The 45,665-nt window shown below is 42.4% G+C and carries 37 protein-coding genes; 13 read left to right on the top strand and 24 right to left on the bottom strand.

The window, feature by feature from the left end; all coding sequences use genetic code 11:
• Positions 1–770: 770 nt before the first annotated feature.
• On the top strand, positions 771–1,781 hold the full coding sequence (amrS, locus tag OQ5_RS0110870; protein WP_026055241.1) for an AmmeMemoRadiSam system radical SAM enzyme: 1,011 nt from the start codon (positions 771–773) through the stop codon (positions 1,779–1,781).
• Positions 1,782–1,951: 170 nt separating this feature from the next.
• Here the strand turns inward: amrS and OQ5_RS20885 are convergent, their stop codons facing one another.
• Both OQ5_RS20885 and OQ5_RS24620 read right to left on the bottom strand, forming a co-directional pair.
• Complete coding sequence (locus OQ5_RS20885) at positions 1,952–4,168, bottom strand: lamin tail domain-containing protein (RefSeq protein ID WP_255297498.1); 2,217 nt, start codon at positions 4,166–4,168, stop codon at positions 1,952–1,954.
• Positions 4,128–4,799: a hypothetical protein gene (locus OQ5_RS24620; RefSeq protein ID WP_082179577.1), complete on the bottom strand. Its 672-nt coding sequence runs from the start codon at positions 4,797–4,799 to the stop codon at positions 4,128–4,130. The genes OQ5_RS20885 and OQ5_RS24620 overlap by 41 nt, the downstream gene beginning before the upstream one ends.
• 611 nt (positions 4,800–5,410) lie before the next feature.
• On the opposite strand from OQ5_RS24620, the gene OQ5_RS0110880 reads away from it, so the two are divergent.
• Positions 5,411–6,421: an aspartate-semialdehyde dehydrogenase gene (locus OQ5_RS0110880; RefSeq protein ID WP_016777523.1), complete on the top strand. Its 1,011-nt coding sequence runs from the start codon at positions 5,411–5,413 to the stop codon at positions 6,419–6,421.
• A 126-nt stretch (positions 6,422–6,547) separates the two neighbouring features.
• On the opposite strand, the gene OQ5_RS24625 is transcribed toward OQ5_RS0110880, so the two are convergent.
• The 6 genes from OQ5_RS24625 to OQ5_RS0110910 form a co-directional block, all read right to left on the bottom strand.
• Positions 6,548–6,742, bottom strand: a complete 195-nt coding sequence (locus OQ5_RS24625) for a helix-turn-helix domain-containing protein (protein ID WP_255297499.1) — start codon at positions 6,740–6,742, stop codon at positions 6,548–6,550.
• Positions 6,712–7,248 carry a response regulator transcription factor gene (locus OQ5_RS20890; protein ID WP_255297500.1) on the bottom strand — a complete coding sequence of 179 codons (537 nt, stop codon included), beginning with the start codon at positions 7,246–7,248 and terminating at the stop codon, positions 6,712–6,714. Before OQ5_RS20890 ends, OQ5_RS24625 begins: the two co-directional genes overlap by 31 nt.
• Before the next feature lie 308 nt (positions 7,249–7,556).
• A complete protein-coding gene (tsaB, locus tag OQ5_RS0110890; RefSeq protein WP_026055242.1) occupies positions 7,557–8,264 on the bottom strand; it encodes a tRNA (adenosine(37)-N6)-threonylcarbamoyltransferase complex dimerization subunit type 1 TsaB in 708 nt (235 codons plus the stop codon).
• 360 nt (positions 8,265–8,624) lie between these two features.
• Entirely contained in the window at positions 8,625–9,290 is a 666-nt protein-coding gene (locus OQ5_RS0110895; protein ID WP_016777526.1) for a hypothetical protein, read from the bottom strand.
• Positions 9,291–9,292: 2 nt separating this feature from the next.
• The gene (locus OQ5_RS0110900) at positions 9,293–10,099 is read right to left on the bottom strand and encodes a metallophosphoesterase family protein (protein WP_016777527.1); all 807 of its coding nucleotides are present in this window, start codon (positions 10,097–10,099) and stop codon (positions 9,293–9,295) included.
• 736 nt (positions 10,100–10,835) lie between these two features.
• Positions 10,836–13,502 carry a sensor histidine kinase gene (locus tag OQ5_RS0110910; protein WP_016777528.1) on the bottom strand — a complete coding sequence of 889 codons (2,667 nt, stop codon included), beginning with the start codon at positions 13,500–13,502 and terminating at the stop codon, positions 10,836–10,838.
• 241 nt (positions 13,503–13,743) lie between these two features.
• Between OQ5_RS0110910 and OQ5_RS0110915 the strand changes: the two genes are divergently transcribed.
• From OQ5_RS0110915 to trpS, 3 genes are all read left to right on the top strand, one after another.
• On the top strand, positions 13,744–13,956 hold the full coding sequence (locus OQ5_RS0110915) for a hypothetical protein (protein ID WP_016777529.1): 213 nt from the start codon (positions 13,744–13,746) through the stop codon (positions 13,954–13,956).
• The gene (locus tag OQ5_RS0110920) at positions 13,957–14,454 is read left to right on the top strand and encodes a hypothetical protein (RefSeq protein ID WP_016777530.1); all 498 of its coding nucleotides are present in this window, start codon (positions 13,957–13,959) and stop codon (positions 14,452–14,454) included.
• A gap of 735 nt (positions 14,455–15,189) precedes the next feature.
• Positions 15,190–16,179, top strand: a complete 990-nt coding sequence (gene trpS / locus OQ5_RS0110925) for a tryptophan--tRNA ligase (RefSeq protein ID WP_016777531.1) — start codon at positions 15,190–15,192, stop codon at positions 16,177–16,179.
• A gap of 89 nt (positions 16,180–16,268) precedes the next feature.
• Here the strand turns inward: trpS and OQ5_RS0110930 are convergent, their stop codons facing one another.
• Positions 16,269–17,018 carry a LytR/AlgR family response regulator transcription factor gene (locus OQ5_RS0110930; protein ID WP_016777532.1) on the bottom strand — a complete coding sequence of 250 codons (750 nt, stop codon included), beginning with the start codon at positions 17,016–17,018 and terminating at the stop codon, positions 16,269–16,271.
• A 248-nt stretch (positions 17,019–17,266) separates the two neighbouring features.
• The gene (locus OQ5_RS0110935; protein ID WP_016777533.1) at positions 17,267–19,267 is read right to left on the bottom strand and encodes a tetratricopeptide repeat protein; all 2,001 of its coding nucleotides are present in this window, start codon (positions 19,265–19,267) and stop codon (positions 17,267–17,269) included.
• A gap of 170 nt (positions 19,268–19,437) precedes the next feature.
• On the opposite strand from OQ5_RS0110935, the gene dusB reads away from it, so the two are divergent.
• Positions 19,438–20,436 carry a tRNA dihydrouridine synthase DusB gene (dusB, locus tag OQ5_RS0110940; RefSeq protein WP_016777534.1) on the top strand — a complete coding sequence of 333 codons (999 nt, stop codon included), beginning with the start codon at positions 19,438–19,440 and terminating at the stop codon, positions 20,434–20,436.
• On the opposite strand, the gene OQ5_RS0110945 is transcribed toward dusB, so the two are convergent.
• The 4 genes from OQ5_RS0110945 to OQ5_RS0110960 form a co-directional block, all read right to left on the bottom strand.
• A complete protein-coding gene (locus OQ5_RS0110945; protein ID WP_026055243.1) occupies positions 20,412–21,650 on the bottom strand; it encodes an ABC transporter permease in 1,239 nt (412 codons plus the stop codon). The genes dusB and OQ5_RS0110945 overlap by 25 nt on opposite strands.
• A 158-nt stretch (positions 21,651–21,808) precedes the next feature.
• Complete coding sequence (locus OQ5_RS0110950; protein ID WP_016777536.1) at positions 21,809–22,639, bottom strand: class I SAM-dependent methyltransferase; 831 nt, start codon at positions 22,637–22,639, stop codon at positions 21,809–21,811.
• Between the two features lie 27 nt (positions 22,640–22,666).
• A complete protein-coding gene (gene rbfA / locus OQ5_RS0110955; protein ID WP_016777537.1) occupies positions 22,667–23,005 on the bottom strand; it encodes a 30S ribosome-binding factor RbfA in 339 nt (112 codons plus the stop codon).
• 26 nt (positions 23,006–23,031) lie between these two features.
• Entirely contained in the window at positions 23,032–24,132 is a 1,101-nt protein-coding gene (locus tag OQ5_RS0110960) for a glycosyltransferase (RefSeq protein ID WP_016777538.1), read from the bottom strand.
• A gap of 171 nt (positions 24,133–24,303) precedes the next feature.
• Here OQ5_RS0110960 and OQ5_RS0110965 point away from each other — a divergent pair, with 171 nt between their 5' ends.
• Positions 24,304–25,113, top strand: coding sequence for a hypothetical protein (locus OQ5_RS0110965; protein WP_016777539.1), 810 nt, complete (start codon positions 24,304–24,306; stop codon positions 25,111–25,113).
• Here OQ5_RS0110965 and OQ5_RS0110970 read toward each other — a convergent pair.
• From OQ5_RS0110970 to OQ5_RS0110980, 3 genes are all read right to left on the bottom strand, one after another.
• The gene (locus OQ5_RS0110970) at positions 25,108–25,824 is read right to left on the bottom strand and encodes a DUF6261 family protein (protein ID WP_016777540.1); all 717 of its coding nucleotides are present in this window, start codon (positions 25,822–25,824) and stop codon (positions 25,108–25,110) included. The genes OQ5_RS0110965 and OQ5_RS0110970 overlap by 6 nt on opposite strands.
• 243 nt (positions 25,825–26,067) lie before the next feature.
• Entirely contained in the window at positions 26,068–27,474 is a 1,407-nt protein-coding gene (gene dgt, locus OQ5_RS0110975; RefSeq protein ID WP_016777541.1) for a dGTP triphosphohydrolase, read from the bottom strand.
• Between the two features lie 66 nt (positions 27,475–27,540).
• The gene (locus OQ5_RS0110980; protein ID WP_016777542.1) at positions 27,541–28,269 is read right to left on the bottom strand and encodes a M48 family metallopeptidase; all 729 of its coding nucleotides are present in this window, start codon (positions 28,267–28,269) and stop codon (positions 27,541–27,543) included.
• A gap of 208 nt (positions 28,270–28,477) precedes the next feature.
• On the opposite strand from OQ5_RS0110980, the gene OQ5_RS0110990 reads away from it, so the two are divergent.
• The 5 genes from OQ5_RS0110990 to OQ5_RS0111010 all read left to right on the top strand — a co-directional run bounded on the left by OQ5_RS0110990 (position 28,478) and on the right by OQ5_RS0111010 (position 34,569).
• Entirely contained in the window at positions 28,478–29,209 is a 732-nt protein-coding gene (locus OQ5_RS0110990; protein WP_016777544.1) for an ABC transporter ATP-binding protein, read from the top strand.
• Between the two features lie 172 nt (positions 29,210–29,381).
• Complete coding sequence (locus OQ5_RS0110995; protein ID WP_255297501.1) at positions 29,382–30,572, top strand: ABC transporter permease; 1,191 nt, start codon at positions 29,382–29,384, stop codon at positions 30,570–30,572.
• Between the two features lie 59 nt (positions 30,573–30,631).
• The gene (locus OQ5_RS0111000; protein ID WP_016777546.1) at positions 30,632–31,912 is read left to right on the top strand and encodes an ABC transporter permease; all 1,281 of its coding nucleotides are present in this window, start codon (positions 30,632–30,634) and stop codon (positions 31,910–31,912) included.
• A gap of 209 nt (positions 31,913–32,121) precedes the next feature.
• Positions 32,122–33,204: an efflux RND transporter periplasmic adaptor subunit gene (locus tag OQ5_RS0111005; RefSeq protein WP_026055245.1), complete on the top strand. Its 1,083-nt coding sequence runs from the start codon at positions 32,122–32,124 to the stop codon at positions 33,202–33,204.
• 30 nt (positions 33,205–33,234) lie between these two features.
• Positions 33,235–34,569: a TolC family protein gene (locus OQ5_RS0111010; RefSeq protein WP_016777548.1), complete on the top strand. Its 1,335-nt coding sequence runs from the start codon at positions 33,235–33,237 to the stop codon at positions 34,567–34,569.
• A 1,066-nt stretch (positions 34,570–35,635) separates the two neighbouring features.
• Here the strand turns inward: OQ5_RS0111010 and OQ5_RS0111015 are convergent.
• From OQ5_RS0111015 to OQ5_RS0111030, 4 genes are all read right to left on the bottom strand, one after another.
• Entirely contained in the window at positions 35,636–36,208 is a 573-nt protein-coding gene (locus OQ5_RS0111015; protein WP_016777549.1) for a YceI family protein, read from the bottom strand.
• A 199-nt stretch (positions 36,209–36,407) separates the two neighbouring features.
• Positions 36,408–37,595 carry a glycine C-acetyltransferase gene (gene kbl, locus OQ5_RS0111020; protein WP_016777550.1) on the bottom strand — a complete coding sequence of 396 codons (1,188 nt, stop codon included), beginning with the start codon at positions 37,593–37,595 and terminating at the stop codon, positions 36,408–36,410.
• Positions 37,596–37,713: 118 nt separating this feature from the next.
• A complete protein-coding gene (locus tag OQ5_RS0111025) occupies positions 37,714–38,694 on the bottom strand; it encodes an adenosine kinase (RefSeq protein ID WP_016777551.1) in 981 nt (326 codons plus the stop codon).
• A 41-nt stretch (positions 38,695–38,735) separates the two neighbouring features.
• Positions 38,736–39,104, bottom strand: a complete 369-nt coding sequence (locus OQ5_RS0111030; RefSeq protein ID WP_016777552.1) for a YccF domain-containing protein — start codon at positions 39,102–39,104, stop codon at positions 38,736–38,738.
• A 401-nt stretch (positions 39,105–39,505) separates the two neighbouring features.
• On the opposite strand from OQ5_RS0111030, the gene OQ5_RS0111035 reads away from it, so the two are divergent.
• Entirely contained in the window at positions 39,506–40,777 is a 1,272-nt protein-coding gene (locus OQ5_RS0111035) for a glucuronyl esterase domain-containing protein (protein WP_016777553.1), read from the top strand.
• A 225-nt stretch (positions 40,778–41,002) separates the two neighbouring features.
• On the opposite strand, the gene OQ5_RS0111040 is transcribed toward OQ5_RS0111035, so the two are convergent.
• The 3 genes from OQ5_RS0111040 to OQ5_RS0111050 all read right to left on the bottom strand — a co-directional run bounded on the left by OQ5_RS0111040 (position 41,003) and on the right by OQ5_RS0111050 (position 45,169).
• A complete protein-coding gene (locus OQ5_RS0111040; protein WP_016777554.1) occupies positions 41,003–42,520 on the bottom strand; it encodes a WG repeat-containing protein in 1,518 nt (505 codons plus the stop codon).
• Between the two features lie 41 nt (positions 42,521–42,561).
• On the bottom strand, positions 42,562–43,494 hold the full coding sequence (locus OQ5_RS0111045) for an outer membrane beta-barrel protein (RefSeq protein ID WP_016777555.1): 933 nt from the start codon (positions 43,492–43,494) through the stop codon (positions 42,562–42,564).
• 211 nt (positions 43,495–43,705) lie between these two features.
• Positions 43,706–45,169, bottom strand: a complete 1,464-nt coding sequence (locus OQ5_RS0111050) for a lipopolysaccharide biosynthesis protein (RefSeq protein WP_016777556.1) — start codon at positions 45,167–45,169, stop codon at positions 43,706–43,708.
• Positions 45,170–45,665 lie beyond the last annotated feature (496 nt).

The following is a 45,665-nucleotide window of genomic DNA, read 5'->3' on the forward strand; positions in this document are numbered from 1 at the left end:
ATTACATAGCAAAATTGTCCTTTTTATTCCATAAACGACAATTACTTCTATAGTCTATTATATTGGAAAAATTCCAGCCATTCTCCTTTTTTAAAACAAAAACGAGTTCGGTCAAAATTTTTTACTTATCTCAAAGTTAATAATTTGATTTTAAAAAAATTATTTTTCAGTCAGAAGATAAAATCCCGGCAGAAAGAAAGTTTTGAGAACGAAGGGTTGTATCATCTCATTTTCCTGTTTCAATTATCGTTTCTGTTTGGCTTAGCAGGTGTTATATAGTGCCAGCAAGAAAACTCCTGTTTTTTTAGGTGTGCTTGATAAGAAAGCGTCAGGTACAAGGCGGGCGATGACTGAAAAACAGGAGTCCCGAGTGTGCTTTTTGTTGGTTTTTAGTTAAAAAACCTTACAAAAGCTACTTCGGGATGACTGTTTTGAAGGCAAGCCCAACGCAGCAATTGGCGTTTTCTTGCAAGCACTATATAGGGGAAAGTATAACCTTACGTTGATGTTGTCTTGCAAAGGCCATATAGTGCGTGTCTATAAACTCGCAAAAATTCTCACAATATGTGTGTCTGTTCAGAAAGTGCCGGTTGCAAGGCTTGCGAAGCCGCCAAAACCGGAGTTTACTTTTCGTAAATGAGTATTTTGGCGGCGAGTGTAATACAGCAAATGGTACTTTATGGACAGACACTATCTAATCATCATATTCCTTGCACAGAAACTCCTTTGATGTTAACTTTAACAGTGAACCCGGAAAATCAATATTTATCATGAAGGAAGTTCTGTTGTACGAAAAGCTGGGAGACAAAAAAGTCAAATGCAACCTTTGTGCGCATCATTGTAAAATAAACCCCGGCAAACAAGGAATTTGCAAGGTAAGGGAAAACATTGACGGTACACTGTACACAAAAGTTTACGGACGTACCATTGCCCGTCATATTGACCCCATCGAAAAAAAACCACTCTATCACTTTTATCCCGGTTCCAGTGCCTTTTCTATTGGCACACCCGGATGTAACTTCCATTGTGATTTTTGCCAGAACTGTGAAATATCGCAAGTCGTTAATGAGCAGATACTGGAAATGGGACATTCGGCCACGCCAGAAGAAATTGCAGAATCAGCACTTCAATCGGGGTGCAAAAGTATTGCATATACTTATACCGAACCTACCATCTTTTTTGAATACAGCTATGACATTGCCAGACTGGCACATAAAAAGGGCATAAAAAATGTGTATGTCTCCAATGGCTTCATGACGGCGGAAATGCTTGATATGATCGAACCATATCTGGATGCCATAAATATAGATTTGAAAGCCTTTAAGGACGAGACTTACCGGAAATTAATGGGCGGCCGCCTGGAGCCCGTGCTAAATTCGTTGCGAAAAGTGGCAAAAACTGATATCTGGCTCGAGGTTACCAGCCTTATTATTCCCGGAGTAAACGACAGTCCGCATGAACTGCACGAGATGGCGCACTTTGTGGCCGACGAACTGGGGACGGATGTCCCGTGGCACATTAGCCGGTTTTTTCCGGGTTATAAAATGAACGATGTGCCGCCAACCCCCATGAGCACTTTGCTTAAAGCAAAACAGGCAGGCGTTGAAGCAGGACTGAATTACATTTACCTGGGCAATGTTCCATCGGCTTCCGACCAAAACACTTATTGTCCGCGCTGCAATGCCTTATTGATTGAACGCATGGGATATAATATTTTGTCGTATAACATTGAAAACGGACAATGCCCTGAATGTAGAACGAAAATAGCGATAGTAGACTAACTCGTGTCTGTCCATAAAGTGCCATTTACTGTGTTACGCTCGTCCGAAAATGACTCATTAACGATGAGTAAACTCCCTGTTTTCGGACTTCGCAAGCCTTGTAAATGACACTTTCTGAACAGACACATGATAAGTAGGAAACTTTTCATACTTTATAGACAGGCACTAACTCATTTTCGCCGGGTTCCCAAAACACAACTTTCTTTATACTCGCGAACATTCCCATCAGGATCGAAAACCCTGGCCCAGATGATGTAAATTCCCGGTGAGGCTTGTGTGTGTTGATCTGTAATGCCATCCCAGGCGATTTCTCCCGAAACATTCAGGGTTTGATTATTGATGAGTTGTCTCACCTGTTGCCCGTCAGCATCATAAACAATAAACGTTCCTTTCTGGCCGGGTTTGTCGAAAGTATAAGAAATAATCAATTGATCGTCAACGCCATCGAGATCGGGAGTAAAAATTTCAGGTGACAGACTGAACAAGCGGTTAGTTTTCTGCTGCGTTTTTGCAACGAACTGTGAATTTTCCGCTGCAGGTGTTCCGTAACCGGCTGTTGAAGCAGCTGAATGCCACATCATCGGGTTATTGGAAGGGCCGTCGTAACTTGTCCGCTCCAAAGCAATGCCCCTGGTTTCAGACAACAAATCAAAGTGCATATCGGGCGAATAATCAAAACGATCGATGATTTCTCCGTTCAGATGAGTTAAAAATACCGTTCCGCCTTCGTTTACATAATTTGGAAGCTCCGGGAATTCTTTTAAATCATCCGGAGAAGTACAATCAAAATGGTTTTTTACCCATTCGGCATCATTGGTAAAACATAAATACTGACCCGGCAAAAACCAGCGAATCCTGTCCGAAAGCGGGAACAATGCTTCAGGCGTTTCATCATCAACGGCACGTGCAAGACAAATACTATCGAGCGACGCAATGTGAACAGACCGGTTGAATAACTCTACATAATCGCATCCTTCTGCAGGCGGATCAAATAGCAATTCATTAATTACTATATCAAAACTATCTATTCGTCCGGGAAGGCCGAACAAAAGAGACTCCTGTCCTGAATAAATGTTTCCGGCCAAATCGGTGATCCCCGTTGCAATGGTCAACTCTTCAACTGTATGAGGCGTCAGGCTGCGCTCAAATAAAATCTTCAGCTTATCACCAAAGACACTGTCACGTATTATTCCGTCTATATCTTCTTCCTTTAGTGAGAAATCGTTTCTCCCTGCATCAACAGAAGTATGGGTCAGTGGTTCGCCAAAATCGAGTACCAGTACAGAATCACTCTCCAGCCATGCATCGATGAGTTCCGGCGAAAAAATATCAGGATTAGGAGCAGCCACCGAATTTGGCATGCCCGGAGTGCCACCCTGATCATCAATGCTGTAAGCCCAGTTCATAATCTGTCCCGACAAATTTTCTGTATCAATTATCTCCATCGACCAGCCACCCTGTTGTTTAAAACTGCTTCCGTCAGGTAAAGCCGGAAAACGGAATGCTGCGACGACTTTGCCTGATGGATTTTTTAACACCAGTTCTCCACCGGAGTTGGTCAATGCATGCCACTTATCAAGTAAAAGAGCGTTCGCAAAGGATACTTCAGCGCTTCCGGTAAGGACAACATATTCATCCGGAAAAAGAAGATATTCGGGCAATCCGGATTGTTTCCCGTTAACATACAAGGTCATGTTTTTCAGATCGACAGGTAAATCAGAACGGTTATATAACTCCAGATATTCTGCATCAGGCAATAAGGCAGGCGGAGAGGGATCGTGCATAATCTCGGAGAACACAATATCATAAGGGGCAGCTTCGTGATAGTATAAAGAGTATGGGCCAACGGGGACCGTATCGCCATTGGGGAGTATCAAATTCTCCAAATAGCAGGTGATCTCCTCGGCATCAGGAAGATTTTCATTCAGTGTGAGCCGGTATACATCTTCTTCAAATTCGGTAATTTCATCCACCCGGATATCCGGGGCCTCAATTCTAAAATGATGGGGCTGTAGTAATCCGCCGGGAAACGAAAGGTTGAATTCTATAAAAACATCACGATAACTCCCGGCATAAAAACCGGTAACGCGAGGAGGAGAATAGGTAAAAGTCAGAGTAGTATCTTCCATACAGGCGCCGTTTACATCGCACCATCCGGAAATGATTATGTGCCCATCGTTGATGTCGGGCAAAGCATCCTTTAATTTTACAACTACGCCTGAAGAATCTTCTGAATAGCTGATCTCCTGCAACAGCGGGAACTCAAAGTCGATGCCTTTAAGCCCTGGCTGAGAGAAGGAGGCAGAAACAGCCTCGGAAAAAGAAATATTGAGCGTGTGACCATTCTCAATTTCCATATCCCGGATTACCGGAGGTATGGTGTCCATATATTCCCGGCCGGAGACCGTCATCGAACCGAAATAAAATTTGTCGCTCCGGGTTTTTGTATAATGACAGCAGAGACCAAAAAACTCGGACAAAAAAGCCAAACCGGCTATTTGCCTCCCCTTCCTTTTGCCAGCCATCGCCAGTGTTTACCTCCAGCACCCAGTGACCACCTTTAGCCCGGGTTACCCTGATATCCACATCAACTGTACTCACATTCAGCAAATCTTCAGTTCCTTCTATCAACAAGCGCTCTTCCCCACTCCGGCGTTCCCAAAGTGAAATATTATCGTTTGAAGTTCCGGCAACCAGATAAAAACCATTCTCAAAATCCGCTTCCCCGTCGGTAGCAAGATAAATCTGCAAATAGTTGGAAGAGGACGGGTTAAAATCCATCCTTACTGAAATCTCCCAGACAGCATCCTCAAAGGCAACCGAAGGATGATGAAGAAAAGCCTCGCCGGCTTCTTCCGGGGCGTTCAGCCTGAGCATTTGTTGTCCGGTGTCCCAGGTAAAAAGCGAAGTATCGCCACTCCAGGACTCTGGAAAATCGTCAAAAGAAAAAGAAAAAATATTTTCCGGAAGGAAAAATAAGAATACAAAGAACAGATTGTAGTAAAGATTTGGTTTCATTTGATTAGGGTTTATTACTTAAATGTTTTAATTTTGTGGCAATTGTAAAAATAGTAAGCCCGCTTTTGAAAAACTTTAATTAGTGTCTGTCCATAAAATGCCATTTACTGTGTTACGCTCGTCCGAAAATTACTCATTTACGAAAAGTAAACTCCGTATTTTCGGACTTCGCAAGCCTTGTAAATGACACTTTCTGAACAGACACATGACCAGACACAAGTTTTGCGTAATTTATAGACAAGCACTAATTAGTGTCTGTCCATAAAGTACCATTTGCTGTGTTACGCTTGCCGCCAAAATACTCATTTACGTGTAGTAAACTGCGTTTTTGACGGCTTCGCAAGCCTTGCAACCGGCACCTTCTGAACAGACACACAGATTGTGGAAATTTTTGCGAGTTTATAGACAAGCACTAATTAACCGACAACTGTGAAAGTTTAACAGAGTATTGTAAAGTAATATTTGTTGCGTTTGGCTTGCAAACGGCACTTTACGGACAGACACAAATTTTGATTGTCTGTAAACTCGCAAAAATTTTCACAACATATGTGTAACAAACCCGTTTTTGCAATTTATAAATATTTTCTCAAAGTAACACAAAATATATTCACATGAGAGTAGCTATAGTAGGAGCCAGCGGAGCAGTAGGACAGGAATTTTTAAACATCCTTGAGAAAAGGGATTTCCCCATGGATGAACTGGTATTGTTCGGGTCATCACGAAGCGCGGGGAAAAAGTATACTTTCAAAGGGAAAGAGCTGGTTGTTAAAGAACTTCAGCACAACGACGATTTTAAAGATATTGATATTGCACTCACCAGTGCCGGGGCAAGCACATCCAAAGAATTTGCAGAAACCATTACCAGGCATGGTACGGTAATGATTGATAACTCGAGTGCCTTTCGTCTGGATGATGATGTACCATTGGTTGTTCCGGAAGTTAATGCAACAGACTGTGCCAACAGGCCACGTAACATTATTGCCAATCCCAATTGTACAACCATCCAGATGGTGGTTGCCCTGAAAGCCATTGAGGACGTTTCTCACATCCGCCGGGTGCATGTTGCCACATATCAGGCTGCAAGCGGTGCAGGTGCTACCGGTATGGCAGAACTGGAAGAACAGTTTCGTCAGATTGTAAAAGGAGAAAAACCCACGGTACAGAAATTTGTACATCAGCTGGCAATGAATATCATTCCCCACGTCGATGTATTCACCGAAAACGGATACACCAAAGAAGAGATGAAGATGTTCAATGAGACCAGAAAAATAATGCATTCCGATGTTCAGGTGAGCGCTATGTGCGTACGCATTCCTATTCTCAGAGCCCACTCAGAAGCTATCTGGGTGGAAACAGAACGACCGGTCAGTGTGGAAGAAGCAAGAGAAGCCTTTAATAAAGCTACCGGCATAAAAGTCCTTGATGATCCCGATAATAATGAGTACCCGATGCCATTGTATCTGTCGGGTGAGGATGAAGTATACGTGGGACGTATTCGTGCCGATCTGGCCAATCCCAACGGCCTCACATTCTGGGCTGTGGCAGACCAGATACGAAAAGGGGCAGCGCTGAATGCCATCCAGATCGCTGAATATATGATTAAAGAAGGGCTGGTAAGATAACAGCTGCCTGCAGGCAGAAGCCACAGAGCAGAGAGCATGGAGCGTGGGGTAAAGAGTAAAGGTGATAAGGTGATAAGGTAAAGGGGCAGGAGGGTAAAATGGTGGAATGCTGAAAGATTCTTCCGTTTATGATCCTTCTCTCAAAACATATCCAACGGTCGGAATATTTTCAATTTTAATGACAGGGTCACTTTTCAGATACCGCCTGAGTTTACTGATGAATACATCGAGGCTGCGGCCGTGAAAATAGTCAACATCTCCCCACAGATGCATGAGGATTTCTTCGCGCTTTACCAGTTGATTTCTCCGCTCGCATAGCATACTAAGCACTTCGCATTCACGACGGGTGAGACGTTGAACTTCGCTCCCGTTTTTAGCAGCTGATGGTTAAAATCGAACGAAAAACGGCCCAGAAAGATAACAGAATCCTGTTCGCCGAAAGTTGAAGGGATATTAAGCCGTCGAGTTACCGCTCTGATACGCCATACCAGTTCGTCAGGATCGAAGGGTTTAACGAGATAATCATCGACACCCAGATCAAAAGCTTTCTGTTTATCCTCTTTGTGATCGCGCCTGGTAATAATAATAACAGGGATTCTTTTATCCCTTCTTCTTACCCGTTCGGTGAGTGTGAAACCATCAATTCCGGGAAGCATGAGATCGAAAATGCAGAAATTAAACCGGCCGTTACAAAACGCTTCAAAAGCCTGATCGCCATCGGAACAATGCATAGCATCATATCCGAAGGATTTAAGGTGCCTGGTGAGTTCTTTGCCCAGAGGGAAATCGTCCTCAACCAGCAGGATATTTAGTAAACCATAATCCATCAATTACTTAGTGCTCGTCTATAAACTCGCAAAAATTTTTATAATATGTGTGTCTGCTCAGAAAGTGTCATTTACAATGCCTGCCCCGATATCATCGGGGGGCTTGCGAAGTCCGAAAATACAGAGTCCCGAATGTGCTTTTTGTTGGTTTTTTGTTTAAAAAACCTTGCAAAATCTACTTAGGGATGAGTATTTTCGGACGAGTGTAACACAGTAAATGGCACTTTATATACAGCCACTACTTAAACAAGGGAATGAGGCTAAGGGTTTAATCCGGTGTGCTCAGGAACCCAGAATATGGAACATTTCTATAATATTTTCCTTTTGGGAATGGTCGCAATGAAATCCTTTAAATAGAAAGGTTCGAAATAGGCCACATCTTCAAATCTTTTGTTATTCCAGGCATCGTTGGCCAACGATGCCATATTGCGGGCGAGCGGTCCTTCATCAGCCGGGAAGATGGCATTGGGGTGTTTCAGAGCATCCTTGCATTTCCCAGCCCCATTACCGAAAAAGAATACTCTTCGCACATCCAGAATATCACGATAGCTGTTCTCGTCGATTATGTCGGCTGAAGTCTCTCTTTTTTGTTCCATATTTTGATCAAACATAGCGGTGTAAACTTCCATCCGGCGTGCATCAATCATCGGACAAAACCAACTCTCCCCTTCTTCAGATTCATCGGAATAACGCTTCACTACAGGCCAGGCAAGCACGGCGAGAGAAGGAATGGCAATCAAAGGTTTATCCATTGCGAAGCAAATGCCTTTTGCTGTTGATACACCTATTCGCAAGCCGGTATAAGAACCCGGTCCGCTGCTCACAGCCACTGCATCAATATCGCTTAGATCAAGAGGCACAGCAGAATCACCAAACAACTCCTCTATAAGCACTGTCAGCCTGTTGGCATGAGAGTTACCTTCATTGTCCTGTCGTGCTGCGATCACCTTCCCGTCATTTACCAGGGCCGCCGAACAAATCGAAGTAGAAGTTTCAATACAAAGTATATACGCCATCACATAAATTTTTCGCAAAAATAGCGAAACCATCTAAAGATAGAAACAGCGTTCCATCTTTTTGAAACAAAACGGCTAAATATTATTTTGAGGTGATAGTAAAGTTTTTCACGGAGAGGCAGAGGTTAAGGTTGAGGTTAGGAATAAACCATATAAGACATATAAGAACACAAAAGATAATATTGCATTATAGGGGACACAGATTAAACAGATTATTTTATAAAGGTTAAGGTTGAGGTTGAGGTTGAGGTTGCACCACAGATATCACAGATTATTTTATAAAGGCGAAGGTCAGAAGATAGAAGCAAGTAGAGACGCACGGCCGTGCGTCTCTCAAAGAATACACCATCGGCCCATTGTCTATTGAAAATAAAAGGAAATCCCTATACCGAGACTCCAAATATCTGTCATCCTGACGTAGTCGGTTCTTACGGCTTCGAGCAGGTACGCATCCAGGGCAGAAAATTCGAAATAAATGCCAATGCCCGATAAATGCTTATCTTTAATATGAAAATGCCATTCTCCTCCCCAAAACGGGGCAAGATGCATTTTGTTTTGGAAATAATATTTTTCAGGATAATGTGGTGGCAGTTTACGAAATGTATTTTTGGTATTTCCCCAGTTTATCAAAAGTCCAACCCGGGGCCAGAAATGCCCCAGCCAGGGCGACGACGTTAGATAAAAACTGTTTTTCAGTGAAATTGTATGAACAGAAACATTGCTCCCGCCCATACTTTCCGAAAGATAACCGTACATCAACGTAGGCTCATAAATATCCCATAGCCGGTAACCGGCTCCGACTGATATAAACCCAACACTTCCGGCATATTGTACTTTTACGTGAGAAGGGAAAAACCATCTGGGACGAATGAACAGGGTATCTTCTCCTATCATTTTCTGACGGGGTTCGTACAATCGCTCAAGAAATGCTCCTTTCGGGTAACTCCCCGAGGTTGGTATCTGGCCTTCTGCATTGGAAACAAAACATGCTGCCAGAAATATCATTGCTTCTCTTAAATGTCTCATTATTAAATGGGTTGACGGGTAACTTTCAAAGTGTCTTTTCTTATTTCAAGCAACACAATCTCACGGTCAGTGCTGTCCCCGGTAACTAAAAAAGGAACTTCACAACCATCTCTGTATCCGTGAAAAAAACTATGCGTATGTCCGTGAATTGACAAATCAACTTCATTGTCTTCCAGCAATTTACAGAAAACATATTGGTTCCCTATACTAAAAGAGGAATCCCATGGCTGGATATGAGCGAAAACAAAGACATAGTCCGGTCCCTTTTCCTGTTTTACATTACACGCATTATACAGCCATTCGAAGTCAGGATCCTGAACATTTTTTTCCCAGATGATGTCATCGAAGAAAACAAACCTGCAATTGTTATAGTCCAAAACAAAATTCGTTGGCCCGAACATTTCTGTATAAACATTTTCTCCGTTTGAAAGAAAATCATGATTCCCGATAATGGTAATCATGGGATGTTTCAATAAGGAAGAAATGTCGTGAAACCACAAAAACTCGCGATATATTCCACTCAATGTAATGTCTCCGTTGTGCACAACAAAATCGATACTGTCAATCCCGTTCAGATAATCAATCTGGTCGGCAAAATCATCGTAATAAGTATGGCTGTCACCAATAAGAGCGATGGTAAAGGGCTGAAACGAATCGCTGCTTTCCCCGGAAAGGCGTTCCACAGCTTTGATGTTAATATTGTCAGGAAGATTTCCGGCTCCGCTTTGGTAGGGGCTATATTCGATTAACCCGTCACATCCGAAAAGGAAAGGTACTATGGCTAATGTATACAGGAATATTCTCTTCATGACTTATACATCTTAAATACAAAATCTGATTTAATATATCCGGCCGCATTTCCACTATTAGAAATGGTTTGCCGATAAAAATTGAAAAATCCTGTGAGTTTAAAGACACGCACTAATTGAATAAATCAGGCTAAAACTCAAAACATTCTTGCATTTGATGAAGTAAAGTAAAAACAGGCAGACTCGAATCTCAAGCCATAACCGACATAACAACAAAAAAGAAAGATGAAACGACAAAACAGCGCGATGAACGAACGACTTACTTTTAACGAAGAATTACACTTGCAGAGTGTTTTGAGTCGGGTGGAAGTAATTCAGTCAGTAGTTGTTAGTCAGTAGTGGGATTTTCTGGTATTTACATACTCAAAGATTCGACAAAGTATCATGCTTTGAGCAGTTTGTGATTTCAGTCGGTAATGAGTGTCTGTCCATAAAGTACCATTTGCTGTGTTACGCTCGCCGCCAAAATACTGATTTACGAAAAGTAAACTCCGTTTTTGGCGGCTTCGCAAGCCTTGCAACCGGCACTTTCTGAACAGACACTCATATTGTGAAAATTCTTGCGAGTTTATAGACACGCACTAATTAGATATAAGTATCCGAAAGGCAGAAGAATGGAGCATGGGGCCTGGGGCTTGGAGCTTGGAGCAAAAAATCCTGCACAACGTATCAGGCTACCACAGGAAGCTTAAGCGAACAAAGTTATTTCGGCATCAAAAAGCGATCATGGAGAAACTCATTCTTCTTTTTCCTTAACGGGAATAGTAAAAAAGAAGTTTGATCCGTGTCCCGGCTCCGATTCAACCCATATTTTACCTCCCATCAGTTCAACAAGGCTCTTGCAAATGGAAAGGCCAAGACCTGTGCCTCCCTTATTTTTGGCCCCTACCTTCATGACCTGTCCAAAACGTTCAAATATTAATTCATGATGTTGGGGATCAATGCCTATTCCATTGTCTTTGACAAAAAACCGCACATAATCAGAGAGAGGCTCAAAACCGAAAGCAATTTTCCCGCCTGGAGGTGTATATTTAAATGCATTGCTGATAAGATTATTGAATATTTGTGTAATTTTTCCTCCGTCAACATAAAAAAAATACTCTTCGTCGGGTAAAAGACATCTCAATTCAACGGATTTTTCTTTTGCCTCCATCGTGAAGAAACGGGCAAGATCATTCATCAGCCTGTTTAAGTTGACACGGTTTGGTAAAACCGTAATCTGCCCGGTCTCGAGTTGTGAAATTTCAAGCACATCGTTTATGATCGAAAGTAATTGCTGACCGCTTTTCACAATAACATCAATACAATTCTGCCTGTCATTATCGCTAATATCATTGTTTCTGAGCAACTCTGAAAAACCCAAGATGCCATTCATTGGGGTACGTATCTCATGGCTCATATTGGCCAGAAAGGCCGATTTCAGGCGGTCACTCTTCTCAGCATGTTCTTTTGCTTCTATAAGTTCTTTTTCTACCTGGCGGGCATGAGTAACGTCACGCACAATGGTCATAAAACGGTTCTCATCGACATAGACCATGCGGGATTCATAAACCTCGTAAATACCTTTGTTGGATAATTCATACTCATAAGTTTCAATCCCCTTATGCCGGGCAACTTCATTTATCTTTTCATGGGTGAGGCGGGCAACTTCGGATGGTAAAACTTCGTCGACCGGCTGATCGAGAAAAACGTCCGGTGAAACATAAAGCGAATTAATACTTTCTGCATGATAATCCTTAATGACTCCTTTCCTGTCGAAAATGAAAATAATGTCGGGAATAACCGAGAGAAGGCCGGTTATCCTGGCCTGATTATGCTGAGCTACCTCCACGGCATCCCGCAAACTGTTTATCAGTTCTTTCTCCTGTGTGACATCGGTAAAGGTTCCAATTGCTTTATGGGGCTTTCCTTCCTTAAATATCATAATGCCACTGCCTCTGTAATACTTCACTTTGCCGCCTGTCGAATCAATTCTGAATTCGTCTTTCCATTCTTCCTTCCGGGGAAATCTGTTCTTCCAAAAGCGGGAAATACGCTCTCTGTCTTCGGCATGAATCAATACAATGAAGTCATCAAACGACCGGGGAGGCGCTTTAGCATTACCAATATAACCGGCTTTGCCAAACCAACTCATTTCATCAGTTTTCGGATCCCATTCAAAAATAATGTCATTGGCATGTGTCGCTACAATCCGGAACCGTTCTTCGCTTTCGCGGAGCATTTCTTCGGTTTTTTTACGGGCAGTAATGTCACGTCCTAATATTACAATGCCCTTCCTGTTTCCATGTTCATCAAAAACAGGAGTCTTTATCACGTCAAGTTTACGCTCGTCACCATTAGGCAAAGGAATGGTTTCTTCCACCATAACAGGCTCTTTCTTTTCCCAGGCCTCCATGTCCGATTCTTTGCATTTTCCGAACACCACAGACAGCTCCGGAACCATTTTCTTCAGTTGCTCCTCACTTTTAAAAAGGAAGTTTTTCCCCTTCAAGCGAAACAGCTCCTGAATGGCTTCATTCGCCTCCATCCACCTCCCTTTGGCATCTTTGAAACATATTATATCGGGCGTGGCATTTATTAGTACTCTCAACCGGTCTTTACTCTCCTTGAGATCATGAAGCGTCTGAATACGTTCAGTATTGTCCTGTACCACTCCGATAATTCCGGTAATTCTATTCGACGCATTGAGTATGGGGGCTGTTTTAAGCGTTACATTGACAGTTTTACCACTAAGGGTGGAAGTATAGGGGCCTTCATAAAGACCTTCTTCTCCAGACAATGGTGCTTTAATAGCAGGCAGAATGGAAGAATCAACGACATTTTTTATGTTAAAATTCAGCAGTTTCCCTAAAGGAACCGACAAAATGGAGGCAAACCGTTCATTAAAAGCTGTAATTTCAAGAGAGGTGTTATAAAAGAAGATTCCAACCGGAGAAAAATCAAACAAAAGCCTAAACCTGTCATTATCGCCAGATTCTCCAATTCTTTTTTCAAAAAAGTAGTTCTCGAACTGTTGTTCTATTATCTGCCGGGTTTGATCCATCAACAAAAGTTGCCGGCGATCCCAGTAATTATCCTCATTAGATAGCAAACAAAGGCGACAGGAGCCCGACAATGAGGCAGCCGACAGATTAATAAACCGGCCCGAAGAAAAAGGCGGAATATGTTTAGGGTCACTAAATTCCTGCCACCCGGAAACATCTTTCCCAAACTGATTTAAAGAATGCAATATGTCTGAGAGCATTTCCTCTGTTTCGGGTTTGCTTATATTTGGCGGGCAGGACCAGATGAAAGAAAAATCATTGCCGGTTTCTACCGTGAGCGCAGCATAAGACCCGGTAAAAACTGACAACATGTCCAATGTTTCCTGTGCTGTAGGGGGAAAGCCCTTAACATCCTGCATATCTCAAAGTTTGGGATTTGGGTTCTAAAAACTTTTTGAAAATAATAAAAAATCGGGATAAAGTCCATTCCAGATTAAAAAGCAATTTGAGCAATGCCCGGTTTATTTTGGCTAATGTCACTTAGTGTGCTTGCTATTACTCCACGGGAGATATCGACACAACTTTGCCCCGATGCCAATTCGGCACGAAAATTGAGGCACTTTATACCGCTTTTTGGTACCAAATCAAATTTATATCATTATGAAAAAAATATTCTTTTCGATTCTGGCAATTGCTGCACTGATTACATTCAATTCATGTAACGATGACGAGACGCCGTTCGATGCAGATGCTGATGTACTAGTTCTGACACGTTACTCCGAAACCGGGCCTCCCGAATTTGCTGCAGCTTATTTTGTTTATGCAAACAAATCGATGCAGGATGTCATGGTAATTACACCTGGCGGACAATAGGTGGAACTTGGAGCCGATGGCAATTATACCGCTACCTTTTTCAAAGAACCTGCCGACGAAGATTACACTTCCACACCACCAACTCCCGGCGAGTATAATTTCGACATCCTCACTGAGAAAAATAAAGAGGTGCTTATTTCAGATGTTCTCGAGAGTAATTACGTAATGCCCGTTGAAATAACAAGTTATGCCCTTGAAGACAATACACTTTCCATCGGATGGGAAGAAACTGCCAGTGCTGAGGCATACAGGGTACGCTTTATTCAAATGACCGACGATGGAGAAAACGTATATTTTGCAACAAATTTCATTGAGGGCGATACTTTGATAGTGGAAAATGCTACCAGCAACATTAATTATCAGGGTACTCCTCCACAACCGGGAGAAGACTATACCATTGAAGTGATGGCTTATAATTTCGAAGCAGACGCAGAAGCAGAATTATTCTATAATATTCAGTCTATAAGCACAGCACGAAGAACCATCACCTGGGAGTAAAGCCAGGCAGAGCAGTGTAATGGCGGCATACCGGAATCTGATAAAAATCCGGTGAGATAAAACCCTGTTACCGAATAACCCCAACTCTGGGGCAATGTTCTCAATAAATATCAGACGCCCGTGTCCTGTAATTAGTGTCTGTCCATAAAGTACCATTTTCTGTGTTACGCTCGCCGCCAAAATACTCATTTACGAAAAGTAAACTGCGTTTTTGGCGGCTTCGCAAGCCTTGCAACTGGCACTTTATGAACAGACACTCATATTGTGAAAATTTTTGAGAGTTTATAGACACGCACTAATTAATGTCTGTCCATATAGTGCCATTTACTTTGTTATGCTCGTCCGGAAATTACTCATTTACGATGAGTAAACTCCGTATTTTCGGACTTCGAAAGCCTTGCAACTGGCACTTTCTGAACAGACACAAATACTGTAAAAATTCTTTGCGAGTTTATAGACGAGCTCTAATTAAAATTCTTTTATGACAGGGCACGGGTTTGTTGTTTCGGGGAGACTGAACGTTGTAATACCTCTTATTTTTACTATTTTTGTGTCCGTTTTAAAACACAATAGTCAGTTAAAAAAAGCCTAAACGCAGAGACGCAATAACACAAGATTATGATTATGAGAGAATTGTGGTTTGTGCTATTAATTGTGTAAACAATTAATTACCAGGCATCCGTAAAAGTTTAACTGAGTATTGAAAACAATGACACTCAGATTAGGAAAAACATTATGGAAACTGTTGTAAGTGGTATTCGTCCAACCGGGAATCTTCATCTTGGTAATTATTTCGGAGCGGTTAAGAACTTCCTGAAGATGCAGGAAAACTATAATTGTTTCTTTTTTATTGCCGATTATCATTCACTAACGACTCATCCCCACCCGGCCGATTTACATGGAAATGTTCGTCAGGTACTATCCGAATACCTGGCTGCAGGGCTCGATCCGGAAAAAGCAACCATATACATTCAAAGTGATCTGCCCGAAGTAGCGGAGCTCACTCTTTTATTGAATATGAATGCGTACCTTGGCGAGTTGGAGCGCACAACTTCTTTCAAGGAAAAAGCCAGGAAGCAACCCGACAATGTCAATGCAGGACTGTTGACCTACCCGGTTCTTATGGCCGCCGATATTATTATCCATCAGGCTTCAAAAGTTCCCGTAGGGAAAGACCAGGAACAAAATCTTGAAATGACGCGTAAGTTTGCTAATCGTTTCAACCGAATCTATGAAGTTGATTATTTTACGATTCCCCAGCCTTTTAACTTTGGTGAATCACTGATTAAAATCCCCGGACTCGACGGTTCCGGAAAAATGGGAAAATCTGAAGGAAACGGTATCTTCCTGGCCGAGGAGCCGGAATCAATCAGAAAAAAAGTAATGAGAGCCGTTACCGACAGCGGCCCTTCAAAACCCAATTCGCCTGTTAGTGAGCCTGTTCAAAACCTCTTCACCATTATGGAAGTGGTTTCAAAACCAGAGGTTCTTGAACAGTTTAAAGACGATTATGCCAAATGCACCATCCGCTATGGTGATTTAAAAAAGAAGCTGGCCGAAGACATCATAAATTTCACCGCTCCCATAAGAGAAAAAATCAAAACCATTGCCAGTGATGATGCTTATTTGAGAAAAGTGGCCCGAAAAGGTCGTGAAAAAGCTCACGAAAGCGCCTCAAAAACGATACGGGAAGTACGTGAAATTATCGGGTTTAAGCCGTTTTAAAATCAAAACACGAGATTTTCATTCCGGCGGGACGAAACAGGGGAGTTTGTAAATCCGGAAAGCAACAAATTAACAGGCCGAAAAGAATTTTACCCAACCTCCAGAAACCGCTGTTTTATCAACTCATATTTTCGCGGATCGATGGGAATTTCAGTTATATGATCTTCCAGGAAAATACTCGATGAATTTTCATCCACACTTGTAATCTTACGAAGGTTGACCACATACAACGGATGGCACCTTATAAATCCATATTTCCAGAACATTTGTTCGTAACGTCGTAAAGGTTTCGGGACAAAAATATCTTTCCCCGAATCGATATGGATGATACATCCGCCGGCAACCGCCTCTCCATAAAGTATCGAAGAAAGAGGCACGGCCTGAGATGAGTCGACCGTTGGGAAAACCACCATTCGTGCCGTGGCCGGCAAATCGGAATTGGTCAGAAGAATTTCCATTTTTTTCTGATAATCACTCTCCTCAAGGGCATCACAGGCTTTATCAATAGCAAGAACCAGGTCGGAAATGTCGAACGGTTTCAGAACGTAACTTGCTGCAGAAAACCTTACCGCCTCGACAAGATAATCTTCATGTCCCGACAAGAACACTACTTTAAAGTCGAATAGTTCAATTTGCCGTAGCAGGTCAAATGCGGTTCCGTCGGGCAATCCAATGTCCAGTAAAACCAGGTCGGGACTCTTTGTTTTAATGGCATCGAGGGCATCAGCAACTGTATACACACTTTCAAGTAATTCGAAGTCAGGAAAATGTTGTAGCACCACTTGTCTGATGACCTTCTGCATGAGGGGTTCGTCTTCAACAACAAGTATTTTCTTCATTTTATGCTTTTTGGAAATATTTGATCACATTAGTACTTAGTGTCTGTCCATAAAGTACCACTTGCTGTGTTACGCGCGCCGCCAAAATCCTCATTTACGATTAGTAAACTCCGGTTTTGGCGGCTTCGCAAGCCTTGCAACTGGTACTTTCTGAACAGACACACATATTGTAAAAATTTTTGCGAGTTTATAGACAGTTAGTACTTAACCCAAAAAATTTTACTTCAAAAGACTTCTGACGAATTCACTTAAGACCATTGCGATACCTTTTGACGATGCTTCACCTCATGGGTTTTCGTGTTTCTGTCCATTTCAACAACCGGTATGATAATGCGTACCAGAGTTCCACGATCAAAAGGATTGATCTGTTTCTTATCCATGATTACCATATCCGTACCCCGACCAGAGTCTCTCCTCAGCATATCAAGGCGTTCGCGGGTTATCTTTATTGCCATTGATTCATGCCCTTTTTCCTTTTCACCAGCCTTTTTCGATGCTTCAATCCCTATTCCGTTGTCGCCAACCTCCACAACCATTTTCTCTCCTTCCTCCCTGCTAAATCTTACAGACACATATCCTTCGGTTCCGGATGGCCGGATACCGTGTTCAATAGCATTTTCTATAAATGGCTGAGTCAACATCGGAGGAACCATAACTTTTTCTTTATCAAGCGCCTCATCAATACTCAGGGAATAATCAAAAGCTTCAGAAAACCGTAATCTTTGTAATTCCAGGTAATACCCTAAAATTTCGGTCTCCTCCTTCAACGAGATATAATCGTGAGTAGAGCTGCGTAAAACATGACGCATCAATCTTGCAAAATCGGTAAGAAAACGTGACGATTTTTCAATATCATGCTCAAGTATATACACCTGAATTGCGCTGAGTGCATTAAAAATAAAATGCGGATTCATCTGGGAACGGAGCAGACGTTGTTGATGACGGACGTTCTTATAGCGGTTTCTTAACTGTGATTGCCGTATCAGCATAATTATAGCGAACGAAACGGCTACCACCAGGATAAGAACAATGGTCAGAAAAAACCGTTGGCGATCGAGTTTGGCCTGCTGCTGAAGCGTTTGCTTGTTTAACTCTTCAATGCGTTTACGTTGTCTCTCCGATTCGAAAATAGCCTCCTGTGTGGACAGATGATTGACATTCTTCTCATTAACAATACTGTCGTTGTAAGCTGAAGCCACCTTAAAATGTTTCAGAGCCCCCGCATAATCTCCCCTTATTTCACACAATTCCGAAAGCAATTTAGAAGCTTCTTCGATCTGAAACAGTGAACCGATATCAAGTGCCACAGTAAGACTCTTCTTTAAGTGTTGTTCAGCCAGGTCGAGTTCACCCGTCTGCAGGTAGGTCTCCCCTATTTTGGAATGACTGATGGCAACCTGCATTAAATCGCCCAGCTCCTCGTTAAGATGCAAAGCTTTCTCTAAATACTCAAGCGCTTTGTGGGGCCTGTCTTGTTCCAGATAGGCTGCACCTATGCTATTGAAACAAATGGATTGTCCTACTTTGCTGTCGATCTGATAATTGTAGTCAAGAGAAGTAAAAAAATGAGAAAGAGCGGAATCTACCTGTCCCAGCTTTAGCAAAGATTCTCCCAGGTTGTTATGATTAATGGCCAGACCCAGTTTATTATTCATCCTCTCTGCGAGATCGAGGGAGCGTTTAAAGTATTCAATTGAAGTTGCATAGCGGTCAAGGTTGTAATTGACATTCCCTATACTGTTAATGGCAGAACCGATCAACAGGGAATCTCCGGTCTCTTCGGCAAGCGAAAGTGCTTTAACATGCATTTCGAGAGCGGTTGGGTTATCATCTATACGCCGGTAAACAACTCCGAGCTGGTTATACACCTCCCCCAGGAGATGTTTGTCTCCGGTTTTTGTGGCCAGGTCAAGTGCTTTCTGATGAAACTCCATGGCCTTACCATACTGGGCTCTGTTACGATAGCGCTGTCCAGTCAGGTTATAGATTCGTGCCAGCTGATTAAGATTCTCATTTTTGCGGGCTATTTCTTCAGCTTCAGAAAGATAATTATCGGAGATGTCAACATGCAATCCCCCCTGGCCGTAAAGATTCCTGGAACGTTCGATTAACTGCTCTACAACAAGAGAATCTGTTCCCACGACGTCAGACATCACGTTCACCTCCGGATTCACCTTATCGTCGGGAGCATTCCGGCATGAAAAAAATTCAAAAAAAATAATAATCAGCAGCCCGGACCTTTTCTGCATAAGAATCAATCGTTGTTGTGATATGGTTTCCTTTTACGTTTCCTGGTGTGTGGATAAAAATTTCTCAATCTTTTTGCTTCTGGCAAGTTACATAAATTTTATGCCTGTTGCCCATTCATCATGCAGATTTTTTGATGAAGGGTTATCTTTGTATGCTAAAAATTCGTGTGGTGAAGATAGGAAATCTCGAACTCAGAAAGGAGCCTCTTCTTCTGGCTCCCATGGAAGACGTGACCGACAGAATGTTCAGGCAACTGTGCAAACGATATGGTGCAGACCTGATGTATACGGAATTTGTATCGGCCGATGCGCTCGTCAGAGAAGTGGATAAGACGTTGAAAAAAATGGAAATCAATGAGGAAGAACGTCCTGTAGGTATTCAGATATATGGAAAGGAGACCGGCGCTATGGTTGAAGCTGCCCGAATAGCAGAAGAGGCAGGGCCGGATCTAATTGACATCAACTATGGATGCCCCGTAAAAAAAATTGCTTCAAAAGGTGCGGGAGCCGGCATGTTACGCGATATTCCGAAAATGATCGAGATGACTCGTGCCATCGTAAAGGCAGTAAAAACACCGGTTACGGTAAAAACACGGCTGGGCTGGGACGAATCATCAAAAAATATTGTTGAGGTTGCCGAACAACTTCAGGACACCGGCATTCAGGCAATTACCATTCATGGCCGCACCCGGGCACAGATGTATTCAGGGGAAGCCGACTGGACACTCATCGGAGAAGTGAAAAACAACCCAAGGATGACCATTCCTGTTATCGGTAACGGGGATATTACAAATCCGTTAAAAGCAAAAAATTATCTTGACAAATATGGTGTCGACGCATTAATGATTGGCAGACCGGCCATAGGTCGCCCCTGGATATTCCGTGAGGTCAGACATTATCTCGATACAGGAGAGCTCCTGCCGGCACCCGCCATCCCCGAGCATGTTGAAATGATACGGGAGCAGGTCAACAAATCTGTGGAATGGCTGGGCGAAAGAAGAGGTATTTTGCATTCGCGACGTCACCTGGCCATTACATTCAAGGGGCTTGAACATTTTCGTCCTCTCAAGATAAAAATGCTGCGAACTGAGCGTATTGACGAACTGAATGCTATTCTTGATGAAATAGCAGAACGCTGGGCAGATCATTCTTCTCCCTGCTCGGAATAATAGCGCTGTACAATCACCCGAACGGGATACCATGCGGCCAGTAAACCTACCAACGAGACGCTAACGTATACAAGAAACATATCCGACCATTGCAATGCTACCGGATAGGCGTCAACAATAAACGCCCCTTCGCCGCTGAATTTCAACAAGCCGAAATGTTGCTGCAACCACACCAGAAAGGCACCCAGCAATACGCCAATCGTTACTCCGGCCAGGGATATCAACCATCCTTCTGTAAGAAATATTTTATTGATCAACGAACGATTGGCTCCCATACTTCGAAGTGTTCCTATGCTTTCTTTCTTTTCAAAAATGAGGAGCGACAAAGTCCCGATAACATTAAACAAGGCAATAACAAGGATGAAAAGAAGAATCAGATAAGCCATCAGTTTTTCGACCCGCATCAGTTTGTAAAAAGTAGCATGTTGTTCATGCCTGTCAAGTATGTTGAAATCTTCACCTAAAAGTTTCAACAACCGGGCTTTTACATCATCCGTTTCATATCCTTTTTTTAAAGAAATTCCCAGTGACGAAACTACATCGTCACCGTAATCAAACAGCCTGCGAGCCTGACCAATATTGACAATCATATACCTGGAGTCGTACTCAAGCTGACGCACTGCAAATATTCCGGCAGGATGAAGATACTCTTTATTAAACGACAGGTCGGGACGCATCATATTAATGCGGGCTGTTCGCCTGGGAGCATAAACAACCAACGGTTTTACGAAATTAAGGCGCAGTCCGAGTTGATCGGCCAGAACATAGCCGACAACGCTATAGTTCTGTCTTTCAAGTCGTAACTGATACTTTCCGTCAATAATAATGGTATCGATGCCCGAAACCTCAGCAAAATTTTCATCTACTCCCATAACAATGGCAGGTACCTGACGTTTGTCGAAACGCAAAAGCGCTTGGTCTTCAAGGATATGAGAAACAACCGCCACGCCTTCTGTTTCATAAATTTCCTGTGACGGAATTGAATCAAGCGAAAAAACTTTGCCCCGTGCCGGTTGGATTTTCAGCTCCGGATCAAATGAACCGTATAAAGAACCTATCAATCCGTGGAGGCCGTTAAAAACCGACAAAACTACAATAAGTGCCAATGAGCCCACCAAAACACCCGACACCGATATCATCGAGATGACATTAATGACATTCTGCGACTTTTTGGCGAACAAATATCTTATTGCTATGCGAAGAGCCAGTTTCATCAGTATAAAATCAGTCTAAGTTATTGGTCTGATGGAACTCGCATGATTGGGGTTTATACATGTTCTCTTGTGACAAACCTTGTCATGCTCGTTTCATCTTACATCTTAACCTCTAAAAATCTAATGATCTATATATGGCAATCTTTGTCATCACCGCTTCACTTTTCTTTCTCGGGTTTAAATGCTTTCACCAGCAAACCGGTTCCGGCGGAATGTTGTTTCTGCGTATCAAGATAGTTCAAAACACAGCAGAAAGGCCACACAATCAGATAATAAAAGGGAAGAAGTATGAAGAACAGTTTACTCTTATTAAGCATCATTATCGGATATTTCATGGACCATTTCCAGGCAATATGGCCCGGCTTCCCATAGGTATAACGGACATCAATTCCTGAAAAACCTGCATCCGAAAGTTTAAGAGTTATATCTTCTATACTGTATCCGTCTCTGACGTGTTCATCAATAAAACCGGTAACCTCATCACCATGTTCATGCGAATCAGATCCCCCCTTATCAGATGGCGTGGAAATAAGCAGCATGCCTCCGGGAAGAAGACTTTCATAAAAATTACGGAACACCTTTCGATCGTCTTCAATATGTTCCATGACATCCACCGAAAGTATCAGGTCGTATGTTGTTGCTTCAGAAAATTGTGTTAAATCGGCCTTAATGAAATTAACGCGTCCGCCTTTACCAATAATTTTGAAGGACCGGTTGCAGTCTTCCACCTGCTCTTCTTTTACATCGACGCCCGTAATGCGAAAATCATCTCCCAGTCTCGACATAGACCAACTGTATTGTCCAAAACCTGAGCCGGCATCAAGAATATCTGCCACTGCGCCATGTTGTGCTGCCCATTTCCGTAGCTCTCTTCGTATGTACCACGAGCGCAACAACAACAGATTCAACAATCGGTAAAACAACAGACGAAAAGCCGGTGTTACGTTAAATACACGGCCCAGCGACCGTTTAATGGGATCGTACTGCATGTTATCAAAAACTTATTTATGGGTAATTCACTCATTCAGAAGTCTGTCGATGTTATCGATATAATCCAGGCTGTCGTCGATGTAAAATTCCAGTTCGGGAATCACGCGCAACTGTTTTCCGACCCTCTTCCCAAGCGCATAGCGTATTCGTGAAGTATGTTGGGTAATATTATTAAACACTTCTTCTTTTTTGTCGCCAGGGAAAATACTCAGATAGATACGGGCAATCCCTAAATCGGAAGTCACCCGGACAACAGTTACCGTTACCATAGCTCCCTGAACCAGCTCCTTTACCTCGCGCTGAAACATCTCGCTCATGTCTTTTTGTATAAGACGTCCAATCTTTTTCTGTCGGGTAGAATCCATATCTCGTTTAATTTTAATGCCCGAAGTTAGCCAAAATTATACAAAAAACTTTCCAGCTCATTTACCATTGTGTTCATATCAAACAGGCGGCGAACGGTGTCTGTCCCATTTTCGCCGGTATTCCTGAGTCGGTCAGCAGGAAGAGATAAAATCTGGGTTAATCTTTTAGCAACTGCGGATGCATCCCTCTCTACCAGGAAGCCATTATCTCCATCCGCAACAAATTCACCCGCTCCTCCGGCATCTGTTGTTAGCACCGGAACACCACAACTCATGGCCTCGAGCAAAGCATTGGAAATCCCCTCTTTTTCCGACAGCAAACAAAACAATCGGGCTTTTGAAAGAAATTCCTCTGGCCGGCAAAACCCTTCAAAATGAACAACCGTCTCAAGATGTCTGCGCCTGACAAGTTCCTTCAATTTTTTTTCCTCACGTCCCGTCCCTATAATGTGTATACGAATTTTGGCCTTCAGAGAAGCAGGAAGCAGGGAAACAGCTTTGATTAAAAGATGATGTCCCTTCCTTCGGGTTAGCATTCCCACCGAGACAATCCGAAAAACACCGGTATCGTCTAATCCATGATTGATGCAGGGAAAATCGGGCATCCCATTATATATAACCTTCACAGGATGAGCCCTCATCCAGGAATATTGATACAACCGCTCTTTTGTCCGCTTTGCATTAACAACAATCCCGTCGTTCAGACACTTATAGACAATTCTGTGCCACAAAGGGATTCTCATCTTCCGCGTGATGCCGAGCCGCAAAATATGCTTTGTTCCGGTCCTCTTTGCTGCAATGCCGGCAAGAAAATATTCTTTCTTCTTGGTTGATAATACAACATCTATATTGTTTTCTGACAGGATGTTTGCAATTATTCTGCTGGTCTTAAAATCAAAAACAGACCGGAATGGTGCCCGGAATGAAGGAATGTTGTCACCCAAACGGTTTTGTAACTCAGGCATTCTTCCCATAAAAAATACCTGATGCCTCTTTTTTAATCCTTGCATGGCGAGAGCGACCCACTTTTCGTTGCCACCCCATACTTTTGCCGAGCATATAAATAAAATACGCATAAGATGCATTTTATCCGCAAAACTAACAAAAGTATCATTCAGGTTGTCCATCTTTTTTTGTATATTGCCTGATAGCTATAATTGGTTAAAAATGAAACGAGCATGTAGCTTTGATTTCTCCATCGGCTCCACCGCTTTGTTTACAAAGAAATCCGCCACAAAAGGACATGTATAAAAGTCGCGAGTTCCATTAGGCCAATAACTTAAGTAAATTATATACTAATGAAAAAGGTAAAATCGGTAATATTCTCGATTGCAGGCACATTGCTTTCCGCAACTGCCTGTTTACTTTGGATGACCAGAAAAAAGAAGGAAACACAAATCGTCTCCGGCACTGATGATGCCAAAGAGGACACAACAGTCTCACCCTCTGCCACATCTGCTCCGGAGTTGTATAGAACAGCCGGGGTTAAAAAGCTTGAACTAAAAAATATTCCCGAATCATTAACTTTCAGTGATTCATCTTATGATTTTACGGGACTGGCCCGGGTGCACCCCAACGAACACGATAAGTATAATGTGGATGTACTTGACAACAACGGTTCATTTCTGGGAAACATCGTTAAAAACCGAAGGCTCAGCCACTCTCTCTCCGAATGGCATGCCGGAGAGGTTTTTGCTTTCGGGAAAATTAACAAGAGCAACAATGAGTCTGCACTATCGGGCATTGTTTATATCTCTGCAGGTCTTAACAGTTCACAAACGGAGGATTTGAAAAACGTATTTGAAAAGCTAAATAAGCGACATCGGATTTTGTCGAAACCCGATATTTCATCTGAAGAGTATTTGCAAATTCTCGACGATCACAAATTCATTTCAAGGGTTCTCTTTCAGCTCGACATTGTAGACGAAATAGATGCTTCACTTTCAAAAAAAATAATTCCGGCACTTTCCAGGCAACTGGAAGATGAACAAAACTACGAAGGTCTGCTTAAACTGGAAAAGCACAGTGACTTAATTGATGAACTAAGCGAACGCTTCGCTGCAGCAACCTACAAAAGAATCAGAAAGGCCAGGGAGAAATTGTCATGATTCCATGCCTAAAAACACATTTGCGCAAATATCACGCTCAACTTTAGTGGTCAACTTCCTGACCACCTTGTTCAGATTAAAAACAACCTTTCCCAGTTCTTCATCGGGAGCCGACTGATAAAGACGGTCGGTAATCCAAAAGAGCGAACGAAGCGCACTTTCAAGAATTGGCCGGGTTTCGCGCACCGATATATCTTTAAATGCCCCAATTCCCTTTTCTTCAGTCAGGGCGTCAAATTCCGCCTGGGCACGAACCAGTTCATCAAACCACTCGGAAGCTCCTAACGTTTCAATAGTTTCCAGATGGTGCTTCTCCAATTCCCTGATTAAAGAGGGCAAACAGGTTGACTGTCGCTGGTAACCATCACTTTTGGTTTGCCAGGCATGCTTTTGCAAAACCTCCAACAATCCGGCAGCCATAAGAGATATCTCTTTCTTTGGGCGGTGACAAGCTGCTTCCACGAGGTGAAAAAAAGCGATATAAGCCTCGTCACGTCTGCTTGCCTGCAGTGTTTTACGCTCCATGACACAACTGATGACGCGACGCTGAAACGTCTCTTCATAACACTTCAGACTTTCACGAACATCCTCTACAAAGGGATAAAGAGTAGATTTATGAACGGGGCAATGATCGAATACCTGCAGCGATATTTTTGCGAGATCGTATAAGTCAAACGACATTAGTTGCGAAAAATTCAATGATTTAAGCATAGAACCAGGGGGTTTAGGATTTGCTATTTCCGAATAAACTTTCTTAAAACTTACGTAAAATAGCTCCCGTTGGTTTCATTCGTACAAAATTTATTTATTAAGGTCGAATGGATCTCGCATGCAAGAACTTATACATGTTCTTTTGTGGCAAACTTTGCCATGCTCGTTTCATTAGTATAAAGTTTATTTTTTAGGGCCTAATGGAACTCATCCAGAGTAATCAGGACTTGTTTCATCAGTATATTAATTTTTGCCGCCAAGGCGAGTGCCACCAATTTTCCTGAAAAGATCGAGCGCATAAACATCGGTCATACCTGAAATAAAATCAATTACTGTTTGGATGCGCTGATGTACCGGGGCTGAGTCGGGAACTCTGTATTGTTCGGGAATGAAAGGCAGCAACAACCCCGAATAGTAATATTGCGGATTAAGCACGGCATGAATGAATTCATCCAGGAGCGTTCCCAATATCTTGAAACCGGCAATTTCGATCTCCACGACAGAGGGATGTTTGTAAATTTTTTCAAATCCGACTTTTGAGCATTCCTTCATTGCGTCGTAAACAGGAGACCCCAGGTGCTCAGTCAGGGCCCCGGTAAAAGTCCCGTTAAGTATTTCATCGTGATGTTCCCTGAATATCCTGGTGCAGGCATCTACCAGCTTCCCGATAACACCGGCACGAAGATAAGCTATTTGTTCATTGGTGTCGGTCACTTCTTTGCTTACTTCTTTTATTCGTTTCAAGTGAGATTTATCCTCCACCGGATCATAAAATGCCATTAACAGGCCCCGGGTTTCTTCCGTGGAAAGAATCCCAAGTTTATGGGCATCTTCGATATCCATTATCTGATAGCAAATGTCGTCTGCTGCCTCCACCAGGTAGACCAAAGGGTGACGTGCAAAAACACCTGCTCTGACTTCTTTTAGCCCCAGCTCCGAAGCAATATTCAAAAACATTTCTTTTTCCGACTGGAAGAAACCATACTTTTTTAAGTCATTGCGTCCGGAGGCATACGGATATTTTACGATGGATGCAACCGTGGTATAAGTAAGGGCAAATCCTCCGCTCCTTCGCCCTTTAAATTTGTGGGTCAGCACCCGCAAGGCGTTGGCATTTCCTTCGAAATCGATAAAATCATTCCAAATTTCGGGTGAGTCCACCATATCCTTCAGGTATTGTCCCTTTCCATATCTAAAATAATCTGAAATGGCCTTTTCGCCCGAATGCCCGAAGGGAGGATTCCCCATGTCATGGGCCAGACAGGCAGCAGCCACCACCGACCCCAGTTCATCGGCAAGGGGGAGCTCCTCACCGTAACCTTCATTCAGGAAACGGGCTATATTACTGCCAAGTGAACGGCCTACACTGGCTACTTCCAAACTGTGAGTCAACCGGTTGTGAACAAAAACACTGCCCGGCAGCGGAAACACCTGGGTTTTGTCCTGCATCCGTCTAAAAGGAGACGAAAAAATGAGACGATCGTAATCCCGCTGAAATTGTGTCCGGTCATGATGCTGAACCCTTGTTGCCTGACCGGTTCGGTTTGTAGAAAGAAGTTTTTTCCAGTTCATCAATACTCCGTTATGCTTTACAGATGTGTGATAATTAATGGTTTGCACAATCAATGACGCAAACCACAACTCTCTCATAATAAAAACTTTGCGTCATTGCGTCTCGGCGTTTAGGTTTTTTTAACTGATTACTGAGTATAGCTTTCAATAGAGAGTGGTGCGATATTGTCTCATCTCGGCAGCAAGTTTTTTCGCTTTTTCCCCTGTCACTTTGTTCAGAAGATGCCAGAAACCGGGACCGTGGTTTTTCTCAACCGTATGGCAAAGTTCGTGCAAAACAACATAGTCGACAAGGTGTTCAGGCAATCTCATCAGATGCAGGTTCAAATTAATATTGTTTACTGAAGAACAACTTCCCCACCTGGATTTCATATTCTTGATAAAAACTTTATTGATTTTAAAATTATTTTGCCGGGCAAAAGTCCTGACTTTTGGGGGTAAAACCATCTTGGCTTCAATTCGCATGGCTTCCTCAATGCCATGTCTGATGGCATTCTGAACCGGTGCATCGGCAACGTTGATATGCTGTGGATAAAGAACCTTCAGTATTCCGGAATTCAATGTCAACCTGATATCATCCCTGGGTGCTTTTTCTATTTTAAGCTGAAAACTTCGTGTTCGGAAGTTGGTCGTTTCATCGAAAATGGTAACAGCGTTTTCATGTTCTTCTATTCGGGCTTTGTTCTCTCGTATCCACGATTTCTTCTCTTCAACAAAAGCAAGTGCTTTCCTGGGCGAGTATCCGGGCGGGAACATCACCATTACACCCTCAAACGGTTTTATCCTGATGGAAAGCCGTTTGCAACGACGATCCGATTTAAAAAGTACAGGACCAATTCCTTCGATATGAATCAATGAAGTTTTTACCGGCATCTTACGGCAAAGTTAAAGAATTCTTTTTATCAGTATAAAATCTGTTCGATATCGAACATGTGTTGTGTCAAAATCAGACAGTTTTAAAATACATGCCTTATTTACAAAAACACCCTAATAATTTTTATATCAATAACTTAACAACTTTGGCAAATCAATTGATGGAACAGCAAATGCAAAACCACATAATAAAACAAAACCAGGTACCATGAGCAATAATAGCATTATTAAAGTTGAAGGCCTGCACAAATCGTACAAAATGGGGAATAATGCCCTTCACGTACTGAAAGGCATTGATCTGGATATTAAGGCCGGCGAAATGGTCAGTATTATGGGTTCTTCCGGGTCAGGAAAATCTACACTACTCAACATTTTGGGAATCCTGGATTCGCACGATCGCGGTAATTATTATCTCGATAATATCAGGATAGAAAAGATGAATGAAACAAAAGCGGCACGGTTTCGGAACAATTATATTGGTTTTATTTTCCAGTCATTCAACCTGATTTCATTCAAAAATGCCATGGAAAATGTGGCACTGCCGCTTTACTACAAGAATATAAGCCGGAAAAAGCGAAATCAGATGGCTCTGGAATATCTCGACCGGCTGGGGCTTAAAGAGTGGGCAAATCATCTCCCGGCAGAACTGTCGGGCGGGCAAAAACAACGTATTGCCATTGCCAGGGCCCTTATCTCTAAACCAAAAGTGATCCTTGCCGATGAACCCACCGGCGCTTTGGACTCGCAGACTTCGTTCGAGGTGATGGACATTCTTCAGGAAGTCAACCAGATGGGCATTACGGTCATTATTGTAACCCACGAGAATGATATTGCCCATAGAACACAACGAATCATTCGTCTGCGCGACGGCATCATCGGCGAAAACAAAACCAATGGTAATTTCCAACCGGTCAATAAAGAAATATTCACAAACAGTTAGTATCAAAATGCTGATGTTGTTCTTGTAACCGCTACAAGAATGGTGCAATAACGGATAATTCGATCTGTTGATCTGGTGCAAAAGAATTTAACGTACAAATACAATCAATACTATGTTTAACTCCCTGCAAGAAATATTTTCGACCCTGAAGCAAAATAAGTTGCGGGCCATCATGACCGGATTCAGTGTGGCTTGGGGAATATTTATGCTGATTCTTCTGCTTGGTTCAGGGAATGGTCTCCAGCACGGTATGGAAAACAATTTCAGGGGAACCGCAAAGAATGCCTTGTGGATATGGAGCCGTCAGACTCAGGTGTCTTATGAAGGACTCCAGGCAGGACGAAGAATACAGTTTACCAATGAAGATTACAATCATCTGGTCAATATGTTCTATGACGATATCTCTAATATCTCAGGGAGGTTTAGGCTTTGGGGAAGCGGAACGGTGACTTACAAGGATCAATACGGAGATTACGATCTTGAAGGGGTACGCCCCGAATTCCAACACATTCAGATTGTTGACATGTTGCAGGGACGCTACCTTAACCAGATGGATATGAACGAACACCGAAAGGTGGCCATATTGTCGCTTCCGGTCAAAAAGGCCTTGTTCAGGGATGAAGACCCAATCGGGAAATATATCCGCATAAGCAAGGTGCCTTTTATGGTTGTCGGTATCTTCGAAAACCCTGAAAGAAGAGACGACGAAAAAATTTATATCCCGGTCAATACAGCACAAAGAGTGTTTAATGGCAGCAACCAGCTGAGTGAACTTGCCATATCGACCAATGCACTAACGGTTGCAGAGAACAAAAGAATTGAAGAAGCTGTGCGCACAACATTGATGAAAAGGCACAGAGTGGCTCCCGACGACAAACAGGCCATAGGTATCTGGAACACGCTGGAGCATTTTAAGCAGGCACAAGGTGTCTTCAGTGGCATTCGCCTGTTTGTCTGGGTTATCGGTATAATGACCATCATCGCCGGAATTGTAGGAGTTAGTAACATTATGATCATTCTGGTAAAAGAGCGAACTAAAGAAATCGGAATTCGCAAAGCGATAGGAGCAACACCATGGTCGGTTATTCGTCTGGTTCTCTCCGAATCGGTATTCATTACATCCGTATCCGGCTTCCTGGGGCTTGTTTTTGGCATGGGGCTTTTATCTGCAGTATCAATGGTTCTGCAGACAGTAGCTGAAAATTCACCCAACGTGGAAAATATTTTCTATAACCCGACAGCCAATGTTTCGGTAGTAGTCTCCGCTCTGGTTGTGCTGATAGTAGCCGGTCTGATAGCAGGTTTTGTTCCCGCCAGAAAAGCAGCGGGAATAAAACCCATTGAAGCCCTGCACGACGAATAATATGTGTTGATGATTGACCTCGTAAAAACTGAGAAACAGAAACTTAAAAACCAAGAACCGTGTTTGACAGAGATCGCTGGCAGGAAATACTTAATGCCATAAAACAAAATAAATTCCGGAGCATACTGACTGCTTTCGGCGTCTTCTGGGCCATCTTTATGCTCGTGGTAATGACCGGCTCCGGGAATGCCCTGGTAAACGGCATCACCCACGGCTTTAAAGACTTTGCCACCAATAGTGCCTTTTTGTGGGCCAACAGAACAACTGTAGCTTACGAAGGATACGACCGCGGCCGTTGGTGGAGCCTGAACAATGCCGATATGGAAGCCATCGTTGATGAAATTCCTGAAATTGATGTGTTGTCTCCCAGATTGCAAGGATGGAATCTCCGTGAAGGTCAAAATGTAGTAAGAGGTGAAAAAGCCGCTGCTTTCAATGTTATGGGCGATTATCCGCAATATCGTAATATTGACCCTTGTACCATGCCTTATGGTCGATACATCAATAAAGAAGACATTGAATTGAAGCGAAAAGTGTGCATCATCGGTGAAAAAGTGTACGAAGTAATGTTCAATGAAGGCGAAGACCCGGTCGGAAAATACCTTCGTGTAAATGGTGTTTATTTTATGGTGGTAGGTGTTTTCAAATCGAACAACCCCAACATTAACATCGGCAGTAATAAGAAAGAAACCATTTATCTGCCATTCACCACCATGCAACAAACATTCAATTATGGTGATGAGGTACACTTTTTCGGGTTTACAGCGAAACCGGGCGTCAATGTCCAATCAATTGTTGACAGGATTAAGCCCATCATTAGAAAACATCACAAAATTTCTCCGGAAGATGACCAGGCGATTGGTGGTTTCAATGTCCAGAGTGAATTGCAAACCATTGAATACACATTTCTGGGCATCAACATCCTTATCTGGGTAGTGGGTATCGGAACCCTCATAGCCGGTGCAGTAGGTGTAAGTAACATTATGCTGGTTATCGTAAGGGAACGAACAAAAGAAATTGGCATTCAAAGGGCCATCGGTGCCCGTCCTGCAATCGTGATAGGCCAGATATTATCAGAATCGGTGTTTCTGACCACCGTTGCCGGATTTTTGGGGCTGGCCATGGGTACTCTGGTTTTGCATCTCACCGATGTGGCACTGGAAGCAGCTCGCGCCCAGGCGCCACCCGATGAACAGTCGTTCTTCATGAACCCCGAAATAGGGCTGCCGATGGCCATTGCTTCTGTAATTATATTGGTGATTGTTGGTTTTCTTGCAGGACTGATTCCGGCAATGAAAGCCGTAAGAATTAAACCGATAGAAGCGCTGCATCATGAATAGCTTGTTGGATTATTTGATGTAAGAAACAGACAGGAGCATGGGGCAGAGAGCATGGAAAAAAGTAAGAATTCTCCTTCCGGTGATCATTACCCCTGGAAGTGGAGAATAATTAGATCAATAAACTTAGACTAAATTTTTACTGATGAAACGAGTTCCGAAAAATCGGGACGAGTTCCATTAGACCGTTAACTTAAGTAAATTATATACTAATGAAAAAGTTTCTCAAAATTTCAATGGTGGTTGTTTTAATAGCCCTTGTTGGCTGGGTATTCTTTTACCTTTACAAACAAACCAAAAAGTCGCCCGTTGTTTTCGAAACCGAGCAACCCGAAGTAACCAATATTATCAAAAAAACGGTTGCTACCGGTTCAATTGTTCCTCGAAAAGAAATTCAAATTAAGCCGCAGGAATCCGGAATTATCAATGAAATCTATGTACAACCGGGTGATGAGGTTAAGGAAGGCGACCTGATCGCAAAAATTCAGATTATTCCCGAAATGATACAGGTCAACGAAGCCGAAACAAGGTTGGAAAAAGCGCGACTTGCTTACGAAAACGCAAAAATTGAATTCGAAAAATCCAAAGAACTGTATCAAAACAAAGTAATCCCGGAGTCACAGTATTTGTCAGATAAACTGACTTTTGAAACATACCGGCAGGACCTGGAATCAGCCGAAAACAACCTGGAACTCATAAAAGAAGGCGTAATAAAGAAAGCAGGTGCTCAAACAAACACTCTGATCCGTTCCACCACAACAGGAATGGTTCTGGATGTACCGGTAGAAGTCGGAAATTCCGTGATCAAAAGTAACACTTTTAACGACGGAACTACCGTAGCCATTGTTGCCGACATGGGCGAAATGGTTTTCGAAGGGATGGTCGATGAAACAGAAGTCGGAAAAATAAAAGAAGGCATGCAATTGTTACTGACCATTGGTGCCCTTGATCAAGAAGAGTTTAAGGCCAATCTTGAATTTATTTCTCCTAAAGGGGTTGAAGAAAACGGAGCAATCCAATTTGAAATAAAGGCGGCTGTAGAACTTCAGGAAGGCAGCTTTATACGTGCCGGATACAGTGCCACTGCAGATATTGTTCTCGACCGTCGTGACAGCGTGCTGGCCATTAAAGAAAAATTGATCACATTTAAAGAGGACTCAACTTTTGTCGAAGTAATGACGGAGCCCCAGGTGTTCGAAAAGCGTCTGATCAAAACAGGTCTGTCCGACGGCATCAATATCGAAGTTAAAGAAGGACTCACTGAGGAAGACAAAATTAAAGTGCCGCAATCCTGATTCGATTAAAAACACCACAAATATATAACAATGAGAAACAAGAAACTGATCATACTGCTCTTTTTGCCACTTTTTTCCTTGGGTGTTTCGGCCCAGGAGACAAAAAAATGGACACTGACAGAGTGTATCGAATATGCTAAAGAGAACAATATCTCAATACAGCAACAGGATTTGAACACGCAATATCAAAACAATAATTATCAGCAGAAAAAACTCGATAAATTTCCCACACTCAATGGCAATGTTGGTTATCAGCTGAGTTTTGGACGAGTTCCCGACGAAACAACGTATGAGTACGTTGATCAGACCACGCAATTTGGTCGTTTTTCTTTCGGAACATCTGTCCCTCTTTTTCAGGGTTTTGCTCTGCGAAACGAAGAAAAACAAAGTGAAGCCAATTGGCGTATGTCCCAAAGTGAACTTGAAGCTGCCAAAAACGATCTGGCTATTAATATTACAGCCTACTACCTCAGGGTATTGTTTGATAAGGAACTCCTCGAGGTAGCCCGCGAACAATACAAGGTTGCAGAGGAACAGGTAAAAAATACCCAAAAGCTGGTCGAAGCCGGACGCGTGGCCGAAGGAAACCTTCTGGAAATTAAATCGCAAGCGGCAAGAGAAGCGATGGAAGTGACCCAGATGGAAAACAACCTGAACCTGTCTTTACTGGACCTTGCTCAGGCCCTGGATATGGAAGACCCGGAAGACTTTGACATAGTGGCTCCGGAGATTCCTGAATTAGAACAACAAAAATTGATAACACCTCCGGAACTATTCAATACTGCCGTTGAAATTATGCCACGTATTGAGGCCTATGAATACAATCTCGAAAGCAGTGAATACGCTCTGAAAGTAGCCAAAGGGAATCTCTATCCTTCGCTTTATTTCGATGCCGGTTGGAGCACCAATGTTTCCAAATCGAAAAATAGTGTTGACTTTGATTTCGGACAACGGTTTCGCGACAATGCCACTCAATATGTGGGATTAACTTTGCGAATTCCGGTCTTTAACAACCTTTCAGCACGAACCGGCGTAAAAAATGCTAAGCTCGGAATCAGAAGTGCTCAACTCGATCTGCAACGGGAAAAGCAAACGCTTCGTAAAGAAATCCAACAGGCTTACGCCGATGCCGAGGCGGCTTTCCAAAAATTTCAATCGGCAAGAACAGCGGTACTGGCTTATGAAGAGTCGCTCAGATACACTGAAAAAAAATATGCTGTTGGACTCGTCAGTCCGGTCGATTACAGTGTAGCACGGGCTGATTACCTGAAAGCACAGTCGGATTTTCTGCAATCGAAATACGAATACGTACTGCGCACAAAGATTCTCGATTTTTACATGGGAGAAGAGCTGGCGTTGGATTAAAATTAAAGTGGAATAGTCAATCACCAGTAGTGGTTAGTCAATTGTGTTAAATAATCTAAGCACAAAGTAAGACATCGCTAACGATTCGGATACTGAAAGATGCAAAGAGTATATTGAAAATGATGCAAATAAAGTCAGGGCTTCTCTTCCAGTGAAGCCCTGACTTATTTTGATTTTCTATAATTTTTTCACTATTGCCCGTTAAATTTGCATGAAAAACCTTGCACCTTAAATGTAACTATGCGATGTAAATAATTTATGGTTCTACCACAAATTTAATGATAACTCACAATTTGTTTATATGTAGTTGAGATATAGTTTAACATAGTTTATATGTTGTGTTTTACTTTTTACAAATTTATAAGCTTTTAAATGAGTCGGTAAAGGATATTTATAAATTATTAAGCAGTTCTTTTCCCTCTCATGAAAAGTATGCTCTTGTACAGCGAATAAAATAGAGCAGCAGTATTAGTTGCATCAATCAAAAAAAGCAATATTTAAACCACATTTACAACTATGTTAAACAGTGTTTTTGTATAATAAATATTTAACCACTAAAATAAGGGTATTACCTAATTTATTATTAATTATTTAAGTGCTATTCAGCAAGCCCTAAATAGTACCTGTCGATAAACACGCAAAAATTTTTACAATATGTGTGTCTTTTCAGAAAGTACCAGTTGCAAGGCTTGCGAAGCCGCCAAAACCGAAGTTTACTTTTCGTAAATAAGGATTTTGGCGGCGAGCGTAACACAGCAAGTGGTACTTTATGGACAGACATTAAATATATAACCTTATGCAAAAACCAGGTCTTATATTAACCTGCATTATTCATAAATTATCTATTACGATGCTCAACTATCGGCAAAACACAAGCGTCCTCATCAAATTTGATTTGAAAATAGTTCACTATTTCCTGCACCAAATTTGTCTGCGGTTGCTTACGTTTTTTGATATTTGAACATCTCATGACGAAAACTTATGAATAAAGCAGGTTAAAAGCTTTGCGTCATAGCGTCTCTGCGTTTAGACTTTCTATAACGGACTAATGATTTTTCGACCGGTTTTATTCAAACGTTACTTCAAAATCCAGATCAAAATCATCGTAAATCAAATTATCGCCAAGATTGTCGAAAAACGAACCCGAACCGTAACGCACATTGTATTTGGCTCTGTCAACAGTGAGTTTACCTTTAAACGTTTCTCCGTCAGCACGGGCTTCAAAACTTACAGGGTTGGTATTACCCTTGATGGTCAATTTCCCGGTGAATTTATAGGTGTTGTCCGCTAATTTTTCACCTTTTTCAATCACAAGGGTTGCATTCGGATATTCATCAACACTGAAGAAATCATCCGATTTCAGGTGACCTACCAGCTTGGCACGAGTGTCGCTATCGTCAATATCGGTATTACTGATGCTGGTCATGTCGGCAACAAACTTCCCGTCAACAAAAGCTTCTCCCGACTTTTCAAGGTATCCCGACAACAATTTTATGTGACCCGTGTGTGAGCCGCCTACTTTTTTACCTGTCCAGACAATTTTACTGTCGGACACCTTCATTTCGCTCTTCTGCCCGTAAATGGCCGGAGTTGTTACCAACAACCCTGCAGCCAATATCAATGTCAAAAATTTTTTCATCGTTGTTCCTTATTTAAATTGGTTTTAGATAAGAAACAACCTTACCAGGAAAATGTTTTGAAAATAAATTTAGCGATGAACATCCGTTATTCTTTTATTGAGTGGCAATCAGCAATGTTGTTTTACTTTGCGAAGAATCCCCGGCACCTATTCGGGGTATAAACAACCTTATATGTCTAATATGGTTTTATTACCCCTATCAGATAACTCCCAATTCTTTCCCGATTTTCGCAAAAGCATCAATCGCTTTATCGAGATGTTCTTTCTCATGGGCAGCAGAGAGTTGGATACGGATTCTGGCCTGCCCTTTGGGTACTACAGGATAATAAAACCCTGTTACATAAATGCCTTCATCCAGAAGTCGGGCAGCAAACTCTTGCGACAATTTAGCATCGTAAAGCATCAGTGCCACAATGGCTGAGTTGGTTGGCTTAATATCAAAGCCGGCGTCCGAAATTTTACGCTTGAAATAGTCGGCATTATCCATCAACTTATCGCGAAGTCCGGTCGATTCGCTAAGCATATCAAATACTTCGGAAGCAGCTCCGACGATGGCCGGTGCCAATGAATTACTGAAAAGGTACGGACGTGACCGCTGCCGAAGCAGTTCAATGATTTCCTTTTTTCCGGTGGTAAAACCCCCCATGGCACCGCCAAGCGCTTTTCCAAGCGTTCCGGTAATGATATCTACCTGGTCCATTACGTTATGATACTCATGAGTGCCGCGTCCTGTTTCTCCGATAAAGCCAGAAGCATGACTGTCGTCGACCATCACCATGGCATCGTAACGTTCGGCCAGATCGCATATTTTATCCAACGGGGCAATATCTCCGTCCATTGAGAATACACCATCAGTAACAATAATACGGAAACGCTGCGCCTGCGATTTCTTAAGCTGAGTTTCCAAATCATCCATGTTCGCATGTTTGTACCGATAACGTGCTGCCTTGCAAAGCCTTACCCCGTCAATAATACTGGCATGGTTCAACTCATCGGAAATTATGGCGTCCTCATCGGTAAACAAAGGCTCAAACACGCCCCCGTTGGCATCGAAACAGGCGGCATACAAAATAGCATCTTCCATACCAAAAAAGCGGGCAATTTTTTCCTCCAGTTCTTTGTGAATATCCTGCGTCCCACATATAAACCGAACCGAAGACATCCCATAACCCCGTGAGTTTAACGCCTTATGGGATGCCTCAATAACCCTCGGGTGTGAGGAAAGTCCCAAATAATTATTTGCACAGAAATTGAGTACTTTCTTTCCGGTAGAGACCTCTATTTCTGCTCCCTGAGGGGTGGTGATAACCCGCTCATTTTTATACAACCCCGATTCACGAATATTGTCCAGTTCTTTTTGCAGATGCGCTTTATATTTACCGTACATAAGCAGTGTTTTTTGATGGTTTCAGACAAAGTTAAATGACAACGGATTATAAAAAAATGATAAAAGATGCATGCGGGAGAAATATTCGTATGTGACAAACCCTGTCATGCTCGTTTCCCTAATTGATCAGTCGCATCACCAGTCTTTTAATCTCTTCCCAGGTGTCATCGTCAAGCTTGGGGCCGATCACTTCAATTACTTTCCCGGCCAGAAGAGAACCTATTTGACCGCATTTTTCCATTGGCAGACCGTGAATCAGTCCGAACAAAAAACCGGCAGCATAAAGGTCACCTGCACCCGTGGTATCCAGACTATTGGCTTTAATCGCTGAAACTTTTATTATCTGATCACCATTTTTTATTAAAGAGCCGCGCTCACCAAGTTTCAGGACAGTATATTGGCAAAACTCTGAGATTTTATGCAGAGCATCTTCCTCAGCCAGCCCGGTAAAGGTTTTTGCTTCTTCTTCATTGGCAAAAAGTATGTCAACATAGTTTTCGACCATCTCGTGAAGGAAATCAAGATTTTCTTCAACCACATTAAAACTGGCCAGATCAAGTGAAACCTGAAGTCCCCGTGACTTCGCCAATTGAAGAGCACGGCGGATCAAAGTCCTGTTTTGTACAAGATACCCCTCGATATGAAGAATGTTGTAGTCATCAAACAAATCATTGCCCACATCGTGATGTTCAAGCTCAACAGCAGCTCCGAGATAGGTGGCAAAGGTACGCTCCGAGTCGGGGCTAATCAATGCAAAAGCACGCCCCGATTCCTGGGTCCCTTCTAAAAGAAATGGTTTAATATTTCTCTTTTCAAGATCGGAGCGAAAAAAATCACCCCATTCATCTCTCCCTATTTTCCCTAAAAAAGCCGTCTGAATGCCCAAACCTGCCAGACCGTGAATGGTATTTGCAGCGGATCCCCCCGAGGCCTGACTCCTTGGAAAATGACGTGTCGCCAGTAAAACACGACCCACATCTTCGCTATTCACTAATTGCATAGAGCCTTTGGGAAACTTCAACTCAGACAGAACAGTATCATCCTGAAGTCTTGTTAAAACATCTACAAGGGCATTGCCCATGCCGATAACCTTACTCATACGCCATTCTTTTCTTTTTGAAGATTCAAAGATGGGAATTTTTATACAACTTCGTACCCGAAAGGCGTTAAGGCAAGACCGGCCAGTTTGAAATGCTGCCTGGCGAAAGGGATACCAATAATAGTGATGGCCAGAAGAAGACCAAAAATGAGATGTGTCGCGGCAATCCAAATCCCGCCAAACAAAATCCAGATAATGTTCATAACGGTATTCAGGCAACCTCCGTTTGAGGGAGAAGGCACTACTCTCTGACTAAAAGGCCAAAGCGCAAGAAGACCGAGTTTAAGCGTCTGAAGACCGAAAGGAATACCTATAATGGTTATCATCAAAAAAATACTCGAAATGAAATACTCAATGGCAGTTATGAGTCCACCGAATATCAGCCAGATAAGATTTCCTAATATGGACATTGTTCCTTATTTTATACAGAATATAAAAGTAATACAAATATTGATACAACACATTGCAATAGGCCTTTAGATTTTTTAGATATTAGATGTTTAGATGTAAGATGAATCCTATAATGCTAAAAATCTGAACCTTAACACAAACACGCATTTATTAATAGCCAACTGATTTTAAGATAAATGGTTACTATACAGGAAAACAAACAACCGTTTTACAACCTACTTTGGAATTTAACGGACAAAAAATTTTAATACCCCTTTTTCATAAAAAATTCCACAAGAAACTTTTTAGAAATCAATAATTTCGTAAGCATCTTCTTGTATATCATTCTTATATTTTATTAAAGTCAGATGGAACTCGTCCCGGATAATCAGGACTTGTTTCAACTCAAAATCCTTAACAAATGAGAAAAAGCTATACAGTGTCGGTTTTCTTATTGCTGGTACAAATACTTTTCGCTTACACCAGCCTCGAGTATCAGGAAAAAGAAAACATCCAAAGCGACAATCCCTGTGCTCCTGCCAGGGAGAATAATTCCCGTGACAAAGAACGATTTAATATCGCGGAAATACCAACTTTCGAAGAGCTACCGGAAAACCCGTATTTGCCCGACCCTTTTGAATTCATGAATGGCTCAAAAGTGACAAACAAAGCCGACTGGCAAAGTCGCCGGGCCGAAATTTCGGCGCTTGCGCAGGAATTCCAGTATGGATGCAAACCGCATATTGACTATGATGCAACCTCGGGTTCTATAAATGGGAAAACCCTCACCGTGACTGTGAACGAAAATGGCAGGTCGATATCATTCGACTGTTCAATAACTTATCCCGGCAAAGGCCAGTCGCCTTATCCGGCACTCATTGTTTATGGCATGTGGCCATCCTCTCTGCAAGACATAGCCCTTGACCTTGGCGTCGCAGTTATTAGTTTCCCCAACGATAATATCGCCGTTCAAAAAAATGCAGAATCAAGAGGAACCGGTAAGTTTTATGATCTGTATGGCAGCAGCCATTCTGCCGGAGCCATTATTGCCTGGTCATGGGGAGTAAGTCGTCTGATTGACGCCATTGAAAAAACACCGGAAGCCAGGATAGATGCCAAGCATCTGGCTGTTACCGGATGCTCAAGGAACGGCAAAGGCGCTTTGGCTGCCGGCGCTTTCGATGAACGCATTGACCTTACAATTCCACAGGAATCCGGCTCCGGTGGAGCAGCAAGTTGGCGGGTCTCTGACTTTCAGGGTTCCTGCGTTCAGAGACTCAGGCAGATAGTTACTGAAAACTGCTGGTTCCGCGAAAATTTCAGCCAATTCAGCACCTCTGTTGATAAAGTTCCGTTTGACCAACATTCCATAATGGCCCTTTGTGCCCCGCGCGGATTACTGATTATCGAGAATACTGCCATGGAATGGCTGGGAAATTTAAGTACGTGGACTGCCGGAAATGCTGCTCATAAAATTTATGAAGCCCTTGGCGTACCGGATAATATGGGGTTTTCACAAACAGGGCATCCCGACCACTGCAGATTGCCAGCTTCTCAGGAGCCGGCAGTAAAAGCATTCATAAGAAAATTCCTCCTTGACGAAGAAAATATTGATACATCTTTTATGGAAACGGATGGTAACCTGACTTTCAACGAAGAAAAATGGATTAACTGGACAGTACCTGTTTTGTAGTTAGTGTCTCTGTCCGAAAAGTGCCATTTACTGTGTTATGCTCGTCCGAAAATTACTCATTTACGATGCGTAAATTCCGTATTTCGGACTTTGCAAGCTTTGTAAATGACACTTTCTGAACAGACACACATACTGTAAAAATTTTTTGCGAGTTTACAGACACGCAATAGTTAAGCTGTTTTTTCAAAAATGTCGATGAATCAGATTGACTTTTTCGGCATTTTTTTAATCAAAATTCAGCATTATCCCCACCGAATAGGGATACAACTCTGGGCCTTTGCCCTCTTTGAACATTGGCTCAGGATAATAGGTGCCGTATACGGAAAAATTGCCGAACCCTGCTTTGGCCATAACTCCATAGCGAAAGGTTGGAAGTCCCATATCATCACGTTTTTTCTTTTTTTGCCGGCCCTCATCGTTATTGTAAACCAATTTTGTATGCGACTGCAATCGCACTCCGCCGACAATCCCTCCCGAAATAAAGAGATTGTTGGAACGGTGTCTTTCAGGGATTTGCAGTTCAGCCATAACCGGAACATTAAGATGAAGCATCATTAATTTGCTTTTAGAAACAGATGTCTCTTCATTTAACTCGGGAAACCAATCCCTGCCGGGCTCCTGAATATCGGCATAAGTCTCTATATTGAACCGGTAGTTATTATATTGAACGCCCAAACCGGTAGTCAGGCCAAACCAACTTCCAAATAAGCGAACACTTTCCTGCCATGGGTAAATAGTCACTTCCACTGATTTCTGCTGGTTTAACTCCATGAACTCGTAGCCGGGAGGGAGCTCTTCTCGTCCTTCAGAATCCAGATATCCATTCATGGCAATTCCAATCCCTGCAAGATGCCCGTTAAAATAATGATGCTTCTTTCTTTCCTTCTCTACCCGTATGCCTTCACCGTCATGCCAGATGTCAATACGGTCCTTTTCTATACGGATACGTGGATGTGTTCCGCTTTTTTCATTATCAGGGTCCCTGACTGTGGAATCAATGTCTGGTCGTATAGCATCACCCATATTCCTGTCTACCTCTCCGATGATATTACCCTGCCTGTCAACGTTGAAATAGTTGCCATCCGTAACCACCAGCGCCGTATCTCCTTCAAAAGGCCAAATCTGGTCATATATAGCAGGTATTACTTCGTTTCCATCCATGTCGACATATCCCATCTTTCCGTCGCGAATGACACGAGCCATACCATCCTCAAAGTCCCATATATGCTGATAAACCACAGGAACTATTATTTCACCGTTTGTGCTGAGATAACCCGTGAGGCCGTCTTTCATCACTTTTATCAGTCCGTCATGCGGTGCCCATACATGCTGATATTCGCAGGGAACAACCATCCTTCCATCAGTATCAGCAAACCCGAATCTACGGTCTTTCATAACTTTCGCGATACCTTCATCAAAATCCCAAATCTGATCGTATTCGGCGGGTAAAATAATGCCTTTCTCCAAATGGAACAGCCCGGTTTTCATATTCAGAAGTACACGAATAAACTTATCTTTAGTGGGCGTCCACACCTGGTCGTAACGGCAGGGTACAATCTCACGTCCCCGGCTGTCAGCCACACCAATCCTTCCGTTATCCATCACCCGGTAAAGTCCGGGTTCCATCTCCCAATATCGGTCATATTTCTGTAAGACCGAATCGACTTTCTGATCCTGGGAAAATACTTCGGATACAAAAGCCATCAAAATCAGAATTGCCGTTGTTACGATTATCTGTCGCATGCTATTTTTTCTTAAAGTGTAATACGCCGGTTAACTGATGCCTAAAACCGAACAAGAGTAACCCCGACTGTCCACGGGTAAACTTCCGGACCCCGATCCTTTTCAAACAGCGGAGTAAGATCACATTTGGCATATAATTTTATCCACTTATAGCCGGTGCGGACCATCGCTCCATATTTAAAAGCATTGAGGTTCAGATCATCTCTGCTCTTTTCCTTTTCACGACCGCCATCGTCGTTATATACAACTTTGGTATGCGAACCCAGTCGAAAACTTCCGTAAACACCAGCCGAAAAGAAGAAGCCACGATCATCACCACCGGTTGGAAGCTGGAACTCAAACAGTAGTGGCACCGTTGCAAAACTGGTCACCAATTTGCTTTTTTCAATGTGCCGTTCTGCCTCAATGTATGAAGTCATCCCTTCATCATCTCTGACAGGCACATATTTCGAGTCAAACCTGTAATTATTAATGGTCCACCCTACTCCGGTAACAAGCCCGATGTTATTCTTTGCCTTCTGTAGCCCGATGTTATACTGAAGAAGATTCATCCCCACAACTACCGATTTGCCGCCATTCAGGTCGAGCCAGGAATCTTCAGCAGGAAGCCCGCTTTCCAATGGCGATGAAAAAAAGTTGGTCAGTCCGAGATCGAAACCCGCCCAGTGTCCTTTAAATGTTTCGCGCGGAATTCTTACAGTCTGAATACGCGTATGATGACCGGGCTTCTCAATGATCAAATACCGTCTGCGTCCGATGGTGATTTTAGTGATGGTATCGTTCATCTCGTCAACCTCCACCCCGCCACCTGGAAATATGACCCTGGTGCGGTGCACATCCTCCTCCACAGTAACAATATTTTTTATTTTTTCTCCTGTTCTGGTAACAATACTGTCGTTGCAGGAATAAACCTCCGGCGGAAGGATAAGGAAAACCGCAAACAGAAAAACCCCGTATTTAATTGTCTTTTTCATCCGTATAAAATTTACTTAAGTTATTGGCATAATGGAACTCGTACCGATTTTTCGAGACTCGTTTCATCTTTCCTTTATTATCAGGTTAATAACCCGGAAATAATCAGGGGCGCTCTCTGATTTGATGGTGGGACGAATCAACAGACGGATTTGTTACAAACGGAAATGACTTATTTTGCCATGCCAGGAAAAAGAGAGGACGTCCGGGATTTTAGTTTCCCCTGACCTTTCTATAGATACGCTTTAACTCCGTAAATTCTTCCTGGTTGATATGACCGGTTACAAACAATGCACCGGCAAAGAAAAGCAACAAAGTAACTTTTAAGAGCAACACGGAGAGAAATGACCAATGAGGCAGATGCATGCCGGTATAAACCAACACACCCCAAATTACAAGGAGCGCGAAATTAGAAGGAAGTGAAAAACGGAAAGGTTCGGTCTTCCTGACTTCAATAAAAAACCATGCAACAGCAAAGAACTGCGCAATAAGAGTAGAAACAGAAGCTCCCATCTTGCCAATGGAAGGAACCAAAATAAAATTCCCGACAAGATTTATGATAGCGCTCAGTATCAATATTAATGAAATGCGACGGGTACGTTTGTGTTTGTTCAGCGGTAAAGTAAAAATCTGACGCATCCCTGAAAAAATCATTCCTGTCATTAATACCGGTACTATGACTACAGAAGTCTGGAAAAACGCACTCCCCATCGATACAACATAGATAATCTCCGGGGAAAACAAGACAATTCCAAGCCCGCCAAATGAAATAACCACCATGAAATAACGAACTATTTTTTCGTAAAAACGTCTGCTGTCCGGTTCGTTCATGGTTTTGAAATAATAATTGGTATACCCGGTGATGAACGACGCTACAATAACCATTTGTACCAGGTTGGATACCTTAAATGCCATGCCGTATCCGGCTACTTCACCAAGGTTCTGATACTGATTGATTATGTGCCGGTCGCTAAGTGTTAAAACCGTGGTAAGAATATTACTCACGGCGAGCGGAAGACCATAATGAAGCATCTCTTTTAGAACAGGCCTGTTAAATCCTAAAACACTATTTCTTATCATCAAAGGAATGAACATCAGAAAAGTAACCGAATGAGCAACCAGCTGACCCAGATAAATCCCCTCCAAACCCATCTTTTTTACCTCCAGGAAATAAAAGGTGGCTCCTATCAGCAGAACAACATTCAAAAATACCCACCATGTCTGCGCAACGGCCTTTTGTTCTATCTTTAGCAAATAATGCGGCATATCAAACATTAACCGAAAAAAAGAGGCCGAAATAAAAGAAAGAATGATGGTTGGCGACAAATCATAATGAAAAACCTCATCTGAAAACCTGAAAATCACAAACCCAACAACAAGGACAGTCAGCAAAGTGGTTATAAAATTGAATGAATATGTCGTAAAAAAGAGTTTTTTCTTTTCCCTGTCGCCATCCATATCATGATACCACCGCATGAAACCACCTTTAACACCCCAACCCGATAAAATAAGGATAAACTGAAAGATGGTTTCGAACAAGGTAACCACACCGTATTCCGATTCATCAATATATCGAAGATAAAGCGGTATTAGGATAACACCGCTCAACTTGACAATGATGTTGCCAATACCATAAATAATTCCTTGCCTGAAAATAAACCGGGTCTGGCTTTGCATGGCTTAAGATATTTTCAGCAAAAATAGCAGGAAACTACAGATAAAACAGGATATGATACGTTTTATTTGCTGAAAATGCTTTTCAAAAATAGTTCGTTAAAAAAAGCTAAACGAAGAGACGCAATGATGCAAAGCTTTTATTATAAAAGATTTGTGACTTGTGTCATCAATGAGTGTGGTACAAAAAGACATATTTTTGTCAGAATCAAGGCGTTTTAAATTTTAGTACAGGAATTAACCTGCTGTTAATAAGGATGCAAAAATTTAAAACAACAAAGAGTTTGGCAACAAAGATGCTTTTTAGACCGCACTCATCAATTGTTTACACAATTAATGACCAGACATCTGTAAAAGTTTAACGGCGTTTTGTTTCAAAATATTGTCGTTATCTTTATGCTTTCAATTTTTACCCTGCTTTATTCATAAGTTTTTGTCATGAGATGTTCAAATATCAAAAAACGCAAGCAACCGCAGACAAATTTGATGCAGGAAATAA

It is taken from the genome of Anaerophaga thermohalophila str. Valhall, from assembly GCF_000250735.1.
GTDB classification, from domain to species: Bacteria; Bacteroidota; Bacteroidia; order Bacteroidales; family Marinilabiliaceae; genus Anaerophaga; species Anaerophaga thermohalophila_A.

Bases quoted from the DNA above. Each gene is read 5' to 3' on its own strand.
- OQ5_RS0110965 (WP_016777539.1), top strand. From the start codon at position 24,304: ATGAAAAAGGTAAAATCGGTAATATTCTCGATTGCAGGCACATTGCTT.
- OQ5_RS0111030 (WP_016777552.1), bottom strand. From the start codon at position 39,104: ATGTCCATATTAGGAAATCTTATCTGGCTGATATTCGGTGGACTCATA.
- trpS (WP_016777531.1), top strand. From the start codon at position 15,190: ATGGAAACTGTTGTAAGTGGTATTCGTCCAACCGGGAATCTTCATCTT.
- OQ5_RS24625 (WP_255297499.1), bottom strand. From the start codon at position 6,742: ATGCTATGCGAGCGGAGAAATCAACTGGTAAAGCGCGAAGAAATCCTC.
- OQ5_RS24620 (WP_082179577.1), bottom strand. From the start codon at position 4,799: ATGAAACCAAATCTTTACTACAATCTGTTCTTTGTATTCTTATTTTTC.
- tsaB (WP_026055242.1), bottom strand. From the start codon at position 8,264: ATGGCGTATATACTTTGTATTGAAACTTCTACTTCGATTTGTTCGGCG.
- OQ5_RS0110930 (WP_016777532.1), bottom strand. From the start codon at position 17,018: ATGAAGAAAATACTTGTTGTTGAAGACGAACCCCTCATGCAGAAGGTC.
- OQ5_RS0110990 (WP_016777544.1), top strand. From the start codon at position 28,478: ATGAGCAATAATAGCATTATTAAAGTTGAAGGCCTGCACAAATCGTAC.
- OQ5_RS0111025 (WP_016777551.1), bottom strand. From the start codon at position 38,694: ATGAGTAAGGTTATCGGCATGGGCAATGCCCTTGTAGATGTTTTAACA.
- OQ5_RS0110910 (WP_016777528.1), bottom strand. From the start codon at position 13,502: ATGCAGGATGTTAAGGGCTTTCCCCCTACAGCACAGGAAACATTGGAC.
- OQ5_RS0110950 (WP_016777536.1), bottom strand. From the start codon at position 22,639: ATGCAGTACGATCCCATTAAACGGTCGCTGGGCCGTGTATTTAACGTA.
- OQ5_RS0110970 (WP_016777540.1), bottom strand. From the start codon at position 25,824: ATGCTTAAATCATTGAATTTTTCGCAACTAATGTCGTTTGACTTATAC.
- kbl (WP_016777550.1), bottom strand. From the start codon at position 37,595: ATGTACGGTAAATATAAAGCGCATCTGCAAAAAGAACTGGACAATATT.
- OQ5_RS0110980 (WP_016777542.1), bottom strand. From the start codon at position 28,269: ATGCCGGTAAAAACTTCATTGATTCATATCGAAGGAATTGGTCCTGTA.
- OQ5_RS0110945 (WP_026055243.1), bottom strand. From the start codon at position 21,650: ATGAAACTGGCTCTTCGCATAGCAATAAGATATTTGTTCGCCAAAAAG.
- OQ5_RS0111005 (WP_026055245.1), top strand. From the start codon at position 32,122: ATGAAAAAGTTTCTCAAAATTTCAATGGTGGTTGTTTTAATAGCCCTT.
- OQ5_RS0111040 (WP_016777554.1), bottom strand. From the start codon at position 42,520: ATGCGACAGATAATCGTAACAACGGCAATTCTGATTTTGATGGCTTTT.
- OQ5_RS0111050 (WP_016777556.1), bottom strand. From the start codon at position 45,169: ATGCAAAGCCAGACCCGGTTTATTTTCAGGCAAGGAATTATTTATGGT.
- OQ5_RS0110880 (WP_016777523.1), top strand. From the start codon at position 5,411: ATGAGAGTAGCTATAGTAGGAGCCAGCGGAGCAGTAGGACAGGAATTT.
- OQ5_RS0111045 (WP_016777555.1), bottom strand. From the start codon at position 43,494: ATGAAAAAGACAATTAAATACGGGGTTTTTCTGTTTGCGGTTTTCCTT.
- amrS (WP_026055241.1), top strand. From the start codon at position 771: ATGAAGGAAGTTCTGTTGTACGAAAAGCTGGGAGACAAAAAAGTCAAA.
- OQ5_RS0110935 (WP_016777533.1), bottom strand. From the start codon at position 19,267: ATGCAGAAAAGGTCCGGGCTGCTGATTATTATTTTTTTTGAATTTTTT.
- OQ5_RS20890 (WP_255297500.1), bottom strand. From the start codon at position 7,248: ATGGATTATGGTTTACTAAATATCCTGCTGGTTGAGGACGATTTCCCT.
- OQ5_RS0110915 (WP_016777529.1), top strand. From the start codon at position 13,744: ATGAAAAAAATATTCTTTTCGATTCTGGCAATTGCTGCACTGATTACA.
- OQ5_RS0110895 (WP_016777526.1), bottom strand. From the start codon at position 9,290: ATGAGACATTTAAGAGAAGCAATGATATTTCTGGCAGCATGTTTTGTT.
- OQ5_RS0110900 (WP_016777527.1), bottom strand. From the start codon at position 10,099: ATGAAGAGAATATTCCTGTATACATTAGCCATAGTACCTTTCCTTTTC.
- dgt (WP_016777541.1), bottom strand. From the start codon at position 27,474: ATGAGAGAGTTGTGGTTTGCGTCATTGATTGTGCAAACCATTAATTAT.
- OQ5_RS0110995 (WP_255297501.1), top strand. From the start codon at position 29,382: ATGACCGGATTCAGTGTGGCTTGGGGAATATTTATGCTGATTCTTCTG.
- OQ5_RS0110960 (WP_016777538.1), bottom strand. From the start codon at position 24,132: ATGGACAACCTGAATGATACTTTTGTTAGTTTTGCGGATAAAATGCAT.
- OQ5_RS0111015 (WP_016777549.1), bottom strand. From the start codon at position 36,208: ATGAAAAAATTTTTGACATTGATATTGGCTGCAGGGTTGTTGGTAACA.
- rbfA (WP_016777537.1), bottom strand. From the start codon at position 23,005: ATGGATTCTACCCGACAGAAAAAGATTGGACGTCTTATACAAAAAGAC.
- OQ5_RS0111035 (WP_016777553.1), top strand. From the start codon at position 39,506: ATGAGAAAAAGCTATACAGTGTCGGTTTTCTTATTGCTGGTACAAATA.
- OQ5_RS0111010 (WP_016777548.1), top strand. From the start codon at position 33,235: ATGAGAAACAAGAAACTGATCATACTGCTCTTTTTGCCACTTTTTTCC.
- OQ5_RS20885 (WP_255297498.1), bottom strand. From the start codon at position 4,168: ATGGACACCATACCTCCGGTAATCCGGGATATGGAAATTGAGAATGGT.